We start from the raw sequence: 56833 nt of genomic DNA on the forward strand, positions 1-56833 counted from the left end.
GGTCATCGACTGCACCGACACCGGCGCGTCACCACCCACGGCGACGGAACCGACCTGGATCTGCCGACTCTTCCGGCGCTCGGCCAGCCTGGTCGGAACGGACGGCATGCCGAGAGAAATCGCGGTCATCTGCTGTGCAACCCCAAGGTGTGGAACGAGGTCCCGATATCGGCGGGCTCCGGGCTTCGAGATTACAGGGGGCGTGCCGCCGCCAGCACATCGCGCCGGGTGTGCCGCACGGCGGCGGCGGCCGGACGGTCCGTGCGTCCGGCCGCCGCCTCCGGGTCCGTCCGCGGGCGGGGACTACGAGATCTTCACCGGGTTCACGATGTCGGCGAGGAGCACGAGCACGGTGAAGCAGATGAAGATGCCCGCGACGACGTACGCGACCGGCATCAGCTTCGCGACGTCGAAGGGGCCCGGGTCGGGGCGGCGGAACAGCCTCGCCAGGTGCCGCCGCGCGGACTCCCACAGGGCGCCCGCGATGTGGCCGCCGTCGAGGGGCAGCAGCGGCAGCATGTTGAAGAGGAACAGCGACAGGTTGAACGTGGCGAGCACCAGCAGGAACGACGCGACGATGTTCTGCGTCGGCACGTCGAGATTCATCACCTCGCCGCTGATGCGGGCGGCGCCGACGATGCCGACCGGGGAGTCGGCCTTGCGCTCGCCGTCGCCGAAGGTGGCGTCCCACAGGTCGGGGATCTTGCCGGGGAGCGCGACGACGGCGTGGGCGCCGTCCTCGATCATTCCGCCCATGCGCTCCACGGACTGGCCGAAGGTGAGCGGGACGATCTCGGTCTTGGCGGCGAAGCCGAGGTAGCCGGCGGGAACGTACTCGCCGGGGATCGCCTCGCCGTCGGCGTCCTTCTTCACCACCATGTTCTTCTCGAGCACGGGGTGCAGGACGAGCTGCCGGCCGTCGCGCTCGACGGTGACCGTGGCGGGGCCGATCGTGTCGCGGATGCGGGTGGACAGGGCTGCCCAGTCGGCGACCGGCTCACCGTCGAAGGCGACGATGCGGTCGCCCGCCCGCAGACCGGCGGCGTGGGCCGGGGACTCCCGGTCGCCCTTGGCGCACGTGTCGCGTTCCTCGCTCTGCGCGATGACGCACTTCTGCACGCCGGCGACCTCGGTCGTCTGCGTCGCGAAGCCGAACGACATGGCGACGCCGAGGAAGATCGCGGCGGCGAGGACCAGGTTCATGAACGGCCCGGCGAACATGACGATGACGCGCTTCCACGGCTTGCGCGTGTAGAACAGCCGCTTCTCGTCGCCGGGTTGCAGCTCCTCGTACGCCGCCGAGCGGGCGTCCTCGATCATGCCGCGCCAGGGGGACGTCGACCGGGCCTCGACGCGGCCGTCCTCGCCGGGCGGGAACATCCCGATCATGCGGATGTAGCCGCCCATGGGGATGGCCTTGATCCCGTACTCCGTGTCGCCCTTCCTGCGGGACCAGAGCGTCGGGCCGAAACCGACCATGTACTGGGGCACGCGGATGCCGAACAGCTTGGCCGTGGAGAGGTGGCCCAGCTCGTGCCAGGCGATGGAGATCAGGAGTCCCACGGCGAACAGCGCGATGCCGAGGATCGTCAGCAGTACGGTCATGCGCGGACCTCCAGGGTCGTCCCGGCGGCCTTGGCGGCCAGCTCACGGGCCCGGGCGCGGGCCCAGGTCTCCGCTTCCAGGACGTCCGCGACCGTCAGTGGGGTTCCCGAGGCGGGGGTGCCGTGCTCGGCGACGACCTCGGTGACCGTGTCCATGATCCCGGTGAAGGGGAGCTGCCCGGCGAGGAAGGCGTCGACGCACTCCTCGTTGGCGGCGTTGAACACCGCGGGGGCCGTGCCGCCGAGCCCGCCGACGTGCCGGGCGAGGTCGACGGAGGGGAACGCCTCCGTGTCGAGCGGGAAGAACTCCCAGGTGGACGCCTGGGACCAGTCGAAGGCGGGGGCCGCGTCCGGCACGCGCTCGGGCCAGCCGAGCCCGATGGCGATGGGGCCGCGCATGTCGGGCGGGGTGGCCTGGGCGAGGGTGGAGCCGTCGGTGAACTCCACCATCGAGTGCACGTACGACTGCGGGTGGACGACGACCTCGATGCGCTCGAAGGGGATGTCGTACAGCAGGTGGGCCTCGATGACCTCCAGGCCCTTGTTGACGAGCGTGGCGCTGTTGACGGTGATCACCGGGCCCATCGCCCAGGTGGGGTGGGCGAGGGCGTCCTCACGGGTGACGCCGGCCAGCTCGGCGCGGGTGCGGCCGCGGAACGGGCCGCCGGACGCGGTGACGACGAGCTTGCGGACGTCGGCGCGGGTGCCGGCGGCGAGGGCCTGGAACAGCGCGGCGTGCTCGGAGTCGACCGGGATGATCTGGCCCGGCTTGGCGACGGCCTTGACCAGGGGGCCGCCGACGATGAGCGACTCCTTGTTGGCGAGGGCGAGGGTGCGGCCGGCTTCGAGAGCGGCGAGCGTCGGGGCGAGGCCGATGGAACCGGTGATGCCGTTGAGGACCGTGTGGCAGTCGGACGCCGCGAGCTGGGCGGCGGCGTCCGGGCCGGCGAGGATCTCGGGCAGCGGTTCGGAGCCGTACCGCTCCGCCAGCGCGGCGCGCAGCGCGGGCACCGCGTCCTGGCGGGCCACGGCGACCGTGCGGACGCGCAGCCGGTGCGCCTGCTCGGCGAGGAGCCCGGCCCGGCCGCCCGCGGCGGAGAGCGCGGTGACGCGGAACCGGCCGGGGTTGCGCAGCACCAGGTCGATGGCCTGGGTGCCGATGGACCCGGTGGAGCCGAGGACGACGATGTCCCGGCGGCCTTCGGCCGGATCGAAGGCGATGTGCGGGTCGGCGAGGGGTGCTGGGCTGTCGCTCATGCCCCCATTCTCACCGCATCCGCTCCCGCCGTTGACCGGCTCCCCCGGGTGACCACTTCCGGAGGACCTCAGTCCGTGGCGTCGCGGTGGCGGGCGAACGCCTCGTGGAAGCCGGGGAACGTCTTCCGTACGCAGCCGGGGTCGTCGAACGTGATGCCGGGGGTGCGCAGTGCGGTGACGGCGAAGGACATGACCATGCGGTGGTCGCCGCGGGTGGCGATCTCGGCGGGCCGGGGCGTGCCGGGGTGGATCTCCAGCCAGTCGGGGCCGGTGGTGGCGGTGACGCCCAGGCGGCGGAGGTTGTCGGCGCAGGCGTCGAGGCGGTCGCACTCCTTGACGCGGGTGTTGGCGACGTCCTCGATGCGGACGGGCCCGTCGGCGAAGGGGGCGAGGGCGGCGAGGGTGGGCATCGTGTCGGAGATGTCGCGCATGGTGACGGTGAGGCCGCCCAGGCGTCCGGTGCCGCGTACGGTCGTGGCGTCGGCGGTGGTGACGACGTGGGCGCCCATGCGGCGCAGGACGTCGGTGAAGCGGAGGTCGCCCTGGAGGGCGCCGGTGCCGAGGCCGGGGACGGTGACCTCGCGGCCGGTGAGGGCGGCGGCGGCGAAGAAGTAGCTCGCGGTGGAGGCGTCCGGCTCGATGGCGTAGGTGGTGGCGCGGTAGCCGGTCGGGGGGACGGTGAAGACGTCGCCGTCGCGGACGGGCTCGGCGCCGAACGCGCGCATCATCGCGAGGGTGATCTCGACGTACGGCACGGAGACGAGGTCCGTGACGGTGATGCGCAGGCCCTCCGCGGTGAGCGGGCCGAGCAGCAGCAGGGCGGTGAGGAACTGGGAGGACTGCCCGGCGTCCAGGGTGAGGTCGCCGCCCCGGACGCCGGCGGCGGCGACGCGCAGCGGGTGGTGGCCCTCGGCCTCCTCGTGGCGCAGGTCGACGCCGAGGGCGCGCAGGGCCCGGGTGAGGGGGCCGAGGGGGCGGCGGCGCAGCTGGGGCGAGGCGTCGAAGCGGAAGTCGCCGCGGCCGGCGGCGGCGAGGGCGGGCAGGAACCGTCCCGTGGTGGCGCCGTCGCGGCAGTGGACGTCGGCGGTGGCGGCGGGCGGTCCGGCGGGGCTGCCGGTGACGCGCCAGGCGTCGGGGGCGCGCTCGACCGCGTAGCCGAGGGTGGTCAGGCCCTCGGCGAAGCCCTCCGTGTCGTCGGAGGCGAGGGGGCGCAGGAGGGTCGTGGTGCCGTCGGCCGCTGCGGACAGGAACAGGGCGCGGGCGGTGACGGACTTGGAGCCGGGTATGTCGATGACGGTCACGGCGCCCATCCTGCCGGGCGGGGCCGGGCGGGCGCGGGGCGTCTCAGGGGGTGGTCGGCGCCCCGTGGCGGGGGCGGCGTCCGCGCGTCCCGCGGGCGCGTGCGGGACGGCCACCGGGCCGTCGTCCCGGGGGACGCCGCGGTCGCGCGTCCCCGGGCGCGTGCGGGACGACACGTCGGAAATGTTTCACCCGGCGCGCCGATCCGAGGAACATGTGCGCGGACATCAGGGGCCGGGGCCGCGCGGTGGTGTGAGGGACGCGGCCGGGCCACGCCATCCGGGGGGATGCATGGACACGGCGGTACGGGCGCGGGCGACGGGTGGCGGACGCGGGGTGCTGGAGGGGGCGTTCGCGCTGCTGGACGCCCTGCGGCGGCTCGGCGGCGAGGCGGGGGTGACCGGGCTGGCGGCCGCGTGCGGGATGCCCAAGAGCACGGCGCACCGGCTGCTGGAGCAGTTGGTGGCCCTGGAGGCCGTGGAGCGCCGCGGCCCGCGCTACCGGCTGGGCGCGCAGCTCTACCGGCTCGGTCAGGCCTGGCAGCCGCACCCGGGGCTGCGGGTGGCGGGGCGCCTGCCGCTGCACCGGCTGAGGGCGGCCACCGGCGGCAGTGTGCTGCTGGCGGTGCTGCGCGAGGAGCGGGCCCTGACGGTGTGCTCGGTGCCCGGCCGGGTGGAGCCGCTCGTACCGGTCCGGGACGGCGAGGCGTTCCCGCTGGACACGGCGCTGGGCAAGGCGCTGCGGGGCCCGGTGCGCGGCGGCGCCGTACTGGACCGGGAGGAGGTGGTGGCGGGGGTCTGCTGCGCCGCGCTGCCGGTGCGGTCCCCGGCGGGGGCGGTGGTGGGGGCGGTGGCCGCGATGGTCGAGGCGGGTCAGCGGCTGGAGGTGGTGGCGGGCCGGGTCGCCGAGGCGGCCTCCGCCGTCACCCGCGCGCTGGCCCGGGCGGGGGTCGAGGTGCGGGCGTGAGGGCGCGTCCGGCGGCGTTCCGCTGAGCGGAACGCGTGTGGCCGCGGGCCGGTGGTGGCGAGCAGGGTGGAGGGGTGCCGGGGAAGGCACGGGCCCCGCGGGACGACGCGGGGCCACCACATCACCCAGGGGGGAACCGACCATGCGTGGAATCGCTCGACTGGCCTCGGCCGCGCTCGTCTCGCTCGCCGGCGTCGCCGGGTTCGCCGGGACGGCGCAGGCCGAACCGATCGACTACGTCCGCATCGAGCTGCTGGAGCTGACCTGCCACCAGCAGAGCGAGGGCGATCACGACGAGGCCTACCTGAAGGTCACCGACGCCAACGGCAACGCCGTCAAGGTGTGGCCCGGGAGCCTCAAGTACCAGACGATGGGCGCGGGTTACGTGCGGTCGATGACGGACGGCAACGGCAACGCGGCCCTCGTCCTCGGCAAGCAGCAGGCCCGCACCATGACGCTGTGGGACGACGACACGACGAGCGGCGACGACAAGCTGGGCTCGACGCTCGCCACCGGCAGCGAGGCGGGCGCCGAGGTCCAGTACCGCTCGCTCGAGGGGTCCGGCGGCGTCTACACCGTCGCCTACCGGGTCATCGACATCTGACGGTCCCGGCGCCCCGCGCGCCGGTCCGCCGGGCGGGACGCGCGTCCCGCCCGGCGGGATCACCGGATCGGGCGGTGGACGTTCTCCCGGGCGGAGGGCCCGTGGGTGGCGTCGGCGATCCAGGGGCCGTCGCCGCTGGGGTCGAGGACGCCTTCCTCCAGCCAGGTGTAGCGGCCGGCGAGGACGCCCTCGACGACCTTGCGGTCGACGTCGTCGGTGTTGTCCCAGAGGCGGCCGAACAGCTCCTCGACGCGGAGCCGGGACTGGCGGCAGAACGTGTCGGCCAGTTCGTAGGCGGCGCGCCCGTGGTCGCCGTTGGTGCGCAGCAGTTCGGCGCGTACGCAGGAGGCGCTCATCGCGAAGAGTTCGGCGCCGATGTCGACGATCCGGCCGAGGAACGCCTGCTTGGTCTCCATGCGGCCCTGCCAGCGGGACATGGCGTAGAAGGTGGAGCGGGCCAGCCGGCGGGAGGCGCGTTCGACGTGGCGGAGGTGCCGGGCGAGGTCGGGGTGGCCCCTGGGGTGGAAATCGGCGTACGCGGTGGGCAGCTGGCCGCGTCCGGCGACCAGCCGGGGCAGCCAGCGGGCGTAGAAGGCGCCGGCCTGGACGCCCGCCTTCGCCTTGTCGCCGAGGGACGTGTCGGGGTCGATGAGGTCGCCGGCGACGGCGAGGTGGGCGTCGACGGCCTCGCGGGCGATCAGCAGGTGCATGATCTCCGTGGAGCCCTCGAAGATCCGGTTGATGCGCAGGTCGCGCAGGAGCTGTTCGGCGGGGACGGCGCGTTCGCCGCGGGCGGCGAGGGAGTCGGCGGTCTCGTAGCCGCGGCCGCCGCGGATCTGGACCAGTTCGTCGGCCATGAGCCAGGCCATCTCGGAGCCGTAGAGCTTGGCGAGGGCGGCTTCGATGCGGATGTCGTTGCGGTCCTCGTCGGCCATCTGGCTGGACAGGTCGAGGACGGCCTCCAGGGCGAAGGTGGTGGCGGCGATGAAGGAGATCTTCGTGCCGACCGCCTCGTGGCGGGCGACGGGCTTGCCCCACTGCTCGCGGACGGCGGACCACTCGCGGGCGACCTTCAGGCACCACTTGCCGGCGCCGGCGCACATGGCGGGCAGGGAGAGGCGGCCGGTGTTGAGGGTGGTGAGGGCGATCTTCAGGCCGGCGCCCTCGGGGCCGATGCGGTGGGTGGCGGGGACGCGGACCCGGTGGAAGCGGGTCACGCCGTTCTCCAGGCCGCGCAGGCCCATGAAGGCGTTGCGGTTCTCGACGGTGACGCCCTCGGAGGCGGCCTCCACGATGAAGGCGGTGATGCCGCCGGGGTGGCCCTCGGACCTCGGTACGCGGGCCATGACGACGAGCAGGTCGGCGACGACGCCGTTGGTGGTCCACAGCTTGACGCCGTCGAGGACGTAGTCTCCCCCGCTCTCGGCTCCGCTCGAGCGGGAGGTGCCCCCATCGTCGGGGACGGCGGTGGTGGCCAGGCGGGCCGGGTCGGAGCCCACGTCGGGTTCGGTGAGGAGGAAGGCGGAGATGTCCGTGCGGGCGAGGCGGGGCAGGAACGTCTCCTTCTGCTCCGGGGTGCCGAAGAGTTTCAGCGGCTGCGGTACGCCGATCGACTGATGGGCGGAGAGCAGGGCGCCCACGGCGGGGCTGACGGAGCCGACGAGGGCGAGCGCCTTGTTGTAGTACACCTGGGTGAGGCCGAGCCCGCCGTACCTGGTGTCGATCTTCATGCCGAGCGCGCCGATCTCCTTGAGGCCGTCGATCACGGCGTCGGGGATGCGGGCCTCGCGCTCGATGAGGGCGCCGTCGATCTTCGTCTCGCAGAAGTCGCGCAGCTTGGCCAGGAACTCCTCGCCGCGCTGGACGTCCTCGGCGGGCGGCAGCGGGTGGGGGTGGATCAGGTCGAGGCGGAAGCGGCCGAGGAACAGCTCCTTGGCGAAGCTGGGCTTGTGCCAGTCCTGCTGGCGGGCGGCCTCGGCGACCTGCCGGGCCTCGCGCTCGGAGACTTTGGGTGTGTGGTGCGGGCCGGGCATGGGGGCTCACCTCACCGCGGGTCGGGGGTGGCCGGCCGGTGGTCCCACCGGTCGGGGCTACTCGTCCGTGTTACCCGATGCCGGCGGGTACGGAAAGGCGGCCGGAGCCCCCGCACAGTGGGCTCCGGCCGCCGGCTCGGCCGTACGGGTGACGGGTTACAGGGCCAGACCGGTGAGGACCAGCACCCGCTCGTACGTGTAGTCGTCCATGGCGTACGCGACGCCCTCGCGGCCGACGCCGGACTGCTTGACGCCGCCGTACGGCATCTGGTCGGCGCGGTACGACGGGACGTCGCCGATGATCACGCCGCCGACCTCCAGCGCCCGGTGGGCGCGGAACGCGGTCTGCACGTCGTGGGTGAACACGCCCGCCTGGAGGCCGAACTTGGAGTTGTTGACCTCGGCGAAGGCGGCGGCCTCGCCGTCCACCCGGTGCAGCGTCAGGACCGGGCCGAAGACCTCCTCGTGGGCGAGGGTCGTGTCGGCCGGCAGGTCGGCGAGCACGGTCGGGGCGTAACTGGCGCCCTCGCGCTTGCCGCCGGCGAGGAGGGTGGCGCCGGCCTGGACGGCCTCGTCGACCCACGCCTCGACGCGCTTGGCGGCGTCCTCGCTGACGAGCGGGCCCACGTCGGTGGTCTCGTCGGCCGGGTCGCCGGTGCCCTGCGCCTCGACCGCGGCGACGACCTTCGGGACGAGCCGGTCGTAGACGGCGGCGTCCGCGATGACGCGCTGGACGGAGATGCAGGACTGGCCGCCCTGGTAGTTGGAGAAGGTGGCGATGCGGGACGCCGCCCAGTCCAGGTCCTCCTCGGAGGACCAGTCGGCGAGGACGACGGCCGCGGCGTTGCCGCCCAGCTCCAGCGTGCAGTGCTTGTGCGGCACGGACTGCTGGATGGCGTAGCCGACCTTGTCGGAGCCGGTGAAGGAGATGACCGGCAGGCGCTCGTCCTGGACGAGGGCGGGCATGCGGTCGTTGGACACCGGCAGGACGGACCAGGAGCCGGCGGGCAGGTCGGTCTCGGCGAGCAGTTCGCCCAGGATGAGGGCGGAGAGCGGGGTGGCCGGGGCCGGCTTGAGGATGATCGGGGCGCCGACGGCGAGGGCCGGGGCGACCTTGTGGGCGCACAGGTTCAGCGGGAAGTTGAACGGCGCGATGCCGAGGACGACGCCCTTGGGGAAGCGGCGCGTCAGGGCGAGGCGGCCGGTGCCGCCGGCGTCGGTGTCGAGGCGCTGGGCCTCGCCGCCGTTGAAGCGGCGGGCCTCCTCCGCGGCGAAGCGGAAGACGGACAGGGCGCGGCCCACCTCGCCGCGGGCCCACTTGAGGGGCTTGCCGTTCTCGGCGGTGATGAGCCGCGCGATCTCCTCGGTGCGCTCGGCGAGCCGCTTCGACACGTGGTCGAGGGCGGCGGCGCGGACGTGCGCGGGGGTCGCGGCGAACTCGTCGGCGACGGCGTGGGCGGCGGCCACGGCCTCTTCGACCTGGGCCTCGGTGGGCACGCTCACCCGGCCGACGAGGTGGCCGTCCCAGGGGGAGGTGACGTCGAAGGTGGTCTCGCCGGTGGCCTGGCGGCCGGCGAGCCAGAAGGCGTGGGTGGCAGTCATCGCGGTACCGGCCCTTCCGAGTAGTGGGGTGTCTGGCGCACGCGGTCGGCGCTCAGCTCACACGGTAGGCCCGGACGGGCGGCTGGTGGTTTGTCCGTCGTGGAGTGGTAGTGGGTCCGGCTCCGCCGGTTCGGCAGGTGCGGTGCGCCGTTCGGCGCGGACGATCAGCCAGACGCCGGCCACGACGACGGCGCCGCCGAGGGCGATGGGCCAGGTCAGCTCCTCGTCGAGGATCAGCCAGCCGAGGAGGACGGCGACCACGGGGTTGACGTAGGCGTAGGTGGCGACGAGCGAGATCGGGGCGCTCTGGAGGAGCCAGGCGTACGCGGTGAAGGCGACCAGCGAGCCGAAGACGACCAGGTAGACGAGGGCGGTCCAGGAGCGGGTGGAGACGGCGGCCAGGTCCAGTCCGTGCTGCTCGCCGCGGACCAGGCCGACGAGGGCGCAGCCGATGCCGCCGGCCACCATCTCGTAGGCGCTGGCGGTGAACGGGTTGCGGGGCATCGGCACGCGGGAGGAGGAGAACGAGCCCGCGGACCACATGAGGGTGGCGACGATGACGGTGAGGACGCCGCCGATGTGGACGTCGCCGCTCAGGCCGGGGAGGCTGAGGACGGCGAGGCCGGCGAGGCCGAGCACGACGCCGGCGTACGCGAAGGGTCCGGGGCGCTCGCCGAACACGGTGCGCAGGACGACCACCCAGGCCGGCATGACGGCGACGAGGAGGGCGGCGAGGCCGGACGGCACGGAGGTCTCGGCGAGGACGACGAGGCCGTTGCCGCCGAGGAGCAGCAGCAGGCCGACGACGGCGGCGGAGGCGAGCTGGGCCCGGGTGACCTTCAGGACGCCGGGGCCGTGGCGCCAGGCGAGCAGCGCGGCGAGGAGGATCCCGGCGACGACGAAGCGGGCACCGGCGGAGAGGAAGGGGGGCAGGGTCTCGACGGCGATGCGGATGCCGAGGTACGTGGACCCCCACACGAGGTACACGATCGCCAGCGCGGCCCACACGGTGCCGCTGATGCGCGCGGTTGTCATGGCCACGAGAGTATGGATCTTGCGCGCGATCAGCAAAGAATTTGCCCGGTTCCGGGCAGGGGGCCGTGAATACTGAGGCCGATGGGGCGGTTTTCCTCTACTTTCCGGGCTGGTCGTACGCCGGTGGCTTGCCGGGCCGGTCGTACTTCCGGGGCTTTCCCGGCCGGTCGTACGCCGGCGGCCGGTCGCCCGTCGTCTTGAGGGCGAGCCACAGCTCCATGCGGACGTCCGGGTCGTCCAGGGAGCGGCCCAGGATCTCCTCGACCCGCCGCATCCGGTACCGCAGCGTGTGGCGGTGCACGCCCAGGTCCGCCGCGGCGGCGTCCCACTGGCCGTGCCGGGAGAGCCAGGCGCGGACGGAGGCGACCAGGTCGCCGCGGCCGGTCGCGTCGTGCTCGTACAGCGCCCGCAGCATGCCGTCCGCGAAGGCCCGTACGGCGTCGTCCGCGAGGAGCGGCAGCAGGGAGCCCGCCGCCAGCTCCTCGTGCTCGACGAGGGCGCGGCCCCGCCGGCGGGCCACCGACAGGGCCTGCTCCGCCTGCTTGTAGGCGGTGGCGGCCGCTATCGGGCCGGCCGGGGCGGACAGGCCGATGACGGCGCCGGCGTCGTCGGCCTCGCGGGCGGCGTACGCGTCGCACGCGGTGACCACCGCTCCCCCGTCCTCGGCCAGGACCACCAGCCGGTCCTCGCCCTCCGGGACGGTGAGCACGGCCTCCCCCGTACGGGCGGCGGCCGCCTCCAGCGCGTCGGCGAGCACGGCGAGCGGCGGCTCGGCGGCCTGGTCCGGGTCGCCCGCCGCCTCCGCGATCAGCAGCCGGAACGGGGCGTCCAGCAGGCCCCCGTACAGGTCCCCGGCGACCGCGCGGGCGTGGTCGGGCTGCCCGGCCAGCATCATCCGCAGCACCGCCGCGCCGAGGCGCTGTTCGGCCGCCTGCAGGGACCGCGACCGCTCCGTGGTGAGGGTGAGCAGGGCGATCGCCGAGTGGACGGCGTACCGCTCCGCCGTGCCGAGCGGGGCCCCGGTGCCCACCGCCAGCGCGCCGCGCACGCGCCGCCCGGTGCCCAGCGACTGGAGCTCGACCCGGTCGTCGGTGCCGCCGACGACGGCGCTGGCCGGGGCGGCCCGCTCGCGCAGCCGCTCCACGTCCGGGGTGAGCCGGGCCGCCCGCCGCGCCGCCCAGTCGGGCGCGGCGGTCAGGACGGCGCCGGACGCGTCGTACAGCGCGGCCCAGCCGTCGACGTGCGCGGCGAGCCGGGCCACCACGGCGTCGGGGCCCTCGGCGAGGGCCGCCCGGGTCAGCTCCCGCTGCACCTCGAACCCGGCGGTCACCGCCCGGTACTGGTCGGCGGCGAGCGCGGCGGAGACCGCCTTGGAGATGGCGAGGAACGGCGTGCGGCGCGGCACCTCCAGCAGCGGCAGCCCCTCCTCGCGGGCGGCCTCCAGCAGGGCCTGCGGGATCTCGTCGTGGTTCACGCCGACCGCGAAGCCGACCCCGACGACCCCCGCCCGGGCCAGCCGCCGGACGTACCGGCGCATCGCCTCGCCGTCCTCGGCGTCGAGCGTCATGGCGGTGGTGAGCAGCAGCTCGCCGCCCTCCATGTACGGGACGGGGTCGGCGAGTTCGCTGACGTGGGCCCAGCGGACGGGCGTGTCGAGGTGGTCCGCGCCGGCGCGCACGACGAGCTTGAGCGCGGAGTGCTGGACGAGCGAGGCGAGGGTGAGCGGCATGGGACCGGCGGGCCTTCGAAAGGGGTGCGAGGGGGGACGGCTTTTCGCCGTCCCGTATGAACGGCTCCCCTCGATTCTGCCAGGACGTACGACTGAGGCCCACGCCGCGCGGCTCACCCCCGCAGATCGACCAGCAGCGGCGGCGCGTGCTCCCCGCGGACGCCGGTGACCGACAGCACCGCGTGGCCGGCGGGCACCTCGTGCGCCAGGTCGGACGCCGACCAGCGCTTGCGCTCGACCTCCCGGACCGTGACCGCCTCGGCGGTGGCGGCGCGGCCGGTGGCCAGGCGCCGCACGAAGTGCAGGGCCTTGGTGAGCGGCTCGTCGGAGACGATCTGCCGGTTGGTGACGTCCTGCGTCCGCACCCACTCGGTGCCCCACACCTCCGCGAACCTGCCGCCGTCCCCCGGCGCGAGCCCCGCGAACGCCATCCGGCAGCCGACCGCGCCGAGCAGCGGCCCGCGCAGCGCCTCCGGCACGTCCTCCAGGGTGCGCAGCGACAGCACGACGCCGGCGTGCGCGGAGCGGAGCCGCTGGATGGCGCGCACGGAGTCGGCGGTGACCGTGTCGGTCGCGTCGTCCAGGACGAGGCAGGCGAACAGCGACCGGTCGGCACGGGCGAGCGCGGCCTCCGTGAACTGGGCGAGCAGCAGCCGGGCGATGATCCGCGACGCCGTGGCGTGGCCGCGTTCGGGCAGGTCGACGCGGACGCGCAGCGGGTGCTCGACGGCGCGCAGCGAGAAGCTGCCGCCCTCGCCGTCGGCGCGGAAGAAGCCCGCGAAGGCCGGGCGGTCCAGGAAGGCGACGCGCTCCGCGAGCAGGACCGCGACGTCGTCGCCGCGTTCGGCCTGCCGCGCCCGGGCGTCCAGTTCGCGCAGCTGCGCGGGGTCCCCGGCGACGGCGGCGCGCAGCTGGGCGAGGGCCTGCGGGGCGCCGCCGAGGAGTTCGCGCAGCTCCGGTACGGCGGGGAAGCGGCCGTGCGCGGCCCGGTAGGGCCCGATGAGCTGGGCCAGCGCGGTCGCGGCGCGGCGGCTGTCCGGGAGGAGGTCGCCGACCAGGGCCTCCGCCAGGGTGCGGGCGGCCTCGTCGGGGTCGTCGGCGCCGCCGTACAGGTCGAGGCCGTGCCGGGCGTCGGGGCGGCCGACCGTGACGACGACGTCGAACGCCGCGTCCGGGGCGAGCGGCGCGCCCTGGGCGGTGACGGCGACGACGGCGGCGCGGTTGGCGAGCGCCTGGAGGCACAGCGACTCGGTGACGGGCCGGACGAGCCGGGCGGTCTTGCCGGAGGCGGCCGGGCCCACCGCGAGGAGGGACGTGCCGAGCAGGGCCGGTTCGAGGGCGACGCCGGTGGTGCGGCGGGCGTAGGGGTTGCGGGGGTGGTCGGCCGCGGTGCCGATGCGGACCTGGCCGGTGGCGAGGTCGTGGGTGGCGGTGCGGACGGGCAGGTCCCGTCCCCCGGAGGGGTGGGCGCAGGCGGCGGGGCCCTGGGCGCGCACCGCCTCGGTGAACGCGGCGAGCCGGCCGGGCTGGGTGCGCACGCCGTGCCAGGCGCGCTGGATGCGGGCGTAGTCCACGTCGCCGAGCGTGCCCGCGCGGGTGGCCTCGGCGAGCCGGTCGGCGGCCTCGGTCAGGCCGGCGGCGCGCAGTTCGGGCCAGTCGGCGGGGTCGGCGCCGCGGCGGGGCGGCGGGGGCGGCGCGGTCCTGGCGCGGGAGCGGCGGGCGGAGCGGCGGAGGATCTCCGGGACGTGCCCGACCCGGGCGAAGAAGACGAGGAGGCCGCCGCCGACCAGCGCGTAGTAGACGTAGCTGGCGGTGGCCCAGGTGGACGGCTCGTAGCGCCAGGAGTCCGGGGTGAGGACGAGGAGGGGCCACAGCCAGTAGTGGCCGAGGTAGCCGTTCCACAGGAGGGACCACAGGAGCCAGCCGCTGAGCAGGGAGATCAGCGCACCGGCGAGGAGCCGCCGGACGGGGACGAGGTCGGGCTCCTCCTGGGGGCGGGGGCGGTGGCCGAGCCGCCACACGCCGGGCTCGGCCTCGGGGCGCGGGGTGCGCAGCCAGTCGGCGACGGACGCCCCCGCCGGGGAGGCGGGCGCGTGGCGCGGCACGGGCGGGGGCGCGGTCGGCGGGGCCGGCGTGTGCCACCCGGGCGGGGCCGCGGCCGGCGGGGCGGCCGGCCGCGGCGGCGGACCCGCCGGGTGCGGGACGGGGTCGGCGTGGGCGCCCCGTGCCTCGTACGACGTACCGTCCCTGTCCATCGATCCCTGCCCCCTGAGCTGCCAGGCCGCGCGCGTCTGTGCACCGGCCAATCTAGTGCCCGTACGGGGTGTCGGGGCGGGTCGACGCGGACGCGGGCGCTCTCGGGGCGGCGGCGGGGCGGCACTATGTCCGCCGCGGACAACGGGACCGGCCGAACCACTCCCGAACGGCGCATGCCCGGGTGCCTCGCCCCCGCCTAGCCTGCGGGGGAGAGTAGAGACATAGCGTCCGTAAGCACCCCCAGGAGCCCCGCATGACCGAAATTCCGCAGGAGCGCCGCGTCGTCACCGCCATTCCCGGCCCGAAGTCGCAGGAGCTTCAGGCCCGCCGCGTCGCCTCCGTCGCGGGCGGCGTCGGCTCCGTGCTCCCGGTGTTCACCGCCCGCGCGGGCGGCGGCATCATCGAGGACGTCGACGGCAACCGCCTGATCGACTTCGGCTCCGGCATCGCCGTGACCTCCGTGGGCGCCTCCGCCGAGGCCGTCGTGCGCCGCGCCTCCGCGCAGCTGGCGGACTTCACCCACACCTGCTTCATGGTCACGCCGTACGAGGGGTACGTGGAGGTGTGCGAGGCGCTGGCCGAGCTCACGCCGGGCGACCACGCCAAGAAGTCGGCGCTGTTCAACAGCGGTGCCGAGGCCGTCGAGAACGCGGTGAAGATCGCCCGCTCGTACACCAGGCGCCAGGCCGTCGTCGTGTTCGACCACGGCTACCACGGCCGCACGAACCTCACGATGGCGCTGACCGCCAAGAACATGCCGTACAAGCACGGCTTCGGCCCGTTCGCCCCCGAGGTGTACCGCGTGCCGGTGGCGTACGGCTACCGCTGGCCGACCGGCCCGGAGAACTGCGGCCCCGAGGCCGCCGCCCAGGCCATCGACCAGATCAGCAAGCAGGTCGGCGCGGAGAACGTCGCCGCGATCATCATCGAGCCGGTGCTCGGCGAGGGCGGCTTCATCGAGCCGGCCAAGGGCTTCCTGCCGGCGGTCGCGCGGTTCGCCAAGGACAACGGCATCGTCTTCGTCGCGGACGAGATCCAGTCCGGCTTCTGCCGCACCGGCCAGTGGTTCGCCTGTGAGGACGAGGGCGTCGTCCCGGACCTGATCACCACCGCCAAGGGCATCGCGGGCGGTCTGCCGCTCGCCGCCGTCACCGGCCGCGCCGAGATCATGGACTCCGTGCACGGCGGCGGCCTGGGCGGCACCTACGGCGGCAACCCGGTGGCCTGCGCGGGCGCGCTCGGCGCCATCGAGACGATGAAGGAGCTCGACCTCAACGGCCGGGCGAAGCGCATCGAGGAGGTCATGAAGGGCCGCCTCGCCACCATGCAGGAGAAGTACGAGGTCATCGGGGACATCCGCGGCCGCGGCGCGATGATCGCGATCGAGCTGGTGAAGGACCCGGCGACCAAGGAGCCGAACCCGGAGGCCGCCGGCGCGCTGGCGAAGGCCTGCCACGCCGAGGGCCTGCTGGTCCTGACCTGCGGCACGTACGGCAACGTGCTGCGCTTCCTGCCCCCGCTGGTGATCGGCGAGGACCTGCTCAACGAGGGCCTGGACATCCTCGAGGGCGCCTTCGCCGGCATCTGACGGGCCGTTCGGCGGCCCGGATCGGCCCCGGTCCGCGGGTCGTGAAGAAGCTGTGGGGGGCCGATGGCGGGTTGGGGATCCGCCTGTCGGTCCCCCTGCCCGTCGCGTACGGTCGGGACCGATGAGAGAAGAACCCCGCCCGCAGGGGACTGCGGGCGGATCCGGGTCGGGACCTCCCCAGTTCCGCCCCGGGCGTGCCGTCGCGCACACCGCCGGGACTCCGCGTACCGGCGATCCTCACCGATCGGACCGTCGCCCGCCCCATACCCCCCGGGGCGAGCGGCACACCGGTCCCACCGGCCGTCCCGGAACCACCCCCCCTGTTCCGGGACGGCCGGCTTTCGTCGTGGCGCTGCTCTGCCTGTTCGGGTTCCTGCTGGTCACCTGGCAGGTGGCGGTCCGCGGTCCGCTCGCCGCACTGGACGAGCGCGCCGGGCGGGCCCTGGCCGGCCGCGGCCCCGCCGGGCTCGCCGAACTGGGCGCCGACCTCGGCAACACGTCCGTCGCCCTCCCCGTGCTGGCCGCCGCCATGGTGTACGCCGTGTGGCGCGGGCGCCGTCGGCGGGCGCTGTACGCGGGGGCGGCCATGGCGCTCGTGCCGGCCCTGGTGGTCCCGCTGAAGCTGCTCCTCGACCGGCCCGGCCCGCTCACCGACGCGACGGGCTACTACCCTTCCGGGCACACGGCGACGGCGCTGGTGGCGTACGGGGCGGCGGCGCTGCTGGTGCACCGGCGCGCGCTGGTGCCCGTCGCCGCGGTGCTGACGGCGGCGACGGGCACCGGCCTCGTCCTGCGCGGCTACCACTGGCCGCTGGACGTGGTGGCCAGCGTGCTGCTGTTCGGGGCGGGCCTGCCGGGGGTCACCGCCATCCGTAGGCGTCGAAGTTCCGGGAGAACTCCCAGCCGTTGAAGCGGTCCCAGTTGACGGACCAGGTCATCAGGCCGCGCAGGGCGGGCCAGGTGCCGTGGGTCTGGTAGGTGCCGCAGTCGGTCTTCCTGGTGAGGCAGTTCAGGGCCTTGTGGACCTCGGCGGGCGGGGTGTGGCCGTTGCCGGCGTTCGGGGAGGCGGGCAGGCCGATGGCGACCTGCTCGGGGCGGAGCGCCGGGAAGAAGCGGGCGGCGTCGCCCGCGACGGGGAAGCCGGTGAGCAGCATGTCGGTCATCGCGATGTGGAAGTCCGCGCTGCCCATGTGGTGGTACTGGTTGTCGAGGCCCATGATCGGGCCGGAGTTGTAGTCCTGGACGTGCAGGAGCGTCAGGTCGTCGCGCAGGGCGTGGATGACCGGCAGGTAGGCGCCGGCGCGCGGGTCCTGGCCGCCCCAGGGGCCGGAGCCGTAGAACTGGTAGCCGAGCTGCACGAAGAAGGTCTCGGGCGCCATCGTCAGGACGAAGTCGGGGCCGTACCTGGCCTTCAGCGTCCGCAGTGCCGAGATCAGGTTGACGATGACCGGCGTGGTGGGGTTGCGGAAGTCGGTGTCGCCCGTGTTCAGGGAGAGCGAGTGGCCCTCGAAGTCGATGTCGAGGCCGTCGAGCCCGTACTCGTCGATGATCTTCGAGACGGAGGAGACGAAGGTGTCGCGGGCGGCGGGGGTGGCGAGCTGGACCTGCCCGTTCTGGCCGCCGATGGAGATCAGGACCTTCTTGCCCGCGGCCTGCTTGGCCTTGATGGCCGCCTTGAACTCGTCGGCGGTCTCGACGTTCGGGCACTCGGTGCGGGGGCACAGGGCGAAGCGGATGTCGCCGGAGGTGACGGAGGTCGGTTCGCCGAAGGCGAGGTTGACGACGTCCCAGGAGTCCGGCACGTCGGCCATGCGGGTGTAGCCGGAGCCGTTGGCGAAGCTGGCGTGGAGGTAGCCGACCAGGGCGTGGGCGGGCAGCTGCGGGCCGGGGCCGGGGGTCTCGATGTCGGCCGTGCGCACCGTGACGGCCGGGGATCTGGGGGACTCGCCGGCGCTGTTGGTCGCGGCGACCTGGAAGGTGTAGGAGGTGGCGGCGGCCAGGCCGGTGACGGTGGCCGACGTGCCGGTGGTCGACAGGGCCTTCGCGCCGTCGCGGTAGACGGTGTAGCCGGTCGCGCCGCTGACGGGCCGCCAGGTGAGCGGCACGCTGGAGGGGGTCGGGGTGCCCGCGGTCAGCCCGGTGGGCGCGGCGGGGATCGTGACGGGGTCGCCGCCGGGGCCGATGAGGGAGAGGTCGTCGGCGTGGTAGGCGGGGGTGCCGTACCAGCCGTGCGTGTAGAGGGTGACCGAGGTGGTGGCGGGGCCGGTGCGGAAGGTCGTGGTGAGCTTCTGCCAGTCGGCGGCGGAGGGCGTCCAGGTGTACGTGTCGGTGGTGCCGGTGCCGGACGCGCCGAGGTACGCGTAGCCGCCGCGCACCCAGCCGCTGAGGGTGTACGCCGAGTCGGGGCGCACGGCGACGGTCTGGGAGCAGCGGGCGTTGTCGCCGCCCGCGGGCGTGGCCTTCAGGGCGTGGGTGCCCGCGTGCACGGGTGAGGTGACGACGGCTCCGCTGCCCGAGGTGCAGGACCAGCCGTCCAGGCCGGTCTCGAAGCCGCCGTTGCGGACGAGTTCGGTGTCGGCGGACGCGGCCGGGGAGGCGGCCCCGGCCGTGGTCGTGGCGTGCGGGCGGGCCTCGGCGGTCTGCGTCGCGGCGATGAGGCCGCCCGCCGCGAGCGCGGCCGCCAGCACGGCGGCGAGGGGTCTGGTGCGACGGTTGCGGTCCACAACTTCCTCCGGGTGTGGGGGTGTCGACGTGCGGCGCGCACAACATGGTCCAGACCAATCCTGTTGTCAAGACCTCCGGCCGCCGCCGTCCCCCGCGAGGCGCCCCGCCGCCTCGTGCATCGCCCGCTCCAGCAGCGCCGGATCGGTGAGGGTGCCCGACCCGTCCGGCAGCACCAGCCAGCGCACCCCGTCCGTGATGCGCCCGGGGTACGGGACGACGATCCAGGTGCCGCCGCCGGCGCCGCGCATGCCCGTGCCGACCCAGCACGCGGCCGTGCCGGCCGGGACGAAGAAGCCCATCCGCTCGTCGCCGAGGTCGCAGAGCACCGGCCCGGGGCGGTCGACGAGCCGCCGGAGCACCTCCAGCGCCGGGTGACCGAGCCGCGCCGGGACGATGAGCACGTCCCAGCGCCGCCCGGCGGGCAGGAGCGCGATCCCCCTCGGGTTGCGCTCCCACTCCCACCGGCAGGCGTCGGGGTCGGGCGCCACCGACACCAGCCACTCCACCACCGCCCTGGCCCCGGACGAACCGTTCTTCCCCGACGTCCCAGAACCCGTCATGTGCCCCCAGCCTCCATGTCCGTGTGTGACTGCCCTGCCGGGCGGTTCCCTCACACGGGAGAGGCGGATGCGCGGGGATCATTACGCGGGTTCACCGAACCCGGAGGAGTGAATCAGCGCGCGGGGGCGCACAAGCCGGCGCACGGGTGGGCACACGCCGGGCGCCCTCCCGGCGTCCGGCGGCGGCCCTCCGCCACCCGCCTCAGCTGTCGAAGCCCAGGCCGAGGCGGTCCAGGGCGCGCAGCCACAGGTTGCGGCGGCCGCCGCGGGCGTCGGCCCGGGCCAGGGACCACCGGGTCACGCCGATGCCGGCCCAGGCGAACGGCTCCGGGGGGAACGGCAGCGGCTTGGTGCGCACCATCTCCAGCTCCGTGCGCTCCGTGCGCTCCCCCGCCAGCAGGTCCAGCATCACCTCCGCGCCGAACCGGGACGCGCCCACGCCGAGCCCGGTGTACCCGGCGGCGTACGCGACCCGACCCCGGTGCGCCGTGCCGAAGAAGGCGGAGAAGCGGGAGCAGGTGTCGATGGCGCCGCCCCAGGCGTGGCTGAACCGCACGCCCGCCAGCTGCGGGAAGCAGCGGAAGAAGTGCGCGGCGAGGGTCAGGTACGTCTCGGGGCGCTGGTCGAGTTCGGCGCGGACGCGCCCGCCGAACGGGTAGATCGCGTCGTACCCGCCCCACAGGACCCGGTTGTCGGCGGTGAGCCGGAAGTAGTGGAACTGGTTGGCGCTGTCGCCCAGGCCCTGGCGGTTCCCCCAGCCGAGGGAGGCGAGCCGGTCCGCGGTGAGCGGCTCGGTCATCAGGGCGTAGTCGTAGACCGGGACGGTGTAGGGGCGGGTGCGCCGCACGAGGGACGGGAAGACGTTGGTGCCGAGGGCGACCCGGCGGGCGAGGACGTGGCCGTAGGGCGTGCGGACGGCCATGGCGGCGCCGGACGGGGCGAGGTGGAGGCCCCGGGTGTTCTCGTACAGGCGGACGCCCGCGTCGAGGCAGGCCCGCTTCAGGCCCCAGGCGAGCTTCGCCGGGTGGAGGACGGCCACGCCGCGCCGGTCCCAGAGGCCGCCGAGGAACGTCGGCGAGTCGACCTGGGCGCGGACCGCGTCCCGGTCGAGGAGCTCCAGGCCGTCGCCGAGGCCGAGCCGGCCGGCCGCCTCGTGCAGCGCGCGCAGCTCGTCGAGGTGGTGGGGCTCGGTGGCGACGTCGATCTCGCCGGTGCGCTCGAAGTCGCAGTCGATGCCGTACGCCGCGACGGCGTCCTCGATGGCGTCGAGGTTGCGCGCGCCGAGCTCCTCCAGCTTCGGCAGCTCGGCGGGCCAGCGGGCCAGCCCGTTGCCGAGGCCGTGGGTGAGGGAGGCGGCGCAGAAGCCGCCGTTGCGGCCGGAGGCGGCCCAGCCCGCCTCCCGGCCCTCGATGAGCACGACGTCCCGCCGGGGGTCGCGCTCCTTGGCCAGGAGCGCCGTCCACAGTCCGCTGTAGCCGCCGCCGACGACGAGGAGGTCGCAGTGCTCGGTGGCGGTGAGGGCGGGCAGGGGGGCGGGCCGGCCGGGGTCGTCCAGCCAGAAGGGGACGGGCTGGGCGTCGGAGAGTGACGGTGCGGCGGTCCGTACGGCGGCTGGGTCCATGGCTTCCCACTCCCTCGGGTTCCGGTGTCAGTGGTGCTCTTCCGCCCGCTTCCGCCGGGCGGTGAGCAGCTGTCCGGCGACGACGGCCAGCACCGCGACGGCGAACATCGCCGTACCGACGACGTTGATCTGCACGGGCGTGCCGCGCTGGGCCGATCCCCACACGAACATGGGGAAGGTGACCGCCGAGCCGGCGTTGAAGTTGGTGATGACGAAGTCGTCGAACGACAGCGCGAAGGCGAGCAGCGCGCCGGCGGCGATGCCCGGCGCCGCGATCGGCAGGGTGACCCGCAGGAAGGTCTGCACGGGACCGGCGTAGAGGTCCCGGGCGGCTTCCTCCAGACGCGGGTCCATGGCCGTCACGCGCGCCTTGACCGCGACGACGACGAAGCTGAGGCAGAACATCACGTGGGCGATGAGGACCGTCCAAAAGCCGAGCTCGGCGCCCATGTTGAGGAACAGCGTGAGCAGCGAGGCGGCCATGACGACCTCGGGCATGGACATCGGAAGGAAGATCAGCGCGTTGACCGCGCCGCGCGCCCGGAAGCGGTACCGGACCAGCGCGAAGGCGATCATCGTGCCGAGCACGGTCGCGCCCAGCGTGGCCCAGGCGGCGAGCTGGAGCGACAGGGCGAGCGCGCCGCACAGGTCGGGGACGCCGCAGGGGTCCTTCCAGGCGTCCGCCGAGAACCGCCGCCAGGTGTAGTTGAAGCGGCCGTCGGGCCGGTTGAACGAGAACACCAGGACGACGACGTTGGGCAGGGTGAGGTAGACGAGCGTGAGCAGGCCCGCGAGGACGACGAGGTTGCGTCGGATCCAGTTCGGCATCAGACCAGGTCCTCCGTTCCGGCCCGGCGGATGTAGACGGTGACCGTGACGAGCACGACGGCCATGAGGAGGAACGACAGCGCCGCCGCGGTCGGGTAGTCGAGCACCCGGAGGAACTGGCCCTGGATGACGTTGCCGATCATCTTCGTGTCGGTCGACCCGAGGAGTTCGGCGTTGACGTAGTCGCCGCTCGCGGGGATGAAGGTGAGCAGCGTGCCGGAGACGACGCCCGGCATGGACAGCGGGAGGGTCACCTTGCGGAAGGTGGCGGCGGGCGAGGCGTACAGGTCCCTGGCCGCCTCGTGCAGCCGTCCGTCGATCCGCTCCAGCGAGGTGTACAGCGGCAGGATCATGAACGGCAGGAAGTTGTACGTCAGTCCGCAGATCACCGCGAGCGGTGTGGCGAGGACCCGGTCGCCCTCGGTCCAGCCGAGCCGGCCGGTGACGTCGAGGACGTGCAGCGCGTCGAGGGCGCCGACGACGGCGCCGCCGTCCGCGAGGATCGTCTTCCAGGCCAGCGTCCGGATGAGGAAGCTGGTGAAGAACGGCGCGATGACCAGGACGAGCAGGACGTGGCGCCAGCGGCCGGCGCGGAAGGCGATGAGGTACGCGAGCGGGTAGCCGAGCAGCAGGCACAGCAGGGTGGCGGTCCCGGCGTACAGCAGCGTCTTCGCGAACTGCGGGTGGTAGTCCCGCAGGGCCTCCCAGTACGTCGGGAAGTGCCAGGTGACCCGGAAGCCCTCCTCCAGGGAGCCGGTCTGCACGGACGTGGACGCCTGGTAGACCATCGGCAGGGCGAAGAAGACCAGCAGCCACAGGACGCCGGGCAGCAGCAGCCAGTACGGGACGAGCCGCCTGCGCGCGGAGCGCCGCCGTACGGCGGGGGCCGCCGCCCCGGCCCGGGGCGGGGTGTCGGTGGCGGTCGTCACGCGGCGCCCTCCACCGTCGGGGCGCCCGCTTCCACGTCCTGGGCGGCGTCGAGGCCGAAGGTGTGGGCCGGGTTCCAGTGGAGGACGACCTCGGCCCCCGGGACGAGCCGCGGGTCGCGCTCGATGTTCTGCTCGTACACCTGCAGGCCGGTGCCGGCGGGGCCGTCGACGGCGTACTGGGTGGACACGCCGATGAAGGACGTGTCGGCGATGCGGCCGGCGGTCCTGTTGCGGCCGGAGGGGATCGCGTCCGCGTCGTCGGCGTGCGCGAGCGTGATCTTCTCCGGGCGGATGCCGACGAGGAGCCGGCCGCCGGCGCGGACGGGGGCGGGGCACCGGTCGGCGGGCAGCCGCAGCGTGCCGCCGCCGGCCGTGGCGACGACGTCGGCGCCGACCTCGACGACCTCGGCCTCGATGAGGTTGGAGGTGCCGAGGAAGTTGGCGACGAACGTGGTGCGCGGGTTGTCGTACAGCTCGGCGGGGGCGCCCATCTGCTCGACCCGGCCGGCGTTCATCACGGCGACGGTGTCGGCCATGGTCATGGCCTCCTCCTGGTCGTGGGTGACGTGGACGAACGTGATGCCGACCTCGGTCTGGATGCGCTTGAGCTCCAGCTGCATCCGGCGGCGCAGCTTCAGGTCGAGGGCGCCGAGCGGTTCGTCGAGGAGGAGGACGCGGGGGTGGTTGATCAGGGCGCGGGCGACGGCGACGCGCTGCTGCTGGCCGCCGGAGAGCTGGTGCGGGCGGTGCCGGGCCTTGTCGCCGAGCTGGACGAGTTCGAGCATCTCGTCGACCTGGCGCCTGACGGACCTGACGCCGCGGCGGCGCAGGCCGAAGGCGATGTTCTCGTGGACGTCCAGGTGGGGGAAGAGGGCGTAGGACTGGAAGACGGTGTTCACCGGCCGCTTGTGCGGGGGGAGGTCGGTGACGTCGCGGTCGCCGAGCAGGACCGTGCCGGTGGTGGGCTCCTCCAGGCCGGCGATCATGCGCAGGGTGGTGGTCTTGCCGCAGCCGGAGGCGCCGAGGAGGGCGAAGAAGGAGCCCTCGGGGACGGTCAGGTCGAGCGGGTGGACGGCGGTGAAGGAGCCGTAGGTCTTGCTGATCCCGGTGAGGCGGACGTCGCCGCCGGTGGGGGTGTCGGTCATGGGTGGGGTCCCAGGTGTCGGGGGCGGAACGGGGGGGCGGGGCCGTGGCCGGCTCAGGCGCCGATGAGCTTGGCGAACTTCTCCTCGAACGCGGTCTCCTCCGCGCTGTCGAGGGAGCGGAAGGCGTGGGACTTCGCGGCCGTCGCCCGGTCGGGGAGGATCAGCGTGTTCGCCGCCATCGCCGGGTCGATCCGGGCGAGTTCCCCGCGTACGCCCTCGACGGGGCAGACGTAGTTGATGTACGCGGCGAGCCGGGCGGCGACCGGGGGCTCGTAGTAGTAGTCGATGAGCCTCTCGGCGTTGGTCTTGTGCCGCGCCCCGGCCGGGACCAGCAGGTCGTCGGTGGAGGTGAGGTAACCGGCGGCGGGGATCGCGAACTTGACGTCCGGGTTGTCGGCCTGGAGCTGGATGAGGTCGCCCGCCCAGGCGAGGCACGCCGCCAGGTCGCCCTTGCCGAGGTCGGCGGTGTAGTCGTTGCCGGTGAAGCGGCGGATCTGCCGGGTCTCGACCCCCTTACGGAGGCGGCCGATCGCCGCGTCGTAGTCGGCGGCGGTGACCTTGCCGGGGTCCTTGCCCATGTCGAGGAGGGTCATCCCGACGGTGTCGCGCATCTCGGAGAGGAACGCGACGCGGCCCTTGAGCCGGGGGTCGTCGAGGAGCTGGGTGACGGAGTCGACCCTGCGGCCGCCGGTCGCCTTGGCGTTGTAGGCGATGACGGTGGAGATGCCGGTCCAGGGGTACGAGTGGGCGCGGCCCGGGTCCCAGTCGGGGCGGCGGAACTGCGGGGCGAGGTTGGCGTACGCGGTGGGGAGGTTCGCCGGGTCGAGCTTCTGGGCCCAGCCGAGGCGGATGATGCGGGCGGCGAGCCAGTCGGTGACGCAGATCAGGTCGCGGCCGGTGTCCTGGCCGGCGGCGAGCTGCGGCTTGATCTTGCCGAAGAACTCGACGTTGTCGTTGATGTCCTCGGTGTACGTGACCGCGATCCCGGTCCGCCGGGTGAAGGCCTCCAGCGTGGGGCGGCGCTTCTCGTCCTCGCTGAGGTCGATGTACTGCGTCCAGTTGGAGAAGGCGACCCGCTTCTCCGCGGCCGAGTGGTCGGTGGGGGCGGGGCCCTGGCCCTCCCGCCTCGCGGGCGGGATGCCGCAGCCGCTCAGCCCGGCGAGCCCGCCGAGGGCGAGGGCGCCCGAGGCGCGCAGCAGGGAGCGGCGGGTGAGGGCCGCCCTGCCGTTCGTCAGGCTGCGCCGCATCGCGGCGCGTTGTGCCGCGGAGAGGCTGTCGGGCTCGTACTGCTCCATGCGTTGTGCCTTTCGGAGGGGGCGGGCCGCTGGTCGGGCGGCGGGCTGTCGGTCCCCGGGGATCGTGCGGTGGCGGTCCTTCCCAGCGACCGCGGCGTCGTCGTGCATCACGTGTGTGACCTGCGTGTACTCCTCGAAGGAGTAGGTTGGCACGCCCTTCCCGAAGGCTGACGCGCGGTGGCCCCCGTGAGGCGTCCCGCTGACGGCCGGGACGGGGACGCCACGCGGGCCGGGGCGGGGCCCCGGACGCGCCGCGCGCCCCCGCGGCGGGGTGCCGTCGCCCCTCGGGGGCGGTGGGGAAGCGTTCTTCCATGGACGCTCTCCGTTGTCCCGGCGTGACGTGGGTGCCGATCCTGGCAGAGGCACCCCCACCCAACAAGTGATTCCGTTGTTGCCTTTTGATTACCCGACGGATTCGGTCGGCCCTGTGGTCCGCTGCGCCGGAAAACCCCGTACGGAGTGTCGGAGGCGGCTGCGATGCTGGCGTGCATGGAACGGCTGGAAGCGCTGATCGAGCGGGTCGGCAAGGGTGAACGGGTCAAGTACCTGCATTTCTGGGGGCACCGTCCGCGCCCCGACGGGCGGATCGGGGCGAGCTGCCTCAGCCAGTGGTGGCCGTCGCCCTTCACTGTCGACGGCGTCGTGTACGCGACGGCGGAGCACTGGATGATGGCGGCCAAGGCGCGGCTGTTCGGCGACGCCGAGGCGGAGCGGGAGGCGGTCTCGGCGGCCGATCCGGCCCTCGCGAAGAAGGCGGGACGGCTGGTGCGCGGCTTCGACGAGGCCGTCTGGCGGCGGGAGCGGTACGGCATCGTGGTGGCGGGCAGCCGCCACAAGTTCGCGGAGCACCCGGAGTTGCTGGGCTTCCTGCTCGGCACGGGCGACCGGGTCCTGGTGGAGGCCAGCCCGATGGACCGCGTATGGGGGATCGGGCTCGCCGCCGACGACGAGCGCGCCCACGACCCGGCCCGCTGGCGGGGTCTCAACCTGCTGGGCTTCGCGCTGATGGACGCCCGCGAGGAGTTGCGCGGGTAGGAGGACGCCGGGCCGGAGCGCGGCCCGGACGGCGGCGGCCCGGCACGCCGGGGGGCGTGCCGGGCCGCGGGGGCCGGAGGGTCCTCAGCCGGCGGAGGACGCCAGGCCCATGGCGCTGGCGAACAGCAGCAGCAGGATGCCGGGGATCAGGACGGCCGAGATGATGCCCGTGATGAGCCCCGCCGTGGCCGCGCCCTTGTTGGTCGCCTCGCCGCGGTTGGCCTTGCCCCGGCCGACCGCGCCGAAGATGATCGCGAGGATGCCCAGGATCACGCCGACGAACCAGAGGAAGACGGTCAGGTTGCAGACGACGCCGATGATGCCGAGCACCAGGCCCGCGGTGCCCAGCCCGTTGCTCGGCTGCGGCACGGGCATGCCGTAGGCGGGCGCGGGCGCCGCGTACGGCGAGGGCTGCGGGGCGGTGGGGTAGCCGGCCGGGGGCGGCGGAGGGGTGGCCGGCGCCGGGTATCCGTAGCCGGGCTGCGGCGGCTGGCCGTTGCCGTAGGGGCTGGGCCCGAAGCCACCGGGCTGCTGATACGGGTCGGACATGAGTGGTCTCCCCTCCGAGGAATTCGTCGGCCCATCGTATGGCCCGACGATCACCTGGAGGCCGGGGTCCCCGAATCCGTGAGGACCAGGGTGGTGGCGTACGGGTCGTCCTGGTCGAGGCCGCCGTCCTTCTCCGTGCTCTGGACGATCGCCCAGATCATCGCGCCCAGGACCAGGGCGCCGAGCACGATGCCGACGGCCCCGGTGACGATGCCCGCCGTGGCCATGCCGCCGTTGTTCGCCTCGCCCCGCTGCACGCGCTTGCGGCCGATGATGCCGAAGATCAGGGCGAGGATGCCGAGGACGATGCCGAGGCCGTACATGAAGCAGGTCACGAGCGAGACGATGCCGACCACCATCGACGCGATGCCCAGCCCGTTCGCCGGGCCGGGACCCCACGCGCCGGGGCCGCCGTACGTCCCGTACGCGCCGGGGTGGCCCCCCGGGTAGCCGTAACCGCCCGGGGCGCCCGCCGCGGGCGTGGCACCCGGTGCCGGGTAGCCGTACGGGCCGGGGGCGGGCTGCGCGGGACCGCCGGGCGCGACCGGGGGCGGCGGCAGCTGGCCGCCCGTCGGCGCGCCGAAGCCGGCGGCGGGCATCGACGTCACCGTCGGCTGGTCGTGCGGCGCGGGCGCCGGCGAACCGGTCTTGCCCAGGTCGATCCCCGGCGGCTGGGCCGGCCGGCTCTCCGGCGGCGCCCAGGGATCGTTCCGCTCGCTGTTCTCTGGCATGAGGCTCCCCCATCGTGTCCGGACATGCTAACGACCCGCCTACGATGATCCGTGACCCGGGACGGCTCACCCACACGGAGGACCACGATGGCCGATCTGACCCCCTTCATCGCGGGCCTGCCCAAGGCGGAACTGCACGTCCACCACGTCGGTTCGGCCTCGCCCCGCATCGTCTCCGAGCTGGCCGCCCGCCACCCCGACTCGAAGGTGCCCACGGACCCCGAGGCACTGGTGGACTACTTCACCTTCACCGACTTCGCGCACTTCATCGAGGTCTACCTGTCGGTCGTCGACCTGGTCCGCACCCCCGAGGACGTACGGCTGCTGACCTACGAGGTCGCCCGCGACATGGCGCGGCAGAACATCCGGTACGCGGAGCTGACGATCACGCCCTTCAGCTCGACGCGGCGCGGGATCGACGAGAAGGCGTTCATGGCGGCCATCGAGGACGCCCGCGCCGCCGCCGAGACCGAGCTGGGCGTGATCCTGCGCTGGTGCTTCGACATCCCCGGCGAGGCCGGTCTGGAGGCCGCCGAGGAGACCACCCGCCTCGCCGTGGACCTGCGGCCCGAGGGGCTCGTGTCGTTCGGTCTCGGCGGGCCGGAGATCGGCGTGCCGCGTCCGCAGTTCAAGCCGTACTTCGACCGGGCCATCGCGGCCGGCCTGCACTCCGTGCCGCACGCCGGCGAGACGACCGGCCCGCAGACCGTCTGGGACGCCCTGCGCGACCTGCGCGCCGAGCGCATCGGCCACGGCACGAGCGCCCCGCAGGACCCGGCGCTCCTCGCGCACCTCGCCGAGCACCGCATCGCCCTGGAGGTCTGCCCCACCTCCAACCTCGCCACCCGCGCCGTCACCGACCTCGACCGGCACCCGATCCGGGAGATGGTGGCCGCCGGGGTCCTCGTCACGGTCAACTCCGACGACCCGCCGATGTTCGGCACCGACCTGAACACCGAGTACGCGGTCGCCGCCCGCCTCCTCGGGCTCGACGAGCGGGGCGTGGCCGCCCTGGCGAAGAACGCCGTCGAGGCGTCCTTCCTGGACCCGGCCGGAAAGGCCCGGATCGCCGGGGAGATCGACGCCTACACGGAGCAGTGGCTCGCGCTCTGAGCCGTCCCGCCCCGACAATGGGGCACATGCGCACCGTCACCGCCGTGGGACACCGGGGCGACCCGTACCGGGTCCGTGAGAACACGGTCGCGTCGATCCGCTCGGCGCTGGCCCGCGGCGCGGACGCCGTGGAGATCGACGTACGGCTCACCTGGGACGGCGTCCCGGTCCTCCTCCACGACGACACGCTGCGGCGGCTCTGGCGCGTCGACCGGCCGATCTCCTCGCTCGGTCTCGCCGAGGTGCGGGAGCTGACCGGCCCGGAGGGCGTGCCGACCCTGCACGAGGCGCTGGCCGCGGCCGCCCCGCACCGCGTGATGATCGACCTGCCCGGTGCCACCGAGGCGTCCGTGCGCGCGATCGTCGGCGCCGTCCACGAGTGCGACGCGGAGGACCGGGTCTACTACTGCTCCGGCGCGCCCGCCCTGCTGCTCGTCCGCGCCGCCGACCCGGCCGCCGAACTGGCCCTGACGTGGACGACGCTCGCGCCGGTCCGCCCCGTCCTGCTGGACGCGCTGGCCCCCCGCTGGCTCAACTACCGCTTCGGGCTGGTCGGCAGGGAGCTGGCGGACCGGGTCCACCGCGACGGGCTGCTCGTCTCCGCCTGGACGGCCGACACCCGCAGGACCATGCGTAAGCTGATCGCCGACGGGGTGGACTCGATCACCACCAACCGCGTGGACACGCTCAGCACCGTACTGACGGGAGCCCGTACGTGACGTCCGACCACAGCGCCGGGAACCGCACCGGCGTCGCGCACCACGCGCGCGTGTGGAGCCACCGGCCGGGCGGCGGGGGCGACGTGGAGGCGACGGCGTTCCGGAACGCCCACGCCACGCCGCCCGTCACCGCCCGCGACCGCGGGGGGTCCGCGTCGTTCCCGGACGGGCCGGAGGTCCCGGAGCCGGGCATCGTGTCCCGCGCCCGCCGCCTGCCCGGGCCCGGGCGGGCGGGTGTGGCCGCCCGGTTCGGCGCCGCGGCCCGCAAGCCGTGACCGGCCCGCGCGCCGCCGCCCGCCCCTGGCTCGTCGACCTCGGCGTCACGCTGCTGGTGCAGGCGGCGGTCACGATGCCGTTCGTGGTGCCGCGCGCCCCGCACCTGCCCGCGGCGACGTGGACCGCGTACGGACTCACGACGCTGTCGGTGCTGCCGCTGCTGTGGCGGCGGCGCGCCCCGGTCGCCGTGCTGCTCGCGGTCCTGGCGGCGGGCGGGCTGTACCGGTTCGCGGTCGACGGCCCCGGCCAGCCGATGCCGTACCAGGGACTGGTCGCCCTCTACACCGTGGCCGTGCTGTCCCCGCCCGCGAAGCGGCTCGGCGTCGCCGCGCTGACGCTCGCCGTCATCTTCCCGTCGGTCGCCCACAACACGGGGGAGGCCCGGGAGCTGCTGTTCACGCTGTTCCTGTTCGGGGCGGCGTACGCCTTCGGCCGGCTGACGGACACGCGGCAGCGGTACACCGCGGCGATGGAGGACCGGGCGGCGCAGCTGGAGCGGGCCAACCGGATCGAGGCCGAGCAGGCCGCCGCACGGGAACGGGCGCGCATCGCGCGGGAGATGCACGACATCCTGTCGCACGCGGTGAGCCTGATGGTGGTGCAGGCGGAGGCGGGGCCGGTCGCCGTCCGGACGGCCCCCGAGCGGGCGGAGGCGGCGTTCGACGCGATCTCGGAGACGGGCCGCGACGCGATGGCGCAGCTGCGCAGGATCCTCGGCGTGCTGCGGGAGGGCCCGGACGCCCCCGACGGCGCGCCGCGCTCCCCGCAGCCGGGCGCGGCCGAGCTGCCGGCCCTGCTGGAGCGGGTGCGCGGCAGCGGCCTGCGGGTCGGGTACGAGGTGGCGGGACCGGTCCGGGCCCTGCCCGACGCGCTCGGCGCGACCGTGTACCGCGTGGTGCAGGAGGCGCTGACGAACACCGTCCGGCACGCCGGCGCCACCGCGGCGACGGTGCGCCTGGAGTACGCGGCGGACACCCTGCGGATCACGGTCGTGGACGACGGGCGCGGGCCGGCGGGGTCCGGCGGGAGGGGGCACGGGTTGGTCGGGGTGCGGGAGCGGGCCGCCGCGCACGGCGGCGTGGCGGAGGCCGGGGCCGGGCCGGACGGCCGGGGCTTTCGCGTCGCGGTGCGGCTGCCCCTCGGCGGGGACGCCGACCGCGTCCCCGCGGACGGCGCGGCGGTGGGGCGATGACGATCCGGGTGGTCGTCGCCGACGACCAGGAACTGGTGCGCAGCGGCTTCGCGATGATCCTCGACGCGCAGCCGGACATCGAGGTCGTCGCGGAGGCGGGCGACGGGGCGCGGGCCGTCGAGGCGGTGCGGGAGCACGCCCCGGACGTGGCGCTGCTCGACGTCCGCATGCCCCTCATGGACGGGATCGACGCGTGCCGGGCGATCAGCGCGGGGACCGCGTGCCGCACGGTGATGCTGACGACGTTCGACTCGGACGCGTACGTGTACGAGGCCCTGCACGCGGGCGCGAGCGGCTTCCTGCTGAAGGACGTGCGCCGGGACGACCTGGTGCACGCCGTGCGGGTGGTGGCGCGGGGCGACTCGCTGGTCGCGCCGTCCGTGGCGCGGCGGCTGATCGCGGAGTACACGCGGCGGCCCGCTCCCCCGCCGTCGGACCGGCTCGACGTGCTCACCGGCCGGGAGCGCGAGACGCTGCTGCTGCTCGCCCGCGGCCTGTCGAACGCCGAGATCGCCGGGGCCCTCGTCGTCAGCGAGCACACGGTCAAGACGCACGTGGGCAACGTGCTCGCCAAACTGGGCCTGCGCGACCGCGTCCAAGCGGTGATCTGCGCGTACGAGACGGGCCTGGTGACGGCGGGCGCTCCCCCGGACGGGGGAGCCGGCCGAGGGGCTCCTCCCCCGCGCGGCTGAGGGAACGGCCCGGGAGAGACCCCCCGCGCCGGCGATCCGCGGGAGGCGCCGCGTCACGAGGATGGACTCGTCCACGACGACGGCCCACCAAGGAGTCGACCTTGACCAGACGCATCCGGACCCTGCTCGCCGCCGCCCTCGTCCTCGGGGTGGCGGCCGGACCCGCCTCCCCGGCCGCGGCCTCCTCCCCGGCCGCTCCCGCCGCCCCCTCGGCGGCCGGCGCGCACGGCGCGCCGGCCCTCGGCGCCCTGCGGGCGGTGCTCGACGAGTTGCCGAACGCCCACGCGACCGCCGCGCTGGTCCGCGTCGGCGACGCGGGGGACGCCTGGCAGGACAGCGGGGGCGTGCACGACCTGCGCAGCGGCCGCCCGGCCGACCCGAACGGGCGGTTCCGGGCCGGGTCGGTGACGAAGGTGTTCACGGCGGCGACGGTGCTCCAGCTGGCCGCCGACGGCGAGGTGGACCTCGCCCGGCCCGTACGGCACTACCTGCCCGACCTGATCCCGGCCCGGTACGGCGGGGTCACCGTGCGCCAGCTGCTCGACCACACCCACGGACTGCCGGACGGCGACTTCCCCGGCACGGACGTCCACGAGTGGTACGCCCACCGGTTCGACGTCCACGACCCGCGCGCGATCGTCGCCTCCGCGACCGCCAAGACCCGCGTCGCCCCGCCCGGGAAGGTGCAGCGGTACAGCAACATCGGGTACACGGTGGCCGGGCTGCTCGTCGAGCGGGTCACCGGCGACACGTACGAGAACCAGGTCGCCCGGCGCATCCTGCGGCCGCTCGGGCTGCAGGACACGTACCTGCCCGGCGCCTCGCCGCGCATCCGCGGCCCGCACAACCGCGGCTACCAGGTGTTCCCGATGCCCGACGGGACGAGCGAGCTGCGGGACGTCACCGTGTGGGGCGTGACGGACGGCTGGGCCGCGGGTGACCTGATCTCCACGACGGCGGACCTGGAGCGGTTCCTGGTCGCCCTGTTCGACGGACGGGTCGTGCCGGAGCCGTACCTGAAGGAGATGTTCACGCTCCCCGCCGACGCGCCGGGCGCGACGATGAGCGCCGGGCTGCAGCGGTACGTGCTGCCGGACGGGAGGGTCGTGTGGCTCAAGACGGGCGGCCGCTGGGGGTACAACACGTTGATCGCGGCCACCGAGGACCTGTCCCGCACCCTGGTGTACTCGGTCAACTCGACCGACGCCAAGGGCAGGGGCGGGAACCCGGTGACCGAGGCGATCACACGAGCAGCGTTCGGGGTGCCGTCGCGACCGGCGCCGTCAGGGCCTCCAGCCGCTTGATGTGACGGCGCACGACCAGCAGCGGGATCACCCCGAACAGCCCGAACGACATGTCGATCAGCGACCACCAGAAGGGGATGCCGCGGATCGGCCCGCAGATCAGGGCGAGCGGGACGATCCCGGCGCAGGCGATCACGCCGAAGTCGACGACCCAGACGTTGCGCACGGGGTCGCGGTACGGGCCGAGGAAGGCGACCGCGATGACGAGGTGCGCGAAGGCCAGCCAGTCCGTGCCGTAGAGCAGGAACGGGTAACGGGAGTCGGCGGTGTCCAGGCCCGCGCGGACGCGCTCGATCCACTCCAGGAGGCCGGGGAGGGCGTCGGCGACGGGCGACGCCCAACCGGTCAGCGCCTCGTGGGCCAGCCGCATCTCGGTGACGAGCGGGAAGGCGGTCACCCCGCTCAGCACCAGGCAGACGACGAAGAACGCCAACCACACGCGGATCCGCCTCAGAAGGGCGCTCGGCTCGGTCATGTCCGCAGCGTACGCCCGGGTTCGCGGGCCCCTCACCGGGGCCCGGTGATCCTCCGCGCGACGGCGTGGGAGAGGATGACGGAGGCCGTGGCCAGGGCCAGTCCGGCCACCGCGTCGCGCGCCCGCGCGGGGCGCAGCACGCCGGCGCGCCGCAGCCGTCCGCGGGCCCACAGGGTGAACGGCACCACGATCAGCGGTGAGGTCACGGACCCGGGCGTGTACCCCCGTACGGCGGCGGCCTGCGCCATGTGGACGAGCCCGTGCAGTCCGAAACCGGTCAGGGCGCCCTGGTAGAAGCCGGACCGGCCGCCGGTCCGCGCGCCCGCGGCGGACGCGGCGGCGACGATCACCCCCATCGCCCCCACCGCCACGGCGAACTCCCGCTCGTCGACGGCGGCGGCCGCCTCCCACACCCGGTCGGGCACACCGGGGAAGCGCTCCCGCAGGGCGGGCAGGTGGGTGCGGAGCCAGCGCGGGCCGAAGGCCAGCTCCTCGATGTCGTGGAGGGCCCAGGCGGCGAACAGCCCGTAGGTCACCGCGCGTTGCGCGTCGTCGTCCTTCATGGAGGGATCATCGGCCCGGAGCCGGTCCTTCCGGCCGGGCGCGGGCGGGAACGGGTGTGGTGTCGCTCACAGGCACGGGCCGGCCGTCACCCGGGACGGGCTGCCGGCGGCACGCGGGCCTCATGGGGCTGCCGTTCCGTACGGCGTGATCCGTACGGCCCGTGCGGTCCGGCGGGGCGGCCCGCTCCGCGGGAACGGCCGGAGGGCGGCCCCTCGCGGGGGCCGCCCTCCGGTTCGTCGTCGGGGTGTCAGCTCAGCGAGGTCATCACGTGCTTGATGCGCGTGTAGTCCTCGAATCCGTACGCCGAGAGGTCCTTGCCGTAGCCGGACTTCTTGAAGCCGCCGTGCGGCATCTCGGCGACCAGCGGGATGTGGGTGTTGATCCAGACGCAGCCGAAGTCGAGGGCCTTGGACATGCGCATCGCACGCGCGTGGTCCTTGGTCCAGACGGAGGAGGCGAGGGCGTAGTCGATGCCGTTGGCGTACGCGAGCGCCTGCTCCTCGTCACGGAACGACTGGACGGTGATGACGGGGCCGAAGACCTCGTTCTGGATGATCTCGTCGTCCTGCTTGAGGCCGGAGACGACGGTCGGCGCGTAGAAGTAGCCCTTCTCGCCGACGCGGTGGCCGCCCGCCTCCACCTTGGCGTGCGCCGGGAGGCGGTCGATGAAGCCGCCGACCTGCTTGAGCTGGTTGGCGTTGTTGAGCGGGCCGTACAGCGCGTCCTCGTCGCCGGGCGCGCCGGTCTTCGTGTCGGCGGCGGCCTTGGCGAGGGCGGCGACGAACTCGTCGTGGATCGACTCGTGGACCAGGACGCGGGTGGCGGCCGTGCAGTCCTGGCCGGCGTTGAAGAAGCCGGCGACGGAGATGTCCTCGACGGCCTTCTCGATGTCGACGTCCTCGAAGACGACGACCGGGGCCTTGCCGCCCAGCTCCAGGTGGACGCGCTTGACGTCCTTGGCGGCCGACTCGGCGACCTGCATGCCGGCGCGCACCGAGCCGGTGATGGAGGCCATGGCCGGGGTCGGGTGCTCGACCATCATCCGGCCGGTGTCGCGGTCGCCGCAGACGACGTTGAAGACGCCCTTGGGCAGGATCGCCCCCATGATCTCGGCGATCAGGACCGTCGAGGCGGGCGTCGTGTCGGACGGCTTGAGGACGACCGTGTTGCCCGCGGCGAGGGCCGGGGCGAACTTCCACACGGCCATCATCATCGGGTAGTTCCACGGCGCGACCTGGGCGCAGACGCCGATCGGCTCACGGCGGACGATCGAGGTCATGCCCTCCATGTACTCGCCCGCGGAGCGGCCCTCCAGCAGCCGCGCGGCGCCGGCGAAGAAGCGGATCTGGTCCACCATGGGGGGCAGTTCCTCGGTCCGCGTCAGACCGAAGGGCTTGCCGGTGTTCTCGCACTCGGCGGCGATCAGGTCCTCCGCGCGCTCCTCGAACGCGTCCGCGATCTTCAGCAGGGCCTTCTGGCGCTCGGCCGGGGTGGCGTCCCGCCAGGCGGGGAACGCCGCGGCGGCGGCCTCCATGGCGGCGTCCACGTCGGCCTGGCCCGAGAGCGGAGAGGTGGCGTAGACCTCCCCGACGGCGGGGTTGACGACGTCGATGGTCCGTCCGTCGGCGGCATCCCGGAACTCGCCGTTGATGTAGTTGCGCAGACGACGCAGTTCGGTGGTCACGTGGCCACCCCTCCTGTCGATTTCGGTGTCCGTGGTCACCCTCCGGCCCGCGTGGTGTTGTCCGGTGGGTGAGACACCCAGCCTAGTCGCTGAGGCCACGCTTTCGACAGGCCCGACGCTCCACAACTTCGGATTCGGTGAGATCGAGAACTCCAGACAACGGATTTCATCATTCCCGGGTTGCAAAACCGACGAGTCCCGGTGCAGAGTGAGGTCGTGGCCAGTCGAAGCGCAGACTCCAGGACCAGCAGTGGATCGTCCCCCGCGATCGACGCCGTGTCCCTGGCGATCATCGAACAGCTCCAGGAGGACGGACGCCGTCCCTACGCCGCCATCGGCAAGGCCGTGGGCCTGTCGGAGGCGGCCGTGCGGCAGCGCGTCCAGAAGCTCCTCGACCAGAACGTGATGCAGATCGTCGCCGTCACCGACCCGCTCACCGTGGGCTTCCGGCGGCAGGCGATGCTCGGCATCAACGTCGAGGGCGACGTGGACCCGGTGGCCGACGCGCTGACCGCCATGCCCGAGTGCGAGTACGTGGTGATGACCGCGGGCTCCTTCGACCTGATGGTGGAGGTCGTCTGCGAGGACGACGAACACCTGCTGGACGTGATCAACAAGCGCGTCCGCACCCTCCCCGGCGTGCGCTCCACCGAGAGCTTCGTCTACCTCAAGCTCAAGAAGCAGACCTACATGTGGGGAACCCGATAGCCGTGAGCAAGGACCTCTCCAAGACCGCCTACGACCACCTGTGGATGCACTTCACCCGCATGTCGTCGTACGAGAACAGCCCCGTCCCGACCATCGTCCGCGGTGAGGGCACCTACATCTACGACGACAAGGGCAGGCGCTACCTCGACGGCCTCGCCGGCCTGTTCGTCGTCCAGGCGGGCCACGGCCGCACCGAGCTCGCCGAGACCGCGTACAAGCAGGCGCAGGAGCTCGCGTTCTTCCCCGTGTGGTCGTACGCCCACCCGCGGGCCGTCGAGCTGGCCGAGCGCCTCGCCCACCACGCCCCCGGCGACCTGAACAAGGTCTTCTTCACCACCGGCGGCGGCGAGGCGGTGGAGACCGCCTGGAAGCTGGCGAAGCAGTACTTCAAGCTCGTCGGCAAGCCGACCAAGCACAAGGTGATCTCCCGCGCCGTCGCCTACCACGGCACGCCGCAGGGCGCCCTGTCGATCACGGGCCTGCCCGCCCTGAAGGCCCCCTTCGAGCCGCTGGTCCCCGGCGCGCACAAGGTGCCGAACACCAACATCTACCGCGCCCCGCTCTTCGGCGACGACCCGGAGGCCTTCGGCCGCTGGGCCGCCGACCAGATCGAGCAGCAGATCCTCTTCGAGGGCCCGGACACCGTCGCCGCGGTCTTCCTGGAGCCGGTGCAGAACGCCGGCGGCTGCTTCCCGCCGCCGCCCGGGTACTTCCAGCGGGTCCGCGAGATCTGCGACCGGCACGACGTGCTGCTCGTCTCCGACGAGGTCATCTGCGCCTTCGGCCGCCTCGGCACGATGTTCGCCTGCGACAAGTTCGACTACGTGCCGGACATGATCACCTGCGCCAAGGGCATGACCTCGGGCTACTCCCCGATCGGCGCGTGCATCATCTCCGACCGCCTCGCCGAGCCGTTCTACAAGGGCGGCAACACCTTCCTGCACGGCTACACCTTCGGCGGCCACCCGGTCTCCGCGGCGGTCGGCCTCGCCAACCTCGACATCTTCGAGCGCGAGAACCTCAACCAGCACGTGCTGGACAACGAGGGCGCGTTCCGCTCGACGCTGGAGAAGCTGCACGACCTGCCGATCGTCGGCGACGTGCGCGGCAACGGCTTCTTCTACGGCATCGAGCTCGTGAAGGACAAGGCCACCAAGGAGTCCTTCGACGAGGAGGAGACCGAGCGCGTCCTGTACGGCTTCCTCTCCAAGGCGCTGTTCGACAACGGTCTGTACTGCCGCGCCGACGACCGCGGCGACCCGGTCGTCCAGCTCGCCCCGCCGCTGGTCTCCGACCAGTCGACGTTCGACGAGATCGAGCAGATCCTCCGGGCCACCCTCACCGAGGCCTGGACCAAGCTCTGACCGGTCGACCGATCGGACCTGCCCTGGCCGATCGGGCCGTACGTCGGCCGGCCGCGGCCCGGATTCACCCGCGTGGGTGCATCCGGGCCTCGGCCGTCTACCGTTACGGCGGCATCCCGTGGGGGGTCCGGCGAGCCACGTGTTATGTTCCGACCGGTTCGGGGGGACACGAAGGCTCCGAGCTGACCCGAGGGGATGAGAGACATGGCGGCCCCGCCCGACAACGACGTGCTGTGGGCGCGTTCCCTGCACCACACGCACGACGGCTCCCCCGCGCTCAGCGGCGTCTCGCTCGGCGTCCACGAGGGCGAGATCCTCGCCGTCCACGGCCCGCGCGGCTGCGGAAAAACGACCCTGCTGCACTGCCTGGCCGGGCAGACCGTCCCCCAGGAGGGCGAGGTCTGGTTCGACGGCGCGCCCGTCCACACCATGAGCCCGTCCCGGCGGGAACGGCTCCGCCTCGACCGGTTCGCCTGGATCGGCCCGGAGCCCGCCCTCGTCCCCGAGCTCACCGCCTGGGAGAACACCGCGCTGCCCCTGCTGCTGCGCGGCACCCCCCGCCGGGCCGCCAAGACCGCCGCCCTCGAATGGCTGGAGCGGCTCGACGTCGGCGCCTGCGCCAAGCGGCGGCCGCGCGCCCTGCTCCAGTCGCAGCGCCAGCGCGTCGCCGTCGCCCGCGCGCTCGCCGCCGAGCCCGCCGTCCTCTTCGCCGACGAGCCCACCGCCGCCCTGCACAGCGCGGAGGGCGCGCAGGTCCTGCGCACCCTCACCGCCGCGGCGCGCTCGCACCGCATCACGGTCGTCCTCGCCACCCACGACGCGGACGTCGCCGCCCTCGCCGACCGCACCGTCGCCCTGTTCGACGGGCGGCGCGTCAACTCCCCGGACACCCCCGGCGTGGAGGGGCGCGACACGTGCTCGCTCTCCGTCTAGCCCGCGGCGCCCACCCCTTCCTCCTGCTGCGGCGGCTGCTGGTCGTCGCGGCGTCGGCGGGGACGGGCTTCCTGCTGCTGTGCGCCCTCGGGCACGCCGTGGCGCACCCCGACCGGCCCTCCGCCTCCGTGCTCCGGCTCGCCTGGTGCGCCCTGCCGCTCGCCGCCGTCGCGTACCTGGCGGTCGCCGTGGCCCGCACCGACCCGAGCACCCGGCCCCGGCCCGGCCTCTCCTCCGTCGGGCTCGGCCCGGTCCGGCTGACCGCCATCGCGGCCGCGTCGACCGCCCTCGCCTGCACGCTCGGTTCGGCGCTCGCGTTCCTCGCCTGCCTGCACCTGCGCGGCGACCTGTCCGACCTGCCGTTCGGCGGGGCCGCCGCCGACCTGCTGGGCGGCGGGCGGCCCCTGCCGGTGCCGGCCGCGCTGACGCTGCTCGCGCTCGTCCCCCTCGTCACGTCCGTCGTCGTCGCGCTGGCCCTGCGCCCCGGCCGGGCGCGCGCCGGCAGGCGGCGGACCACCGCCCCGGCGGACGCCGGCACCGGGTCCCCCGCCGCCCGCGACCCGTTCGACCCGGCGGTCGCGCCGGCCGGCCTGCCCTGGGGCGTCGCCCTCATGGCGGCGGGCCTGGCGCTGGAGCTGTACGGGGCGCGCGGCACGGACGGCGCGGTGCCGCTGCCGGGCGGCGTGCCCGGCAGCCCCGCCCCCGTCCTGGCCGGCTGGGCCCTCACCGCCCTGGGCCTCACCGTGACCGGCCCCGGTTTCACCCACCTGTGCGGACGGCTCCTCCAGGCGTACCGGCCGGGCGCGACACGGCTCCTCGCCGGCCGCGCCCTGATGGAGGAGTCCCGCCGCGTCGGCCGGCCCCTCGGCGTGCTGTGCGCGGCCGTCTCCGCGGGGCTCACGGCGAACACCCTGTACGCGCAGGCCGACACCCGGCCCTTCGGCCCGCTGTCCGGCCTCGGCGCGCTCCTCGTCCTGGTGTGCGCGGCGACCGCCCTGTTCACCGCCGCCGTGGAGGTCCGGCAGCACCGGGCCGCCGCGGCCGGCGCCCTGCTCCGGCTCGGCGCCCCGACGGGCCTGCTCCGCTCGGCCGCGCTGCTGCGCGCGGCGGTCCTGGTGGCCGGGTTCGCCCCGCTGACCTGGCTCGTGGCCGCGCTGACGGCGCTTCCGCTCCGCCCCTGACACCGGCGGGTCCGGTGGGTTCGAACACCCCGGCTAGGGTGGCCGCATGGCCATCCTCCAGCCGCACGGACACGGACACGACAACGAGATCGAGACGCTCGACGCGTTCGACCGGGCCGCCGCGGGCGGCAGCCTCGTCGGACGGCGCGTGCAGTCCCTGGACCTGACGGACCGGACGGCGGCGCTGCTGGCCGCCGACGCGACCGCCGCCGTGTTCCTCGGCTGCCGCATGGCGCCCGACGCGGCGGCCAAGGTCCGCGCCGACGGGGCACTGGTCTTCCCGCCCGTCCCCGGCGTGCCGTTCGACCCGTACCGCGGACTCCTCTACACGCCCGGCGAGTTGTTCGACGGCCTCGACCGGGACGGGTACGCGGCGACGCCGGACGCCCGGACGTACGCGTGGTTCCAGCGGACCATGCGGGACGGCGACGTCTTCGCGTCGATGCTGCGCGCGGTGCACGACGACGCGATCTCCGACGCGCTCGACGAGCGGCTCGCCAGCGTCCCGGTCGTCGGCGTCATGGGCGGCCACGCCATGGCGCGCGGCACCGACGCGTACGCGGGCGCCGCCCGCCTGGGCCGGAGCCTGGCCCGCGCCGGGCTGACCGTGGCCACCGGCGGCGGGCCCGGCGCGATGGAGGCGGCCAACCTCGGCGCGTACGCGGCGCCGCACCCCGACGGCATGCTCGACGAGGCGCTGCTGCTGCTCGGCAAGGAACCCTCGTACGCCCCGTCGATCGGCGACTGGGCGCGCGCCGCGTTCGACGTGCGCGACCGCTGGCCGGAGGGCGGGGACTCGATCGGCATCCCGACCTGGTTCTACGGCCACGAGCCGCCGAACGCGTTCGCCGGGCACATCGCGAAGTACTTCGCCAACGCCACCCGCGAGGACGGCCTGCTGGCCCGCTGCACGGCCGGGGTGGTCTACCTGCCGGGCGCGGCCGGCACCGTCCAGGAGATCTTCGACAACGCCACGCCGAACTACTACGAGTCGCGCGGCGAGCCGACCCCGATGGTGCTGGTCAACCGCACCCACTGGACGGAGCACCTGCCGGCCTGGCCGCTGCTGCGGGCCCTGGCGGAGGGCCGCCCGATGGCCGCCCGCATCGCCCTGGTCGACACGGTGGAGGAGGCCGCGCGGGAGCTGCTCCGCCTCTCGGGGCTGTAGTCCGCCGGGCCCCGGGCCACCGGGCCGGACCCCGGCCGCACGCGGCCGCTCCCGGGACGCGGTCGCTCCCCGGGACGCGGTCGCTCCCCGGGGCGCGGTCACTCCGCCGCGAGGCGGAGCGGGACCCTCCCGCGGGGCGACGCCCGTGCGGGTCCGCGCCGGGAGCCTGGTGGGCATGGGACCGAAGCGATGGTGGGCGGCGTGGCCGTCCTGGGCGGGGAGCGCCGCCCTCGTGTGGAGCGCGCTGTACGCGGCGGGCGCGGCGCTGGCCGCGGCGACCGGCCCGGCGTTCGGGTACGCCCCGCTCGGCGGAACCGCCCGGGGCGCGGCGGCGCAGTGGGCGTCGGCCGCGCTGTACGGGGGCGCCGCGGCGCTGGCGTACGGGATGCGGCGGTGGCCGGGGCGGGTGTGGCCCGGGTGGGCGGCGTGGGGGGTGGTGGCGCTGTGCCTGACGTCCGGGTTCGGCTTCCTGCTGAGCCTGACGCGGGTGCTGGCGTTCCTCAGCCGCGACCAGCCGCCGATGGACTGGGCCGCGTGGGCGAACCAGGGCGTCGCCGTGGCGGGCGCCGCGCTGTGGCTGGGCGCGGGGCTGGCGTACCGGCGGCGCGGGCGGGGCGTGTGCCCGCACTGCGGGGGCGCCCGCGCGGCCGCGGGCGCCCGGTCCACGCGGGCGGGGCTGGTCGCGGCGGCCGCCCTCGTGCCGTACGCGGTGATGAAGACGGCCTGGGCGCTGGGCTGGACGGCCGGGTACGTCGGCGAGGGCCGCCCCGGACTGGACCCGCGCTACGCGAGCGACCTGGCGATCCGGCTGTACGCGCACGGGGTGGACGCGACCGCCGTGCTGGCCGTCGTCGGGATGGGGCTGGCGCTGGCGCTCACCCGGCCGTGGGGCGCGGGACCGGTGCGGGCGGCGCTGCTGGCGCTCGGGTGGGCGGGGGCCGCGGCGCTCGCCCCGTTCGGGGTGTTCCTGGCGGTGGTGGGGGCGCTGGTGTGGGCCGGGCTGGTCGACGTGGGGCTCGGGGACCACGCCCCGTGGGTGGTGGCCGTCGCGTACGGGGGCTTCTCGGTGTACGGGGTGGCACTGGGGCGCGCGACGGGGGCGTACCGAGCGCGGACGCGCCGCCCGTGCGCGCGGTGCTGACCCTCAGCCGAGGACCACGACCTCGTCCGGGACGAACGCGGCGCCGACCACCGCGCCCTCCTCCGGGGCGTCCCGCAGCGCGCACTCCGCCTCCAGCACGGGGGCGTCGGTGTCGGCGGGCCGCAGCAGGACCGCCACGTGGTGGCCGCGGAACGTGCGCCCCTCGACCGTGCACCGCAGCCCGTCGGCGGGGGCCCCGAGCCGTACGCCGGCGGGCCGCACCAGCAGCCGGGCGGCGCCCGGCGGGGTGCCGGGCGGCACCGGGAGCCTGCCCCACACCGTGTCGGCGGCGTCGCCGCTCACCGTCGCGGCGACCACGTTGTCGAAGCCGAGGAACCGCGCGACGAACTCGGACGCGGGCCGCTGCCACACCTCCAGCGGCGTGCCCGCCTGCGCGATCCTGCCCTCGTCCATGACGACGACCCGGTCGGCGAGGGCGAACGCCTCGGCCTGGTCGTGCGTGACGGCCAGCACGGTCGTGCCGAGCCGGTGGAACAGGCCGCGCAGTTCGGTGACGAGCCGCTCGCGCAGCCCCCGGTCGAGCTGGCCGAGCGGCTCGTCCAGCATCAGCAGCCGCGGGTTGGGGGCGAGCGCCCGGGCGAGGGCGACGCGCTGCTGCTCACCGCCGGACAGGGCGGCGACGGACCGGCGCTCGGCGCCCGGCAGGCCGACGAGGTCCAGCAGGTCGGCCACCCGCGCGGCCCGCTCGGCGCGGGGCACACCGCGCATCCGCAGCCCGAACGCGACGTTCCCGGCGACGTCCCGCTGCGGGAACAGCTGGTGGTCCTGGAACATCAGGCCCACCCCGCGCCGGTGCACGGGCACCCGGGCCTGGTCGGCGCCGGCCAGGAGCACCCGGCCCGCGTCGGCCCGCAGGAGCCCGGCGACGACCCGCAGCAGGGTCGACTTGCCGCTGCCGCTCGGCCCGAGGACACAGACGGTCTCGTGCTCGCCGACCGTCAGGTCCACCGCGTCGAGGGCCGTGCGGGTGCCGAAGCGCACGGTCACGCCCTCCAGCCGAAGCAGCATCGTCAGAACTCCCCCTTGCGGTCCGTGCGGACGCGTTCGAGCAGCAGGAGCGCGACCGCGCACACCGCCATCAGGATCGTGGACAGGGCCATCGCCTGGCCGTAGTTGAGCTCGCCGGGCCGGCCGAGCAGCCGCGCCACCGCCACCGGCAGCGTCGGGTGGTCGGCGCGGGCGATGAACACGGTCGCGCCGAACTCGCCGAGCGACACGGCGAAGGCGAACCCGGCCGCGACGAACAGCGCCCGCCGCACCATCGGCAGGTCCACCTCCCGCCACGCCCGCAGCGGCGACGCCCCGAGCACCGCCGCCGCCTCCCGCAGCCGCACGTCGACCGCGCGCAGGACGGGCAGCATCGTCCGCACCACGAAGGGCACACCGACCAGGGCCTGGGCGAGCGGCACCAGGATCCACGACGAGCGCAGGTCCAGCGGCGGCTCGTCCAGCGCGACGAGGAAGCCGAAGCCCACGGTGACGGCGGACACGCCGAGCGGCAGCATCAGCAGCGCGTCGAACCCCCGCACCAGCCGGCCGGCCCGCCGGGTGAGGGCCGCCGCCGCGAGCCCGCCGACGGTGACGGCGATCGCGGTCGCGGCGAACGCGAACTCCAGGGAGTTCCGGACGGCCTCCAGCGGCGGGACGACGAACGTGCCGCCGCTCGCCTCCGCCGACCGCAGCGCCCGGTAGAAGCCGAGACCGCCGGACGCGTCCAGGGACCGGGCGACGAGCACGCCGAGCGGCAGCACCAGCAGCAGCGCGATCGAGGCGAGGACCCCGCCGAGCAGCGCCCACTGCCCGGCGCCGCGCGGCCGGTGCGCGGTGCCCGCCGGGTCGACGAGGCGCAGCGCGGTCTCCCGGCGCCGTACGGTTCGGGCGTGCACGGCGAGGACCGCGGCGGCGGCGGCGAACTGGACGAGGGTGAGGACGGCGGCCGTCGGCAGGTCCAGGAGCTGCGCGGTCTGCCGGTAGATCTCCGCCTCCAGCGTGCGGTACGCGGGCCCGCCGAGGATCACGACGACGCCGAAGGAGGTGTACGTGAAGAGGAACACCATCAGCGCGGCGGCGGCCACCGCCGGCCCGAGCGCGGGCAGCGTCACCCGGCGCCAGGCGGTGAGGCGGGACGCGCCGAGGACCCGGGCGGCCTCCTCCTGCCGGGGGTCGAGCTGCGCCCACAGCCCGCCGACCGTGCGGACGACGACGGCGTAGTTGAAGAAGACGTGCGCGAGGAGGATCGCCCAGACCGTGGTGTCGAGGCGGACGCCCCACAGCCCGTCGAGGAGCCCGCCGCGCCCGAGGAGCGCCAGGAACGCGGTGCCCACGACCACGGTCGGCAGCACGAACGGCACGGTGACCACCGCCCGCAGCGCCTGCTTGCCGGGGAAGTCGAAGCGGGCGAAGACGTACGCGCCGGGGAGCGCCACGAGGAGGGTGAGCGCCGTGGAGGCGAGCGCCTGCCAGGTGGTGAACCACAGGACGTCGAGGACCTCCGGGCGGGCCAGCACCTCGCCGAGCCGGCCGGGCCGCCAGCCGGCGTCCGTCCTCAGGCCGCGGCCGACGATCGTGGCGACGGGGTAGGCGAAGAAGACGGCGAAGAACGCGGCGGGCAGCAGGACGAGCGCCCCGCGCACCGCGCCGTCCCGGGCACGTGCCCCGCGGGGGGCACGTGCCGTGGCGTCCCGCGCCGGGCGGTCGTCTACTTCAGGACGAGCGAGGACCACGACTGGATCCACTGGTCGCGGTTCGCGGCGATCTTCTCGGGGGCCATGGTCAGCGGCTTGTCGATCACGACGCCGTGCCGGGTGAACAGCTCGGGCAGCCGGGCGTCCTCGGAGACCGGGTGCACGAACATGTTCAGCGGCATGTCCTCCTGGAACCTCTTGCCGACCAGGAAGTCGAGGAGGGCCTTGCCGCCCTCCTCGTTGGCGGCGCCCTCGAGGAGGCCGGCGAACTCGATCTGCCGGTAGCAGGTGCCCTCGGCGACGCCGGTGGGCGCCTCGGCGGGCCGCGGGTCGCCGTACAGGACCTCGACGGGCGGGCTGGAGGCGTACGAGACGACGAGCGGCCGGTCCGCCTTGGCCTTCCTGCCGCCGGCGGAACCGGAGAACTCCTGGTTGTAGGCGATCTCCCAGCTGTCGACGACCTTGACGCCGTTGTCCTTCAGCTTCTTCCAGTAGCCCTGCCAGCCTCCCCCGCCCGGGCGGGAGGCGCCCCCGTCGCCGTACGCGGCGGCCGTGCCGAGCAGGAAGCCGAGACCGGGGGACGAGCGCTCGGGGTTCTCCACGACGAGGAGGTCCTTGTAGGCGGGCTCGGCGAGGTCGTCGAAGGTGCGCGGCGGGGCGAGCTTCCTGTCGGCGAAGTACTTCTTGTCGTAGTTGACGCAGATGTCGCCGTAGTCGACGGGGGTGACGCGGTGCCGGTCCCCGTCGAGCCGGAAGGCTTCGCCGACCCGGTCGAGGCCCTTCGCCGCGTACGGCTCGAAGAGGCCGTTGTCGAGGGCGCGGGAGAGGGTGGTGTTGTCGACGCCGAAGAAGACGTCGCCCTGCGGCGCGCCCTTGGTGAGGACGGCCTTGTTGACCGCCTCGACGGCGTCGCCGCTCTTGAGGACCTTGACCGTGTAGCCGGTCTCCTCGGTGAACGCCTTCAGCACGGCGTCGGAGGCGGCGAAGGAGTCGTGGCTGACGAGCGTGACGGTCTTGGACCGCGCGCCGTCGTCCGTGCCGCCGGAACCGCCGCAGGCGGTGAGCGTCAGGGCGCCCACCGCGACGGCGGCCGCCCCCGCGGTGATCTTCTTGGTGGTGCTCACTGATTCCTCCTGGGGGTGACCAGGAAGAGACGCGGCCCTGCCCGCCGCGGGCGCGGCGGGCAGGGCGCAACAGCTCGAGTAAAGACCGAACTCCCTACCCAGAATGACCTGGGCGAGGTTCAGAGGGTCTGCGGTCTGACGGTCACCGCACTCTCAGCGCTGTGGCGCTCCCCTGTCGGAATATCCGGATGTTCGAGCTCAGACTACAACGGGGCGGTTTTCGGTCAGCGCTCGGAGGCCGCGAGCTGGCCGCAGGCCCCGTCGATCTCCTGGCCGCGGGTGTCGCGGACGGTGACCGGGACACCGTGCGCGGCGATGGCCTCGACGAACGCCTTCTCGTCCTCGGGACGGGAGGCGGTCCACTTCGAGCCCGGCGTGGGGTTGAGCGGGATCAGGTTGACGTGGACCCGCTTGCCCTTGAGGAGCCGTCCGAGGAGGTCGCCGCGCCACGCCTGGTCGTTGATGTCGCGGATCAGCGCGTACTCGATGGAGACGCGGCGCCCGGACTTCTCGGCGTACTCCCACGCCGCGTCGAGGACCTCGCGGACCTTCCAGCGCGTGTTGACCGGGACCAGCGTGTCGCGCAGCTCGTCGTCCGGGGCGTGCAGGGACACGGCGAGGCGGCACTTGAAGCCCTCGTCGGCGAAGCGCAGCATCGCCGGGACCAGGCCGACCGTCGAGACCGTGATGCCGCGCTGCGACAGGCCCAGGCCGTCCGGCTCGGGGTCGGTGAGGCGGCGGATGGCGCCGACGACCCGGTTGTAGTTGGCGAGCGGCTCGCCCATGCCCATGAAGACGATGTTCGACAGCCGCGCGGGGCCGCCGGGCACCTCTCCGTCGCGCAGGGCGCGCATGCCGTCGACGATCTGGTGGACGATCTCGGCGGTCGACAGGTTCCGGTCGAGGCCGGCCTGGCCGGTGGCGCAGAACGGGCAGTTCATCCCGCAGCCCGCCTGCGACGAGATGCACATCGTCACGCGGTCGGGGTACCGCATGAGCACCGACTCCACGAGCGTGCCGTCGTGCAGCCGCCACAGGGTCTTGCGGGTGGTGTCGTCGTCGCACGAGATGTGCCGGACGACGCTCATCAGCTCCGGCAGGAGCTCACCGGCGAGCTTCTCGCGGGACGCGGCGGGGATGTCGGTCCACTGCGCGGGGTCGTGGGCGTACCGCGCGAAGTAGTGCTGGGACAGCTGCTTGGCGCGGAACGGCTTCTCGCCGATCGCGGCGACGGCCTCCTTGCGCTCGGCGGGCGTGAGGTCGGCGAGGTGCCGCGGCGGCTTCTTGGCTCCGCGGGGCGCGACGAAAGTGAGTTCGCCAGGGACGGGGCGTACCACGCGGGTGACTCCTCGGGAGGACGGGGATCCGATGCCCGGGCCCCGCGGGCGCGGGGACGACGGCAGTGTCGTGCCGAAGCCGGGAGACCTCACCGGATCATCCCCGCGTCGGCGGGGAACGGGGAAAGGGCCCGCGGCCTGATGCCACGAGCCCTTCCAGAGTACCTGCTGGCGGTCAACCCGCCCCGACGAAGATCACCAGGAGCAGCCACACGACCGGCGCCGTCGGCAGCAGGGAGTCCAGGCGGTCCATGATGCCGCCGTGGCCGGGCAGCAGCGTGCCCATGTCCTTGATGCCCAGGTCCCGCTTGATCATGGACTCGCCGAGGTCGCCCAGCGTGGCGCTGACCGCGACCGCGAGGCCCAGGAGGAGGCCCTGCCACCACGTACCGCCGTCGACGAGGAACCCCATGCACAGCGCACCGGCGGCCATCGCGAAGGCGACCGCGCCGAAGAGGCCCTCCCGGGTCTTGCCGGGACTGATCCGCGGCGCCAGCTTGTGCCTGCCGAAGCGCCAGCCGACCGCGTACGCGCCGGTGTCGCTGACGATGGTCAGCAGCAGGAACGTCAGCACCCGCTGCGGCCCGTCGTCCGCGGCCAGCATCAGCGCCACGAACGTCGCCAGGAACGGCACGTAGAAGGCGGCGAACACGCCGGCCGTGACGTCCTTGAGGTAGTCCTGCGGCGGCTCCGTCATCCGCCACACGAGCACCGCGAGCACGGTCAGCGCCATCGCCACCCAGGCGCCCTCGGCACCGCGCACGTACCCGGCGACGACCATCGCCGCGCCGCCGACGGCGAGCGGGACGAGCGGCGCCCTGATGCCCTTGCGCTCCTGGAGCCGGGACGTCAGCTCCCACAGGCCGACGACGACGGCGATCACCACCACGCCGACGAAGACGGCCTTCTGGACGAACAGCGACGCGATGATCACCGCGCCGAGGCCGACCCCGACCCCTATGGCGGCCCTCAGGTCGCGTCCCGCCTGCTTCTTCTGCCGCTGCTGCCTCTGCTGCGAACGACCCTGCGGCTCGGCGGGCTCCGGTGGTTCCGAGGGCATGGGCTCCTGCGGCATCTCGTCACGGAACAGGGGACCGCTCAGCCGAGCGGCCCCCCGGTCATGGTCGTCCTGGTCTCCGCCGGCGGGGAGGTCGGGCACGATGGGCATGGGCCGAGTCTGCTGCGCGGCGTGCTCATCATGGGCGGGACCCGCCGGGGCGGCGGCCAGAGCGTGCCCCTGGTCGGGCGGACCCCAGTGTCCGCCTCGCGGCGGGGCCCCCCGGGAAGCGTCGTTCATCAGACCTCGAGCAGCTCTGCTTCCTTGTGCTTGAGCAGCTCGTCCACCTGCGCGACGTACTTCGCGGTGGTGTCGTCGAGCTCCTTCTCCGCACGGCGGCCCTCGTCCTCACCGACTTCGCCGTCCTTGACGAACTTGTCGATGGTCTCCTTGGCCTTGCGGCGGACGGAGCGGATCGAGATCTTGGCGTCCTCGCCCTTGCCCTTGGCGACCTTGATGTACTCCCGGCGGCGCTCCTCGGTGAGCTCGGGGAAGACCACCCGGATGATGTTGCCGTCGTTGGACGGGTTGACGCCGAGGTCGGAGTCGCGGATCGCCTGCTCGATGTTGCGCAGCGCGGTCTTGTCGAACGGGGTCACCACGGCCATGCGCGGCTCCGGCACCGAGAAGGAGGCCAGCTGGTTGATCGGCGTGAGGGCACCGTAGTAGTCGGCCACGATCTTGTTGAACATGGCCGGGTGCGCACGCCCGGTGCGGATCGCGGCGAAGTCCTCCTTGGCGACCAGGACGGCCTTCTCCATCTTCTCCTCGGCTTCGAGGAGGGTCTCTTCGATCACCACTTGCTCCTGCGTGTCTTGGGTTTGTCCCGGCGTGCACCACGGCCGCGGAACCTGCGTCGCGTCTTCTCCTGCACGGTGTCCGACCGGCAGGGCTTTGTCCATACCCGGCTGGGGCGATGGGGGTCCCCTGCTCGAACGGAGTCGAGGGCCCGGGGACGGTCAGTGCCGGGTGCCCTCGTCGCTCACGAGAGTGCCGATCTTCTCACCCTTCACGGCGCGGGCGATATTGCCCGCGGTGAGGAGTTCGAAGACGACGATCGGCAGCTTGTTGTCGCGGCAGAGGGTGATGGCGGTGGCGTCGGCGACCCTGAGGTCGCGGGCGATCACCTCGCCGTACTCCAGGGCGTCGAACTTCACGGCGTCCGGGTTGGTCTTCGGGTCGGAGTCGTAGACCCCGTCGACCCCGTTCTTGCCCATGAGCAGGGCCTCGGCGTCGATCTCCAGGGCGCGCTGGGCGGCGGTGGTGTCGGTGGAGAAGTACGGCATGCCCATGCCGGCGCCGAAGATCACGACGCGGCCCTTCTCCAGGTGGCGCACGGCGCGCAGCGGGATGTAGGGCTCCGCGACCTGGCCCATGGTGATCGCGGTCTGGACGCGGGACTGGATGCCCTCCTTCTCCAGGAAGTCCTGGAGGGCGAGGCAGTTCATGACCGTGCCGAGCATGCCCATGTAGTCGGAGCGGGCCCGGTCCATGCCGCGCTGCTGGAGCTCGGCGCCGCGGAAGAAGTTGCCGCCGCCGATGACGATCGCGATCTGCGCGCCGTCACGGACGACCGCGGCGATCTCGCGGGCCATGGCGTGCACGACGTCGGGATCGACGCCGAGGCCGCCGCCGCCGGAGAACGCCTCGCCGGACAGCTTCAGAAGGAAGCGGCCCGCTTTCTTACCGGTGTTGTCGTCGCCCTGTGCGGCGCCCTGATTCATTGGAGATCTCCTCGTGCACATACGAAGAAGGCCATTGCCGGGGGTACTGGTGTCCCTGTGCGGCAATGGCCTCCTCGTCAGATCTGCGGTCGTCCGGCGCGGACGCGGACGACTGCTGCGACCCTATCGGGGTCCGGTGTCCGTCGTGTACGGACTCAGATGCCGACCTTGATGCGCGAGAAGCGCTTCAGGGTGACACCGGCCTCGTCCAGGATCTGCTGAACGGACTTCTTGTTGTCGAGCGCGTACGGCTGGCCGAGCAGCGTCGCGTCCTTGAAGAAGCCATTGAGGCGGCCCTCGACGATCTTCGGCAGCGCGGCCTCGGGCTTGCCCTCGGCGCGGGTGGTCTCCTCGGCGACGCGGCGCTCGGCCTCGACGACCTCGGCCGGGACGTCGTCCTTGGAGAGGTACTTCGGGGCGAACGCGGCGATGTGCTGCGCGACACCCTTGGCGACCTCGGCGTTCTCCTTGTCGAGCTCGACGAGGACACCGATCTGCGGCGGCAGGTCCGGCATGGTGCGGTGCATGTACGCGGTGACGTAGCCGCCGGAGAACTGGGCGAAGCGGTCCAGGACGATCTTCTCGCCGAGGTTCGCGTTGGCCTCGTCGACGAACGCCTGGACGGTCTTGCCGGGCTCGATCTCGGAGGAGAGCAGCGCCTCGATGTCCGCCGGGCCGGTGGCGGCGACGTGCTGGGCGAGCTGGTTGGCGACCGACTGGAACTTCTCGCCCTTGGCGACGAAGTCCGTCTCGCACTTCAGCTCGACGATGACACCGGAGGTGTTGTCGTCGGCGATCAGGGAGACGACGGCACCGTTCTCGGCGGAACGGCCCTCGCGCTTGGCGACGCCCTTCTGGCCCTTGATGCGCAGGGCCTCGACGGCCTTGTCGACGTTGCCGTCGGACTCGTCCAGCGCCTTCTTGCAGTCCATCATGCCGGCGCCGGTGAGCTCGCGGAGCTTCTTGACGTCAGCGGCGGTGTAGTTCGCCATGATCTGTGAATCTCTCTCGAAGTCTGGAAGATCTACCAGGATCTATGGGGTGACGGAGGGGGCTTGTGGCCCCCTCCGTCGACGACCGGACCGGTCAGACCGGGCGCGGAGACCCGGACCTCGGGGTCGGGACCGCTGGTCAGGCCTGCTCGGCCTCGGCGGCCGGGGCCTCCGCGGCGGGGGCCTCGTCAGCCGGGGCCTCGGCGGCGGGGGCCTCGGCGGCGGCCTCGGCCGGCTTCTCGGCCTCGTCGGCCTTCTTCTCGCCCTCGAGGAGGTCGCGCTCCCACTCGGCGAGCGGCTCGCCGGCGGCCTTCTCGCCCGGCTTGCTGTCGCCGGTGGCGGCGCCGGAGCGGGCGATGAGGCCCTCGGCGACGGCGTCGGCGATCACGCGGGTGAGCAGGGTGACGGAGCGGATCGCGTCGTCGTTGCCCGGGATCTTGTAGTCGACCTCGTCGGGGTCGCAGTTGGTGTCGAGGATCGCGACGACCGGGATGTTGAGCTTGCGCGCCTCACCGACGGCGATGTGCTCCTTCTTGGTGTCGACGATCCAGACGGCGCTGGGCACCTTCTGCATGTCGCGGATGCCACCGAGGGTCTTCTCCAGCTTGGCCTTCTCGCGGGAGAGGACCAGGAGCTCCTTCTTGGTGAGGCCGGAGGCGGCCACGTCCTCGAAGTCGATCGCCTCGAGCTCCTTGAGGCGCTGCAGGCGCTTGTAGACGGTGGAGAAGTTGGTGAGCATGCCACCCAGCCAGCGCTGGTTGACGAACGGCATGCCGACGCGGGTCGCCTGCTCGGCGATGGCCTCCTGCGCCTGCTTCTTCGTGCCGACGAACATGATGGAGCCGCCGTGCGCGACGGTCTCCTTGACGAACTCGTAGGCGCGGTCGATGTACGACAGCGACTGGAGCAGGTCGATGATGTAGATGCCGTTGCGCTCGGTGAAGATGAAGCGCTTCATCTTCGGGTTCCAGCGACGGGTCTGGTGACCGAAGTGGACGCCGCTCTCCAGCAGCTCCCGCATCGTGACGACGGCCATGGCCGTATCTCCTTGAATGTGTCGGTTGTTTCCTGACGCCCCGGCGCGCTGTGCCACGAATGGACCGATGAGCGCCACCACGGCCGGTGAGGGCGGTGGCGGGGCGTGCGAAGTCGACCCGGTGGCCCGGGTCGCCAGAAGAAGTGTACGGGACCTGGGCACCCTCGGGTGACGGCGCTGTCCACAAGCGGTGCCGTCGTCCACAGGCGGGGGCCGTGATCCACCCGGGCGGGCGGATCGGGGGGACAGTGCGTGCATGGACCGACGCTCTCCGCGCGCCGCCCTGCCGGCGGCCCTGGTGTCCCTGCTCCTCGCCGCCGCGGTCGCGGGCGCGGCCGCCGTGCCGGCGGCGCGCGCTCCGGCGGCCGCCTTCGCCGTGCCGCCGCCGACGTCCCCGCCCGGCACGGGCGGGGACGCCCCGCCCGGCGGCGGGCCGCCCGTGCGGGACGCGGTGTGGCCGGTGGGGCCGCCGCGGGCGCCGGTGGTACGGGGGTGGGAGCCGCCCGCCTCGGCGTACGGGCGGGGGCACCGGGGCGTCGACCTGGCCGCGCCGCCGGGCACGCGGGTGCGGGCGGCGGCCGCCGGGCGGGTGACGTTCGCGGGGCCGGTGGCGGGGCGGGGCGTCCTGGTGGTGACGCTGCCGGCGCCGCCGGGCGCGGTGCCGTCGAGGGTCACCTACGAGCCGGTCCGGGCCGTGGTGGAGGCCGGGGCGAAGGTGCGGGCGGGGCAGGTGGTCGCCCTGACCGCCGCCGACGCGGCGTCGCACTGCGCGGGCGCGTGCCTGCACTGGGGGCTCAGACGGGGGGACGCCTACCTGGACCCGCTGTCGATCCTGCCGCGACCGCCGCGCCGCCCGCCGTCCCGGCTGCTGCCCCTGCGGTGAGGGGCACGCGGCGTCAGGAGTGGAGGACGCCGCGCAGGGCGACGGCGACGGCCGTGTCGGCGATGGCGGAGGGGTCCTCGGCGGCGCCGAGCTCGATACGGCGGACGGCCGCGTCGACGACGCCCTGGAGGAGCATCGCGGTGAGGCGGGGCTCGGGCCGGCCGAGCCCGGCGAGCGCCTCGACGATGATCGTGACGAGGCCGCCGTGCGCGGCGCGGATCTTCTCGCGGGCGCCGTCGTCGAGTTCGCTGGCGGAGATGGCGACGACCGCGCGGTGCCTGCGGTCGCCGACGAGCTCCAGCTGGCGGCGCACGTACGCCTCGACCTTCGCCTCGGGGGTGGCCGCCCGCTCCATGGCCGCCTCGACCTCCGCCGCCCAGACGGGGAAGTCGACCGCGCACAGCTCCTCGACGACGGCCGCGCGGGAGCGGAAGTACTCGTACACCGACGACCGGGCGAGTCCGGTGCGTTCGGCGAGGGCGGGGAAGGTCAGCGCCTCCGTGCCGCCCTCGGACAGCAGGGAGCGCGCCGCGTCCAGCAGGGCGGCGCGCTGCATCGTCCGGTGCTCGGCCACGGAGGCCGCTCGAATCCTTGGCACGGGTCCCACTGTACGGCTGTCCGTTCGACCTCGTGGGGGCCTCCCCGGTCAGCGTCCGACATCCGCCAGCTTCGCTCTGAGCTGGAGGACCGACTTGGTGTGGATCTGGCTGACGCGGCTCTCCGTGACGCCCAGGACGTTGCCGATCTCGGCGAGGGTGAGGCCCTCGTAGTAGTAGAGGGTGACGACGGTCTTCTCGCGCTCCGGGAGGGTGTTGATGGCCCGGGCGAGCAGCCTGCGCACCTCGCGGCCCTCGGCGACCTCGACGGGGTCGTCGGCGGCGGTGTCCTCCAGGGTGTCCATCAGGCTGAGGCGGTCGCCGCCCTCGCCGCCGACGTGCAGCAGCTCCTCCAGGGCGACGACGTTGGCCAGGGACAGCTGGCTGAAGACGGCGTGGAGGTCCTCGACGGGGATGCCCATCTCGGCGGCGACCTCACCCTCGGAGGGGGTGCGCCGCAGGCGTGCCTCCAGGGTGGCGTAGGCGCGCTCCACGGCCCTGGCCTTCTGGCGGACGGAGCGGGGGATCCAGTCCAGGGCCCGCAGTTCGTCGATCATGGCGCCGCGGATGCGGGTGATCGCGTAGGTCTCGAACTTGATCGACCGGTCGATGTCGAACTTCTCGATGGCGTCGATCAGGCCGAAGACCCCGGAGGAGACGAAGTCGGCCTGCTCGACGTTGGAGGGCAGGCCGACGCTGACCCGGCCCGCGACGTACTTCACGAGGGGCGAGTAGTGCAGGATCAGCTGTTCCCGCAGCCGCTCGTCACCCGTGTCCTTGTACGACCGCCACAGCTCGTCCAGCGACGAGGGAGCGGCCGGCCGCACGCTGCTCCGGGCAGCGGGCGGCGGAACCGCAGCGCGGTCGGACCCGGAGGTGTGCTGGGGCATGCGTCGCCTTGAGCCGTTCTGCCGTGGTGTGCGGGGATGGACGGTGGGTAGCGGTGAGCGTAGCGTGACTGGATCGTCGCGGTGAGCGAAGGCGGGGGGATCGTCCGTAGGCGGGATCACGCCATCGGCCGCATCTTCGAATGGGGGCGACGGGCCGCCCACGGGCGCTCCCGCCGCCTCCGATGGGGCAGAGATGGTCATCGGGTTCACCTTTTCACCCGATTGCTCCAGGTCAAGGACCGCCTCGCCGGGCGTTCGGGTGGCGTCCCCCGGCGGCCGTCAACCGCCAGATGTCGCCACGTCGTTCGGCGTATCCCAGGGAGTGGAGCTCGTACAGTCTGCCGAGTGCGTCGTCAACGCTCGTCCCGGCGGTCGCCGCCACGTCGGGGACGGTCGCGGTCCGGCCGGGCCGCGGGAGCGCGTCGAGCACGCGTGCGGTGACCGGGTCGAGGAGGTCCCTCGGGACGACGGGGCCGCGCCGGTCGGGGGCCAGCTCCCCGATGTCGCCGACGAGTTCGACGACATCGTCGGCGTCGGTGACCAGGACGGCTCCGTCCCGCAGGAGCTCGTGGACGCCGGCGGAGAGTCCGCTGGTCGCGGCGCCGGGCACCCCCATCGTGTGGCGGCCGATCCGCCGGGCGTCGCGCGCGGTGGCGAGCGCTCCGCTGCGGTACGCGGCCTCGACGACGACGGTGCCCCGGGTGAGGGCGGCGATGACGCGGTTGCGCAGCAGGAACCGGGCCGGCGTGGGGTGGTCGCCGGGCGGCAACTCCCCCACCACCAGGCCCTGCTGGGCGATGCGCCCGATCAGCCCGGCGTGCCCGCGCGGGTAGGCGACGTCGGCGCCGCAGGCGAGCACGGCGACCGTGGCGCCTTGCGCGCCGAGGGCGCCGCGGTGGGCGGCGCCGTCGATGCCGAACGCCGCGCCGGAGACGACGACCCAGCCGCGCTCGGCCAGGCCGGCGCCGAGCGCGGCCGCCATGTGCGCCCCGTACGGCGTGCAGGCGCGGGCGCCCACCACGGCGACGGAGCGCAGCGCCCACCGCCGCAGGTCGGCGGGGCCCCGCAGCCAGAGGCCCAGGGGCCGGGCGTCGCCGAGGTCGTCGAGCTGGCTGGGCCACTCCGCGTCGCCGGGGACGACGAACCGCCCGCCGAGCGCCCCGATCAGCTCCAGGTCCCGCCGGGGCCGCACCCGGGCCGCCCGCGCCAGGTACCCCTGGAGGCGCCGCTCGCTCACCCCGGTGAGCGACCCGCTCCGGTACGGCTCCGCGGTGAGCCGCCGCACCAGCTCCACGGCCCCCAGTTCGCGCAGCCACCGCCCGCCGTGCTCGTCACCCGGCTCGATCACCCGGCACAGCGCCGCCCGGGCGACCCGGTCCTCGTCCGCCACCGCCACGCCGGCACCCCCCGTGTCCGTCCCCCGTGCGTTCCCGGCGGGCGCGCCCGCCGCTGCCCCCGCCGGCCCTCCCGCCGGGCCGCCGCCCCGGCCCGGCTCCGCCCGGGACGGGGCGGAGCCGGTCACCGCGCACCTCCCGTCCCCACCGGTACGCCGCGGGGGACACCGGTGCGCAGCTCCAGGGCGAGGTTGACGTCACCGGCGTCGGGGCGGTCGCGGCCGGCCAGGTCGGCGAGGGTCCAGGCGGTGCGCAGGACCCGGTCGAGGCCGCGGGCGGTGAGCAGGCCGCGCTCGATGTCGCGTTCGGCGGCGGCCAGGGCGCCGGGGGCCGGATGCCAGCGGGTGCGCAGCTCGTGGCCGGGCACCTCGGCGCTGCGGGTCCACGGCGTGCCGGCCAGCCGGGCGGCGGCGCGCTCCCTGGCCGCGTGGACCCGGGCGGCGACCGCGGCGGTGGGCTCCCCGCGCGCCGCCAGCAGGTCGGCGCGGCCGACCGGCTCCACCTCGACCCGCAGGTCGACGCGGTCCAGGAGCGGCCCCGAAAGGCGCGACTGGTAACGGCGGACCACCGACGGGGGGCATTCGCAGCCGTCCCCGTGCGCGCGGTGGCGCCCGCACGGGCACGGGTTCGCGGCGAGGACCATCAAGAACCGCGCGGGGAACCGCACCACGCCCGCCGCGCGCGCCACGACCACCTGACCGGACTCCAGGGGCTGGCGCAGGGCGTCCAGGGCCTTGCCCGAGAACTCGGGGGCCTCGTCCAGAAAGAGGATGCCGCGATGAGCGAGCGAGACGGCCCCCGGACGCGGCAGCCCGTTGCCGCCACCGATCAGGGACTGCATCGTCGCCGAATGGTGCGGTGCGCAGTACGGTGCCCGGCCCACCAGCGGTCTCCCCGGCGGGAGGATGCCGGCCACGGAGTGGACGGCGGTCACCTCCAGCGACTCGCCGCGGGCCAGCGGCGGCATCAGGCCGGGCATCCGCTCGGCCAGCATGGTCTTGCCCGCGCCGGGCGGGCCGGACAGCAGCAGGTGGTGGCCGCCGGCCGCGGCGACCTCCAGGGCGAGCCGCGCGGCGCGCTGCCCGGCGACGTCCGCCAGGTCGGGGCCGTCACCGGGGTCGGCGGCCAGTCCCGTGCCGACCCCGGCTCCGGGGACGACCAGGCCGGCCAGCATGGGGTCGGGCCGGCCCG

Annotated in this window: 51 protein-coding genes and 1 pseudogene (1 of these 52 cut by a window edge); 18 read left to right on the forward strand and 34 right to left on the reverse strand. The window is 74.2% G+C overall.

The window, feature by feature from the left end; genetic code table 11:
* From IE106_RS27050 to aroA, 4 genes and pseudogenes are all read right to left on the reverse strand, one after another.
* Window positions 1–129: pseudogene (locus IE106_RS27050) on the reverse strand (flavodoxin-dependent (E)-4-hydroxy-3-methylbut-2-enyl-diphosphate synthase); the annotation flags it as partial.
* A 174-nt stretch (window positions 130–303) separates the two neighbouring features.
* A complete protein-coding gene (locus IE106_RS27055; protein WP_189537860.1) occupies window positions 304–1605 on the reverse strand; it encodes a M50 family metallopeptidase in 1302 nt (433 codons plus the stop codon).
* Complete coding sequence (gene dxr / locus IE106_RS27060; protein ID WP_189537861.1) at window positions 1602–2861, reverse strand: 1-deoxy-D-xylulose-5-phosphate reductoisomerase; 1260 nt, start codon at window positions 2859–2861, stop codon at window positions 1602–1604. Before dxr ends, IE106_RS27055 begins: the two co-directional genes overlap by 4 nt.
* 68 nt (window positions 2862–2929) lie before the next feature.
* The gene (gene aroA, locus IE106_RS27065) at window positions 2930–4162 is read right to left on the reverse strand and encodes a 3-phosphoshikimate 1-carboxyvinyltransferase (RefSeq protein WP_189537862.1); all 1233 of its coding nucleotides are present in this window, start codon (window positions 4160–4162) and stop codon (window positions 2930–2932) included.
* A 289-nt stretch (window positions 4163–4451) separates the two neighbouring features.
* Between aroA and IE106_RS27070 the strand changes: the two genes are divergently transcribed.
* Together IE106_RS27070 and IE106_RS27075 are read left to right on the forward strand one after the other, a co-directional pair.
* Window positions 4452–5126 carry a helix-turn-helix domain-containing protein gene (locus IE106_RS27070; RefSeq protein ID WP_189537863.1) on the forward strand — a complete coding sequence of 225 codons (675 nt, stop codon included), beginning with the start codon at window positions 4452–4454 and terminating at the stop codon, window positions 5124–5126.
* Window positions 5127–5268: 142 nt separating this feature from the next.
* Entirely contained in the window at window positions 5269–5730 is a 462-nt protein-coding gene (locus tag IE106_RS27075) for a hypothetical protein (RefSeq protein WP_189537864.1), read from the forward strand.
* 59 nt (window positions 5731–5789) lie between these two features.
* Here IE106_RS27075 and IE106_RS27080 read toward each other — a convergent pair whose 3' ends face one another.
* From IE106_RS27080 to IE106_RS27100, 5 genes are all read right to left on the reverse strand, one after another.
* Complete coding sequence (locus IE106_RS27080; protein WP_189537865.1) at window positions 5790–7763, reverse strand: acyl-CoA dehydrogenase family protein; 1974 nt, start codon at window positions 7761–7763, stop codon at window positions 5790–5792.
* 156 nt (window positions 7764–7919) lie between these two features.
* Window positions 7920–9365 (reverse strand): aldehyde dehydrogenase family protein, encoded by a 1446-nt coding sequence (locus IE106_RS27085; RefSeq protein WP_189537866.1) that lies wholly within the window; start codon window positions 9363–9365, stop codon window positions 7920–7922.
* Window positions 9366–9422: 57 nt separating this feature from the next.
* Window positions 9423–10400 (reverse strand): EamA family transporter, encoded by a 978-nt coding sequence (locus tag IE106_RS27090; protein WP_189537867.1) that lies wholly within the window; start codon window positions 10398–10400, stop codon window positions 9423–9425.
* Between the two features lie 97 nt (window positions 10401–10497).
* Entirely contained in the window at window positions 10498–12129 is a 1632-nt protein-coding gene (locus IE106_RS27095) for a PucR family transcriptional regulator (RefSeq protein ID WP_189537868.1), read from the reverse strand.
* Window positions 12130–12242: 113 nt separating this feature from the next.
* Window positions 12243–14384, reverse strand: coding sequence for a type IV secretory system conjugative DNA transfer family protein (locus IE106_RS27100; RefSeq protein ID WP_189537869.1), 2142 nt, complete (start codon window positions 14382–14384; stop codon window positions 12243–12245).
* A 254-nt stretch (window positions 14385–14638) separates the two neighbouring features.
* Between IE106_RS27100 and gabT the strand changes: the two genes are divergently transcribed.
* Window positions 14639–15973, forward strand: a complete 1335-nt coding sequence (gabT, locus tag IE106_RS27105) for a 4-aminobutyrate--2-oxoglutarate transaminase (RefSeq protein ID WP_189537870.1) — start codon at window positions 14639–14641, stop codon at window positions 15971–15973.
* A 121-nt stretch (window positions 15974–16094) separates the two neighbouring features.
* A complete protein-coding gene (locus IE106_RS27110; RefSeq protein WP_189537871.1) occupies window positions 16095–16883 on the forward strand; it encodes a phosphatase PAP2 family protein in 789 nt (262 codons plus the stop codon).
* On the opposite strand, the gene IE106_RS27115 is transcribed toward IE106_RS27110, so the two are convergent.
* The 7 genes from IE106_RS27115 to IE106_RS27145 form a co-directional block, all read right to left on the reverse strand.
* Window positions 16834–18696 carry a chitinase gene (locus tag IE106_RS27115; protein WP_189537872.1) on the reverse strand — a complete coding sequence of 621 codons (1863 nt, stop codon included), beginning with the start codon at window positions 18694–18696 and terminating at the stop codon, window positions 16834–16836. The genes IE106_RS27110 and IE106_RS27115 overlap by 50 nt on opposite strands.
* Window positions 18697–18762: 66 nt before the next feature.
* Window positions 18763–19257 carry a hypothetical protein gene (locus tag IE106_RS27120; RefSeq protein ID WP_189537873.1) on the reverse strand — a complete coding sequence of 165 codons (495 nt, stop codon included), beginning with the start codon at window positions 19255–19257 and terminating at the stop codon, window positions 18763–18765.
* A 202-nt stretch (window positions 19258–19459) separates the two neighbouring features.
* Window positions 19460–20878, reverse strand: coding sequence for an NAD(P)/FAD-dependent oxidoreductase (locus IE106_RS27125; RefSeq protein WP_189537874.1), 1419 nt, complete (start codon window positions 20876–20878; stop codon window positions 19460–19462).
* A 27-nt stretch (window positions 20879–20905) separates the two neighbouring features.
* Complete coding sequence (locus tag IE106_RS27130) at window positions 20906–21706, reverse strand: ABC transporter permease (RefSeq protein ID WP_189537875.1); 801 nt, start codon at window positions 21704–21706, stop codon at window positions 20906–20908.
* Entirely contained in the window at window positions 21706–22635 is a 930-nt protein-coding gene (locus tag IE106_RS27135) for an ABC transporter permease (RefSeq protein WP_189537876.1), read from the reverse strand. Before IE106_RS27135 ends, IE106_RS27130 begins: the two co-directional genes overlap by 1 nt.
* Complete coding sequence (locus tag IE106_RS27140; protein WP_189537877.1) at window positions 22632–23780, reverse strand: ABC transporter ATP-binding protein; 1149 nt, start codon at window positions 23778–23780, stop codon at window positions 22632–22634. The genes IE106_RS27135 and IE106_RS27140 overlap by 4 nt, the downstream gene beginning before the upstream one ends.
* A 53-nt stretch (window positions 23781–23833) precedes the next feature.
* Entirely contained in the window at window positions 23834–25075 is a 1242-nt protein-coding gene (locus IE106_RS27145) for a polyamine ABC transporter substrate-binding protein (protein WP_189537878.1), read from the reverse strand.
* A gap of 489 nt (window positions 25076–25564) precedes the next feature.
* On the opposite strand from IE106_RS27145, the gene ybiA reads away from it, so the two are divergent.
* A complete protein-coding gene (ybiA, locus tag IE106_RS27150; RefSeq protein ID WP_189537879.1) occupies window positions 25565–26110 on the forward strand; it encodes a riboflavin biosynthesis intermediates N-glycosidase in 546 nt (181 codons plus the stop codon).
* 84 nt (window positions 26111–26194) lie between these two features.
* On the opposite strand, the gene IE106_RS27155 is transcribed toward ybiA, so the two are convergent.
* Together IE106_RS27155 and IE106_RS27160 are read right to left on the reverse strand one after the other, a co-directional pair.
* Entirely contained in the window at window positions 26195–26659 is a 465-nt protein-coding gene (locus tag IE106_RS27155) for a DUF4190 domain-containing protein (RefSeq protein ID WP_189537880.1), read from the reverse strand.
* A gap of 50 nt (window positions 26660–26709) precedes the next feature.
* Entirely contained in the window at window positions 26710–27390 is a 681-nt protein-coding gene (locus IE106_RS27160; protein WP_189537881.1) for a DUF4190 domain-containing protein, read from the reverse strand.
* A gap of 87 nt (window positions 27391–27477) precedes the next feature.
* On the opposite strand from IE106_RS27160, the gene IE106_RS27165 reads away from it, so the two are divergent.
* The 6 genes from IE106_RS27165 (at window position 27478) to IE106_RS27190 (ending at window position 32686) form a co-directional block, all read left to right on the forward strand.
* A complete protein-coding gene (locus IE106_RS27165; protein WP_189537882.1) occupies window positions 27478–28503 on the forward strand; it encodes an adenosine deaminase in 1026 nt (341 codons plus the stop codon).
* A 26-nt stretch (window positions 28504–28529) separates the two neighbouring features.
* Window positions 28530–29222, forward strand: coding sequence for a glycerophosphodiester phosphodiesterase (locus IE106_RS27170; RefSeq protein ID WP_189537883.1), 693 nt, complete (start codon window positions 28530–28532; stop codon window positions 29220–29222).
* Window positions 29219–29497 carry a hypothetical protein gene (locus IE106_RS27175; protein WP_189537884.1) on the forward strand — a complete coding sequence of 93 codons (279 nt, stop codon included), beginning with the start codon at window positions 29219–29221 and terminating at the stop codon, window positions 29495–29497. The genes IE106_RS27170 and IE106_RS27175 overlap by 4 nt, the downstream gene beginning before the upstream one ends.
* Window positions 29494–30690 (forward strand): sensor histidine kinase, encoded by a 1197-nt coding sequence (locus IE106_RS27180; RefSeq protein ID WP_444545533.1) that lies wholly within the window; start codon window positions 29494–29496, stop codon window positions 30688–30690. Before IE106_RS27175 ends, IE106_RS27180 begins: the two co-directional genes overlap by 4 nt.
* Window positions 30687–31382, forward strand: coding sequence for a response regulator (locus IE106_RS27185; RefSeq protein ID WP_189537885.1), 696 nt, complete (start codon window positions 30687–30689; stop codon window positions 31380–31382). The genes IE106_RS27180 and IE106_RS27185 overlap by 4 nt, the downstream gene beginning before the upstream one ends.
* Window positions 31383–31483: 101 nt before the next feature.
* Window positions 31484–32686 carry a serine hydrolase domain-containing protein gene (locus tag IE106_RS27190; RefSeq protein ID WP_189537886.1) on the forward strand — a complete coding sequence of 401 codons (1203 nt, stop codon included), beginning with the start codon at window positions 31484–31486 and terminating at the stop codon, window positions 32684–32686.
* On the opposite strand, the gene IE106_RS27195 is transcribed toward IE106_RS27190, so the two are convergent.
* The 3 genes from IE106_RS27195 to IE106_RS27205 all read right to left on the reverse strand — a co-directional run bounded on the left by IE106_RS27195 (window position 32625) and on the right by IE106_RS27205 (window position 35409).
* The gene (locus IE106_RS27195) at window positions 32625–33161 is read right to left on the reverse strand and encodes a hypothetical protein (protein ID WP_189537887.1); all 537 of its coding nucleotides are present in this window, start codon (window positions 33159–33161) and stop codon (window positions 32625–32627) included. The two genes, IE106_RS27190 and IE106_RS27195, sit on opposite strands and share 62 nt — an antisense overlap.
* A 32-nt stretch (window positions 33162–33193) precedes the next feature.
* Window positions 33194–33724 (reverse strand): HXXEE domain-containing protein, encoded by a 531-nt coding sequence (locus tag IE106_RS27200; RefSeq protein ID WP_189537888.1) that lies wholly within the window; start codon window positions 33722–33724, stop codon window positions 33194–33196.
* Between the two features lie 248 nt (window positions 33725–33972).
* Window positions 33973–35409 (reverse strand): gamma-aminobutyraldehyde dehydrogenase, encoded by a 1437-nt coding sequence (locus IE106_RS27205; RefSeq protein ID WP_189537889.1) that lies wholly within the window; start codon window positions 35407–35409, stop codon window positions 33973–33975.
* 201 nt (window positions 35410–35610) lie between these two features.
* On the opposite strand from IE106_RS27205, the gene IE106_RS27210 reads away from it, so the two are divergent.
* The 6 genes from IE106_RS27210 to IE106_RS27235 all read left to right on the forward strand — a co-directional run bounded on the left by IE106_RS27210 (window position 35611) and on the right by IE106_RS27235 (window position 41904).
* Complete coding sequence (locus IE106_RS27210; protein ID WP_189537890.1) at window positions 35611–36117, forward strand: Lrp/AsnC family transcriptional regulator; 507 nt, start codon at window positions 35611–35613, stop codon at window positions 36115–36117.
* Window positions 36102–37481 carry an aspartate aminotransferase family protein gene (locus tag IE106_RS27215; protein ID WP_189537891.1) on the forward strand — a complete coding sequence of 460 codons (1380 nt, stop codon included), beginning with the start codon at window positions 36102–36104 and terminating at the stop codon, window positions 37479–37481. The genes IE106_RS27210 and IE106_RS27215 overlap by 16 nt, the downstream gene beginning before the upstream one ends.
* A gap of 204 nt (window positions 37482–37685) precedes the next feature.
* Window positions 37686–38414 carry an ABC transporter ATP-binding protein gene (locus tag IE106_RS27220; protein ID WP_189537892.1) on the forward strand — a complete coding sequence of 243 codons (729 nt, stop codon included), beginning with the start codon at window positions 37686–37688 and terminating at the stop codon, window positions 38412–38414.
* Window positions 38396–39595, forward strand: coding sequence for a hypothetical protein (locus IE106_RS27225; protein ID WP_189537893.1), 1200 nt, complete (start codon window positions 38396–38398; stop codon window positions 39593–39595). The genes IE106_RS27220 and IE106_RS27225 overlap by 19 nt, the downstream gene beginning before the upstream one ends.
* Before the next feature lie 46 nt (window positions 39596–39641).
* Window positions 39642–40763, forward strand: a complete 1122-nt coding sequence (locus IE106_RS27230; RefSeq protein WP_189537894.1) for an LOG family protein — start codon at window positions 39642–39644, stop codon at window positions 40761–40763.
* Between the two features lie 175 nt (window positions 40764–40938).
* Window positions 40939–41904 carry a hypothetical protein gene (locus IE106_RS27235; RefSeq protein WP_189537895.1) on the forward strand — a complete coding sequence of 322 codons (966 nt, stop codon included), beginning with the start codon at window positions 40939–40941 and terminating at the stop codon, window positions 41902–41904.
* Window positions 41905–41907: 3 nt separating this feature from the next.
* On the opposite strand, the gene IE106_RS27240 is transcribed toward IE106_RS27235, so the two are convergent.
* The 9 genes from IE106_RS27240 to rpsB form a co-directional block, all read right to left on the reverse strand.
* A complete protein-coding gene (locus IE106_RS27240) occupies window positions 41908–42933 on the reverse strand; it encodes an ABC transporter ATP-binding protein (protein ID WP_189537896.1) in 1026 nt (341 codons plus the stop codon).
* A gap of 2 nt (window positions 42934–42935) precedes the next feature.
* Window positions 42936–44558, reverse strand: a complete 1623-nt coding sequence (locus IE106_RS27245; RefSeq protein ID WP_189537897.1) for an ABC transporter permease — start codon at window positions 44556–44558, stop codon at window positions 42936–42938.
* Between the two features lie 65 nt (window positions 44559–44623).
* On the reverse strand, window positions 44624–45733 hold the full coding sequence (locus tag IE106_RS27250) for a thiamine ABC transporter substrate-binding protein (protein WP_189537898.1): 1110 nt from the start codon (window positions 45731–45733) through the stop codon (window positions 44624–44626).
* 224 nt (window positions 45734–45957) lie between these two features.
* On the reverse strand, window positions 45958–47070 hold the full coding sequence (gene rlmN / locus IE106_RS27255) for a dual-specificity RNA methyltransferase RlmN (RefSeq protein ID WP_189537899.1): 1113 nt from the start codon (window positions 47068–47070) through the stop codon (window positions 45958–45960).
* Window positions 47071–47245: 175 nt separating this feature from the next.
* Window positions 47246–48367, reverse strand: coding sequence for a phosphatidate cytidylyltransferase (locus IE106_RS27260; RefSeq protein ID WP_189537900.1), 1122 nt, complete (start codon window positions 48365–48367; stop codon window positions 47246–47248).
* Window positions 48367–48924, reverse strand: a complete 558-nt coding sequence (frr, locus tag IE106_RS27265; protein ID WP_189537901.1) for a ribosome recycling factor — start codon at window positions 48922–48924, stop codon at window positions 48367–48369. The genes IE106_RS27260 and frr overlap by 1 nt, the downstream gene beginning before the upstream one ends.
* 162 nt (window positions 48925–49086) lie before the next feature.
* Window positions 49087–49851, reverse strand: coding sequence for a UMP kinase (gene pyrH / locus IE106_RS27270; RefSeq protein ID WP_189537902.1), 765 nt, complete (start codon window positions 49849–49851; stop codon window positions 49087–49089).
* Window positions 49852–50006: 155 nt separating this feature from the next.
* A complete protein-coding gene (gene tsf / locus IE106_RS27275) occupies window positions 50007–50843 on the reverse strand; it encodes a translation elongation factor Ts (protein WP_189537903.1) in 837 nt (278 codons plus the stop codon).
* 139 nt (window positions 50844–50982) lie between these two features.
* Window positions 50983–51879, reverse strand: a complete 897-nt coding sequence (gene rpsB, locus IE106_RS27280; protein WP_189537904.1) for a 30S ribosomal protein S2 — start codon at window positions 51877–51879, stop codon at window positions 50983–50985.
* A 256-nt stretch (window positions 51880–52135) separates the two neighbouring features.
* Between rpsB and IE106_RS27285 the strand changes: the two genes are divergently transcribed.
* Window positions 52136–52762 (forward strand): murein hydrolase activator EnvC family protein, encoded by a 627-nt coding sequence (locus tag IE106_RS27285; protein ID WP_189537905.1) that lies wholly within the window; start codon window positions 52136–52138, stop codon window positions 52760–52762.
* A gap of 13 nt (window positions 52763–52775) precedes the next feature.
* Here the strand turns inward: IE106_RS27285 and IE106_RS27290 are convergent, their stop codons facing one another.
* The 4 genes from IE106_RS27290 to IE106_RS27305 form a co-directional block, all read right to left on the reverse strand.
* Entirely contained in the window at window positions 52776–53336 is a 561-nt protein-coding gene (locus IE106_RS27290; protein WP_189537957.1) for a TetR/AcrR family transcriptional regulator, read from the reverse strand.
* A 72-nt stretch (window positions 53337–53408) separates the two neighbouring features.
* The gene (gene whiG / locus IE106_RS27295; RefSeq protein WP_189537906.1) at window positions 53409–54248 is read right to left on the reverse strand and encodes an RNA polymerase sigma factor WhiG; all 840 of its coding nucleotides are present in this window, start codon (window positions 54246–54248) and stop codon (window positions 53409–53411) included.
* A 232-nt stretch (window positions 54249–54480) separates the two neighbouring features.
* A complete protein-coding gene (gene dprA, locus IE106_RS27300) occupies window positions 54481–55644 on the reverse strand; it encodes a DNA-processing protein DprA (protein ID WP_373295993.1) in 1164 nt (387 codons plus the stop codon).
* 122 nt (window positions 55645–55766) lie between these two features.
* On the reverse strand, window positions 55767–56833 hold the 3' portion of the coding sequence (locus IE106_RS27305; protein ID WP_189537908.1) for a YifB family Mg chelatase-like AAA ATPase. 541 nt of this gene lie beyond the right edge of the window; the window shows 1067 of its 1608 coding nt (coding positions 542–1608); its start codon lies off the right edge, out of view; its stop codon occupies window positions 55767–55769.

It is taken from the genome of Streptomyces roseolilacinus, assembly GCF_014649335.1.
Lineage (GTDB): Bacteria > Actinomycetota > Actinomycetes > Streptomycetales > Streptomycetaceae > Streptomyces > Streptomyces roseolilacinus.

Bases quoted from the DNA above. Each gene is read 5' to 3' on its own strand.
- IE106_RS27095 (WP_189537868.1), bottom strand. From the start codon at position 12,129: ATGCCGCTCACCCTCGCCTCGCTCGTCCAGCACTCCGCGCTCAAGCTC.
- IE106_RS27070 (WP_189537863.1), top strand. From the start codon at position 4,452: ATGGACACGGCGGTACGGGCGCGGGCGACGGGTGGCGGACGCGGGGTG.
- IE106_RS27140 (WP_189537877.1), bottom strand. From the start codon at position 23,780: ATGACCGACACCCCCACCGGCGGCGACGTCCGCCTCACCGGGATCAGC.
- tsf (WP_189537903.1), bottom strand. From the start codon at position 50,843: ATGGCGAACTACACCGCCGCTGACGTCAAGAAGCTCCGCGAGCTCACC.
- dxr (WP_189537861.1), bottom strand. From the start codon at position 2,861: ATGAGCGACAGCCCAGCACCCCTCGCCGACCCGCACATCGCCTTCGAT.
- IE106_RS27080 (WP_189537865.1), bottom strand. From the start codon at position 7,763: ATGCCCGGCCCGCACCACACACCCAAAGTCTCCGAGCGCGAGGCCCGG.
- IE106_RS27130 (WP_189537875.1), bottom strand. From the start codon at position 21,706: ATGCCGAACTGGATCCGACGCAACCTCGTCGTCCTCGCGGGCCTGCTC.
- IE106_RS27285 (WP_189537905.1), top strand. From the start codon at position 52,136: ATGGACCGACGCTCTCCGCGCGCCGCCCTGCCGGCGGCCCTGGTGTCC.
- IE106_RS27260 (WP_189537900.1), bottom strand. From the start codon at position 48,367: ATGAACGACGCTTCCCGGGGGGCCCCGCCGCGAGGCGGACACTGGGGT.
- IE106_RS27090 (WP_189537867.1), bottom strand. From the start codon at position 10,400: ATGACAACCGCGCGCATCAGCGGCACCGTGTGGGCCGCGCTGGCGATC.
- pyrH (WP_189537902.1), bottom strand. From the start codon at position 49,851: ATGAATCAGGGCGCCGCACAGGGCGACGACAACACCGGTAAGAAAGCG.
- IE106_RS27165 (WP_189537882.1), top strand. From the start codon at position 27,478: ATGGCCGATCTGACCCCCTTCATCGCGGGCCTGCCCAAGGCGGAACTG.
- rpsB (WP_189537904.1), bottom strand. From the start codon at position 51,879: ATGGCCGTCGTCACGATGCGGGAGCTGCTGGAGAGCGGCGTCCACTTC.
- IE106_RS27055 (WP_189537860.1), bottom strand. From the start codon at position 1,605: ATGACCGTACTGCTGACGATCCTCGGCATCGCGCTGTTCGCCGTGGGA.
- IE106_RS27120 (WP_189537873.1), bottom strand. From the start codon at position 19,257: ATGACGGGTTCTGGGACGTCGGGGAAGAACGGTTCGTCCGGGGCCAGG.
- IE106_RS27235 (WP_189537895.1), top strand. From the start codon at position 40,939: ATGGGACCGAAGCGATGGTGGGCGGCGTGGCCGTCCTGGGCGGGGAGC.
- IE106_RS27085 (WP_189537866.1), bottom strand. From the start codon at position 9,365: ATGACTGCCACCCACGCCTTCTGGCTCGCCGGCCGCCAGGCCACCGGC.
- IE106_RS27110 (WP_189537871.1), top strand. From the start codon at position 16,095: ATGAGAGAAGAACCCCGCCCGCAGGGGACTGCGGGCGGATCCGGGTCG.
- IE106_RS27220 (WP_189537892.1), top strand. From the start codon at position 37,686: ATGGCGGCCCCGCCCGACAACGACGTGCTGTGGGCGCGTTCCCTGCAC.
- IE106_RS27240 (WP_189537896.1), bottom strand. From the start codon at position 42,933: ATGCTGCTTCGGCTGGAGGGCGTGACCGTGCGCTTCGGCACCCGCACG.
- ybiA (WP_189537879.1), top strand. From the start codon at position 25,565: ATGGAACGGCTGGAAGCGCTGATCGAGCGGGTCGGCAAGGGTGAACGG.
- IE106_RS27200 (WP_189537888.1), bottom strand. From the start codon at position 33,724: ATGAAGGACGACGACGCGCAACGCGCGGTGACCTACGGGCTGTTCGCC.
- IE106_RS27100 (WP_189537869.1), bottom strand. From the start codon at position 14,384: ATGGACAGGGACGGTACGTCGTACGAGGCACGGGGCGCCCACGCCGAC.
- IE106_RS27230 (WP_189537894.1), top strand. From the start codon at position 39,642: ATGGCCATCCTCCAGCCGCACGGACACGGACACGACAACGAGATCGAG.
- IE106_RS27145 (WP_189537878.1), bottom strand. From the start codon at position 25,075: ATGGAGCAGTACGAGCCCGACAGCCTCTCCGCGGCACAACGCGCCGCG.
- IE106_RS27160 (WP_189537881.1), bottom strand. From the start codon at position 27,390: ATGCCAGAGAACAGCGAGCGGAACGATCCCTGGGCGCCGCCGGAGAGC.
- IE106_RS27075 (WP_189537864.1), top strand. From the start codon at position 5,269: ATGCGTGGAATCGCTCGACTGGCCTCGGCCGCGCTCGTCTCGCTCGCC.
- gabT (WP_189537870.1), top strand. From the start codon at position 14,639: ATGACCGAAATTCCGCAGGAGCGCCGCGTCGTCACCGCCATTCCCGGC.
- IE106_RS27170 (WP_189537883.1), top strand. From the start codon at position 28,530: ATGCGCACCGTCACCGCCGTGGGACACCGGGGCGACCCGTACCGGGTC.
- IE106_RS27195 (WP_189537887.1), bottom strand. From the start codon at position 33,161: ATGACCGAGCCGAGCGCCCTTCTGAGGCGGATCCGCGTGTGGTTGGCG.
- IE106_RS27155 (WP_189537880.1), bottom strand. From the start codon at position 26,659: ATGTCCGACCCGTATCAGCAGCCCGGTGGCTTCGGGCCCAGCCCCTAC.
- IE106_RS27125 (WP_189537874.1), bottom strand. From the start codon at position 20,878: ATGGACCCAGCCGCCGTACGGACCGCCGCACCGTCACTCTCCGACGCC.
- whiG (WP_189537906.1), bottom strand. From the start codon at position 54,248: ATGCCCCAGCACACCTCCGGGTCCGACCGCGCTGCGGTTCCGCCGCCC.
- IE106_RS27185 (WP_189537885.1), top strand. From the start codon at position 30,687: ATGACGATCCGGGTGGTCGTCGCCGACGACCAGGAACTGGTGCGCAGC.